Raw genomic sequence first — 57671 nt, forward strand, 5'->3', positions numbered from 1 at the left:
CCGGTCGCGCTCGGCGAGCTCGCGGATCTCCTCGTCGGTGCTGCCGGGGCGGTCCAGGGTGGTGAACGGGGCCTGGGCCTCGGCCTCCAGTACGGAGACCACGCGGCCGTCGGCGAGGGCCGTGAACCGGGCGGCGAGGTTGGGGAAGAGCGTGAGCAGGCGGGTGGCGGCCGCCGCCAGCCGGTCGGCGTCCACCTCCCCCTCCAGGGTCAGCAGTTGCTGCTCGACGTAGCTGCCGGTGGAGTCGTCGTCGAAGACCGAGTGGAAGTAGAGGCCCTCCTGGAGCGGGGTCAGCGGCAGGATGTCCCGCAGCGTGGGCCCGTCCAGCTCGTCGACGTCGGCCTGGGTGAGCGCGGGTACGGCGAAGTCGACGGGCGAGTGGCCGCCGAGGCCGAGGGCGGCCAGGTCGAGGGTGGCCAGTGCGGCGAGCCCTGCCAGGGCCTCTCGGAAGTACCGGCCGATCGTCTCGATGTCCTGGTCGGTGAAGAGCCCGTCGGGCCAGGAGAGGGTGGTGACCAGTGCGTACGCACCGCCGGCCGACGCGGGTTCGGCGATCGCGTTGAACTCCAGGGCGCGCGGCAGCCGCATCCCGGGGTCGCGCTTCTCACCCAACTGCCCTGTGGTGTGGGCGAGTTCCCAGTCGTTGGCGGATCCGGCATCGAACCGGCCCAGGTAGTTGAACAGCACCTGGGGCGCGGGCGTGTCGAAGGCGGCGCCGGCCAGGTAGCGCAGGGCGCCGTAGGACAGGCCGTTGCTCGGTACCCGGGCGAGGTCCTCCTTGACCGCCTTGAGCGCGGTGATCAGGTACGTGGGCGCGGTGAGGTCGGTGGCCGCGCCGGGGTCGACGGTCACCGGGAAGAGGGTGGTGAACCAGCCGACGGTCCGGGAGAGTTCCGGCTCGAAGCCGGCGGAGTCCGCCACATGGCGTCCTTCGCGGCCGTGGCCCTCCAGTTCGATGTGGGCGAACGTCTGGTCCTGGCCGAGGCCGCGGCGCCACCGGGCGAGGGTGACGGCGAGGGCGGTCAGCAGCACGTCGTTGACCCCGGCGTGGAACCTCGCGGGCACCTCGCCCAGCAGCGCGGCCGTGATCTCGGGGTCGACCGAAAGGGTCGTCATGCGTTCCCGGGCGACGGTGTCGGTGGGGGCCGGCGCGCGCCGGCCCAGCGGGGCGTCCTGCCCCGGCAGGGCGCGCCGGAAGTAGGCGAGGTCGCCGTCGAACCCCGCGCGTTCCAGCAACTGTGTCCAGCGCCGGAACGACGTGCCGACCGGGGGCAGGTCGATCGGCGCGCCCGAGACGTGCCACCGCCACGCGGTGGCGAGGTCCTCCATCAAGATCCGCCAGGACACGCCGTCGATCACCACGTGGTGGGCGACGAGGACCAGTTGGCGCGCGGCACGGCGCCAGACGGCGCGCAGCATCACGCCGTTCTCCGGGTCCAGCCCGTCGGTGGCGAGCGCGACGCACGCGTCGAGCGGTCGGTCGCTCTCCTGCCATCCCGCCGCCGCGCGGTCGGCCTCCGGGATCTCGAAGCTCCAGCGTTCGCCGCGGATCAGCTTGGCGCGCAGCATGTCGTGCCGGGCGACCACGGCGGTGAGGACGGCGTCGAGCGCTTCGGCGGTCAGGTTCGCCGGGGTGTTCAGCACCACCGACTGCACGAAGCCGTCGATGGCGTCCGTGGTCTCGCCGAGCCACTGCACGACGGGCGAGCCCACGACCGTACCGGTGGCGACGTCGCCGTGGTCCACGGCGGCGGCCTCGCGGTCCGCGACGGCCGCCAGCGCGCCCACGACGCTGTGGGTGAAGATCTGGCGGGCGGTGACGTGGAGGCCCGCTTCGCGCAGGGCGCCGAGCAGGGAGATCGCCAGGATGCTGTCGCCGCCGAGCTGGAAGAAGTCCTGGTCGACGCCGACCGCTTCGCGCCGCAGCACCGTCGCGACCGCCGCGCACACCAGGCGCTCGTTCTCGGTGACCGGCGGGGCGAGGGCGCCGGCGCCGGTGGCGGGCTCCGGCAGGGCGCCCCGGTCGAGCTTGCCGTTCGCGGTGAGCGGGAACTCCTTCATCACGACGATGTGGGCGGGCACCATGTACTCCACCATGTGGCCGGTGGCCCATTCCTTGACCTCGTCGGCGCGCAGGTCCTCGTTCCCGGTGGCGGGGATGACGTAGCCGACGAGGTAGGTGCCGCCGGCCGTGTTCTTCTTCGCGACGACGCAGGTGTGGCGTACCGCGGGGTGCTCGGCGAGGCCGACCTCGACGTCCTCGATCTCCAGCCGCATGCCGCGGATCTTGATCTGGTTGTCGGCGCGGCCGAGGAAGTCCAGGGATCCGTCGGGGGCGAAGCGGGCGAGGTCGCCGGTGCGGTACAGCCGGGATCCGTCGGTGGCGAAGGGGTTGGCGACGAACCGGGAGGCCGTCAGGCCGGGGGCGCCCACGTATCCGCGCCCCAGCAGGAAGCCGCCCACGTACAGCTCGCCGCCGACCCCGATCGGGACCGGGCGCAGCTCGTCGTCCAGCACGTACAGCTGGGTGTTGGGGTTGGGCTTGCCGATCGAGGTCGACAGGCGTTCCGCGGCGCCCCGGTAGATCACGTGCGAGACGCCGATCGTCGTCTCGGCCGGGCCGTAGCCGTGGTACATGGGTATGTCGAGCCGGGTGCGGAAGCGCTCGTACAGCTCCGGGGTCAGCACCTCGCCGCCGCACCACACGTGGCGCAGGCTGTCGAGCCGTCCGGAGTCGCCGGCGATCTCCAGCAGTACGTCCAGCATGGACGACACGAGGTAGGTGAAGGTGACGCGCTGCTCGGCGATCACGCTCAGCAGGTGGTGCGGGTCGCGCTCGCCGCCGGGCCGCAGGACCACCAGCCGGCCGCCGCACACCAGCGGCAGGAAGATCTCGTTGATGGAGATGTCGAAGGACAACGGCGCCTTGAACAGCGAGGCGTCGTCGCGGCCGAATCCCAGGATCTCGTCGACCTGCCACAGCAGGCGCTCGCTGATGGCCTCGTGGCGGATCATCGCGCCCTTGGGCCGGCCGGTCGAGCCGGATGTGAAGATCACATAGGCGAGGGCGTCGCCGGGGGCGGTGACCCCGGTCCCGGTGCCGGGGTAGGTGCCGAACCGCCAGTCGCCGAGGTCGACCGGGACGGCTTCCGGTTCGTCCGGGGCGTGTTCGCCCGAGTCGTTGAGCTGGAGGACGACGCCTGCGTCGGCGATGACGACGGAGCGGCGGGCGGCGGGCCACCGCGGGTCGAGCGGGACGAACGCGGCGCCCGCCTGGAGCACGCCGAGCAGGCCGATCACCATGGCGGCGGAGCGGTCCAGGGAGATGGCGACGACCTGTTCGGCCGTGATGCCGCGTTCGATCAGGTGGTGGGCCAGCTGGGCGGAGAGCTCGGCCGCCTGGCGGTAGGTCAGGGAGCGGTGTTCGTCGACGACGGCGACGGCGTCCGGTCGTAGGCGTGCCTGCTCGCGGAACATCTCGACGACGGTCGGGCGGATCCGGTCCGCCCCGGTGTCGTTCCACCGGGCCAGGGTCGCGAGTCGCTCCGCGACACCGGACGGGCCGATGGTGGACAGGGCCCGGTCCGGGAAGTCGGCCAGGTCGTCCAGGGCGAGCTGCGCGTCGGCCCGTACGACACCTTCCGGGAGGATGATGCTGCGGCCGTCCGGGCCGTGCGGGCCGACCTCCCAGCCGGTCGTTCCCGCGCCGCCGTTGTCCGCCCAGCCGAGGACGTCGGCGAACAGGGTGCTCGGGCTGAGTTCCAGGCCTTCGGGACTGCGGCCCGTCGCCCAGTAGGCCAGTCCGATGGCGCATGCCCGGGCGATGGTCGTGTCACCGTAGTCGCCGGCCCGCCGGCGCACATCGGCCAGGCGGGTGGGAGAAAGCAGCACGAGACGAGCGGTCGATTCCGTCATCGGAGGCTCAACGCCCTTTCCAGATCGATATGTTGACCCAACCGAAACAAGGGCTGCCTAGCTGCCTTCGCGCCAGGCCCGCCACAGTCGTGCGTAGCGGCCGCCCAGGGCCACCAGTTCCTCGTGCGTCCCCTGTTCGACGACGCGACCCGCGTCCAGTACGGCGATCCGGTCGGCCGCCATCGCCTGGGTGAGTCGGTGTGCCACGAACAGCGTGGTCCGGCCCGCGCACGCGGCGAGCACGGCCCGTTCGAGCTCGGCCGCGCCCTCGCTGCCCGCCTCCGCCGTGGATTCGTCGAGCACGACCACGGGGGTGCGGCCCAGCACCAGTCGGGCCAGGGCGACGTGGGCGACCTTGGTGACGTCGAGGCGTTCACCGCCTTCGCCGACGAGCGTGTCCAGCCCGTCGGGCAGCGCGTCGACCCAGTTGTCGGCGCCGACCGTGCGCAGGGCGTCCAGCAGTTGGGCTTCGGTCGCCTCCGGCGCGGCCAGGCGCAGGTCCTCGGCGAGCGGACCGGAGAAGACGTGCGTCTCCTGGGTCAGGATGCTGACCAGGGCGCGCGCCCCGGCCTCGTCGAGGCCGGCGAGGTCGGTGGACCCTATGCGCACCGATCCGCTCTGCGGGGTGCCGATGCCCGCGATCAGCGCGGCCAGGGTGGACTTGCCCGCCCCCGTCGCCCCGACCAGGGCGAGCGAGGTGCCGGCCGGGATGCTGAGGTCGACGTCGCGGACGACCGGTTCCTCGGAGTCGGGGTAGCGGTACGTCAGCCCCGACACCTCGACCGCCACGGGCCGCGGAGCGTCCGCCGTGCCCGCCACGGTGAGGGCGCCCACCAGCCGGTCCTCCGCCTCCTCCTCCAGCACGCCGACCAGGCGGGTCAGGCTCGCTCCCGACTTCTGCGCCTCGTCGAAGGTGAACATGATGGAGCCGAGGGGCGTGAAGAGGCGGTGGAAGAGCAGCGGGGCCGCCGATACCTCGCCGAGGGTGGCGGCGTCGGCCTCCAGCAGGGCGTACCCGACCACGATGATCAGGGTGAGCCCGATGAACTCGGCGCGGTTCTCCCGGCCGACGAACCGGCCGAAGAGCCGGAACACCTCGATGCCGAGGTCGCGTACCCGCCAGGACTCCTGGGTGACCTTCTCGCGGACGGCCCCTTCGAGGCGGTAGGCCCGGACCGTGTCGATCCCGTTCAGTCCGCTGATCAGGGCCTGGGCTCGGTCGGCCTGGGCCGCCCGCTGCTTCTGGTAGAGCGGGGCGGATCGGGGCAGGTACCAGCGCAGGGCCAGGCCGTACGCGGGCAGCGCGCAGGCCCCGGCCAGTCCGAGCCGCCAGTCCAGGCCGAACATGCCGAGCGTGGCGATGACGACCAGCACGCCCGCCGAGAAGACGGTGGGGACGGCCGTCCGGATGCCCTTGGAGAGCACGGCCACGTCGTCGCCGACCCGGGAGAGGACGTCTCCCCGGCCGACCTGCTCGATCCGGGCGCTCGGCATCCCGAGCACCGCTCGGACCGCGCCTTCGCGCAGCCGGGCGAGCAGGTCCGCGCCGAGCCGCCCGATGAGGTAGGTCGACAGGGCGGTGGCCGCCGCGCCGAGCAGCGCGGCGGCCACCATCACCACCCCGGTGGTGACCAGGATCGAGCGCGGTCCGCCCGCGACCACCCCGTCGACGACCCGGCCGAGCAGGAGGAGCGGGAGTACTTGGAGGGCTGCCCCCGCCACCGTGGTGAACACGGTGGCGAAGGTCAGCCACGGCACCTCGCGGCAGTGCGCCACGACCCAGCGGGTGGCCTCGCGTCCACTCGTCGTGCGCAGGGTCGACGGGGCGACGCGCGTGGCGGTGATGCTCACACCTGACCGACCGACTTGACGAGTTCGTCGATCGCGTACGGCAGGGAGAGCAGGGTGCCCTGGGACATGGCCGCGCCGACGGCCGGGCCCTCGCTGTCGAGGAGGTAGGAGACCTTGCCGTTCTTGACCGCGTTCAGGTTGGTGAACAGCTGGAACTTCTTGAGGGCTTCCTGGTCCGCCTTGTCGGCGATGACGAAGATGCGGTCGACGTCGACGAGGTCCATGCGCTCCGGGGAGAGCGTGGTGTAGAACTTTCCGTCGGCGATCTTGTCGATCTCGGTCTGACCCTTGTAGCCGATGCCCGTCACCAGTCGGCCGCGCACGTCGGTGGTGGTGAACGGGGCCACCGAATCCTTGTACCAGGACAGCGGGACGGCGGTCTGGTTCGCGAACTCGGGGTGCGCCTTCTTGGCCGTGTCGAGCTTGTCCTGGATGCCCTTCACCAGTTCGGTGCCCTTGGCCTCCTGGCCGAGGGCCTTGCCGATGTGGACGGCGTTGTCCTGCCAGGGGGCGCTGAACGGCTCCTTCTCCGCCTTGGTGCGGCCCACGGTGGGGGCGATCTTGGAGAGCTTCTCGTAGCCGGCCTGGTCGATCTCGGAGTACACCGCGATGATCAGGTCCGGCCGGAGGGCCGCGATCTTCTCGTAGTTCGGGCCTGCGTCACCGTTGTTCATGATGACCTCGGGACGGGTGTCGCCCCACTTCTCCTTCACCCACGGCCACTGGGTGTTGATGTCGGGGGAGGTGCCCGGCGGGTTCGGGTACTGGTCGACCATGCCGACCGGCTTGATGCCGAACGCCAGGATGGCCTGGTCGTCGGTGTAGCCGACCGAGACGACCCGCTTGGGTGCCTTCTTCACCTCGGTCGACCCGAAGGCGTGCTCCACGGTGACCGGGAAGGCGCCCCCGGCGGTCGGGGCACCGTCGCTCTTCTTGTCAGCCTGGTCCGCCGAATCGGAACCGCATCCGGCCAGGAGGCCGACACCGAGGGTCGCGACGGAGACTCCGGCCGCCAACCGCTGCCAGGGCTTCATACGTGTCGATCGATGGAAAAGCATCCGAAATCCCTTGCTTTCGTGCCGTCCATTGCAGTTCCGCCCGAGGGCAGCCAAACCCTACCGCGCCTAAGTGAGGCTAGCCTAGCCTTACTTGCGCCGTAACTTTGTTTGATCTAGGGGGTGTGCACGTGCGCGCGTCCGATGGGCACGATGAGCGGCCGATCCCCGACCGGATCGTCGATCACCTTGGCGCGCAGCCCGAACGCCTCGTACAACAGCTCGGCGGTGATCACGTCACGGGGGTGACCCTGCGCGAGGATCGAACCGGCCTTCATCACGATGAGGTTGTCGCTGTAGCGCGTGGCCAGATTGAGGTCGTGCAGCACCAGGACCACGGTGCATCCCGACTCGTGGAGGTCGTCCACGAGGTCGAGCACGTCGATCGCGTGCGCCAGGTCGAGATACGTGGTCGGCTCGTCCAGCAGGAGCAGGTCGGTGCCCTGAGCCAGCGTCATCGAGATCCAGACCCGCTGCCGTTGTCCGCCGGACAGCGCGTCGACCGGGCGGTCGGCCAGGTCGGAGACCCCCGTCATCGCCAGGGCCCGCGCCACGACCTCCGCGTCGTCGGAGGACCACTGCCGCAGCCAGCTCTGGTGCGGATGGCGTCCCCTGGCGACGAGGTCGGACACCGTGAGCCCCTCCGGCGCCACCGGAGCCTGCGGCAGCAGGCCGAGCTTCTTGGCCACGTCCCGGGTCCTGAGCCGGCCGATGTCCTCTCCGTCGAGCACGACCGATCCGCTGGTCGGTTTGAGCAGCCGGGAGAGGGTCCGCAACAGGGTGGACTTCCCACAGCCGTTGGATCCGATGATCGTGGTGATCACCCGGGGCGGGATCGACACGTGGAGATCGTCGATGACGACGCGGCCGCCGTAGCCGACCGTGACCCCTCGGGCCGCCAGCCGTACGGCCTCGGCCTCGGCCTCGTCGGACTCGATTCCGGCGATCTGCGATGCGGCCACAACTCCCCCTGGGGTAGGCATGTCTGAAGAGCCCGAAGAGGTATCGAGCCCTCGGCTAGCGCAGGTTGGCCCGCACCAGCAGATGGATGAGGAAGGGGCCGCCGATCACGGCGGTCACCACCCCCACCGGGAGGGTGATCGGCAGTGCCGTACGGGCCACCAGGTCCGCGCCGATCAGCAGCAGGGCCCCGACCATCCCCGAGGCAGCCATCGGCGGTGTCGGGCACTTCGCCAGCCGCATCGCCACCTGGGGCGCCACCAGCGCGACGAACGGCACCGGGCCGGCCGCACTCACGGCCACGCCGGCCAGCAGCACCGCGCACAGCAGCAGCACCGCACGGACCCTCGTGTACCGGACGCCGAGCCCCGCGGCCACGTCGTCGCCGAGGTGCAGCGGCTTGAACTGGAAGGCGACCACCGTCACGACGGCCATCAGGGCCAGGGTGCACCACAGCGCCACGCCCACGTCGTCCCACGACCGGTTGTCGAGCGAGCCGACCAGCCAGGCCTGGGCCCGGGCGACGTCCCGGATGTCGGCCGTGACCAACAGCCAGGTCGTGATCGCCTCCATCACGGCGCTCACCGAGATGCCGATGAGGATGAGCCGGAAGCCGTCGATCCCTCGACGCCAGGCCAGGAAGTAGACGAGGAGACCCGTGCCGAGCCCGCCGGCGAGCGCCGCCCCGGACAGACCCACGGAGTTGACGACCGCGGCGGCGGTCCCGCCCGACACCGTCACCAGGAAGACCGCGACCGCGCCCGCGCCCCCGGTGATCCCCAGGATGTCCGGACTGGCCAGCGGATTGCGCGCGATCGACTGGGTGATCGCCCCCGAGACCCCCAGCGCGACGCCCACCACGAGACCGGCGAGGGCCCGCGGCATCCGCAGGTCCATGATCACGAACCGGTCGACCTGCTCGCCCCCGCCCGCGATCGTGGCGATCACGCGGGACAGGTCGATGGGGAAGTCCCCGACGCCGATGGACACGCAGAACACGAGGAAGGTCGCCGCCGCCAGCAGCAGCGTGACGCACACGACCCAGGGCCGCCAGACGAACGAGACGGGGCCGAGCCGCACGCCCGGCGTCACCGATGCCTTCACCTCGGTCCCGGTCATGCGCTCTTGAACTTTCCGCGCCACACCAGGGCCGCGAAGAACGGAGCCCCGAGGAGGGCCACGACGACCCCCGCGTCCAGTTCCCCCGGCCGCACCAGCAACCGCCCCGCGATGTCGCAGACCAGCAGGACGATGGCGCCGAGCAGGCCCGCGTACGGCACCAGCCAGCGGTAGTCGGGCCCGGTCAGGTACCGGGCCAGGTGGGCCACCATCAGGCCGAGGAAGGCGATGGGGCCGCACGCCGCCGTGGCCGCTCCCGCGAGCAGGGTGATGGCGGCGATACCGATGGTCCGGCTCAGTACGACGTTCACCCCCAGCCCCCGCGCGACGTCGTCGCCGAGGTTGAGCAGGTTGAGCGCGGGCAGCGTGATCAGCGCGAGCACCAGCCCGACGGCGATGAACGCGATCACCGGCCCGATGATGTCGAACCCGACACCGGCCACGGAGCCCGCGTTCCAGAACCGCAGGGCGTTCAACGAGGCCTTGTCGGACAGGGCGACCGCGGTGGTCATCGCGGCGAGGAACACCGTGACCCCTTGTCCGGCCAGGGCGAGGGTCAGCGGGTTGCCGGCCCCCCGGCCGATGCTCGCCAGTCCGAAGACGACGACACCGGCGACCGCGGCGCCCAGGAAGGCGAACCAGACGTACTGGAACGGGTCGGCCCACCCGAACAGGGCGATCACCAGCACCACGGCGAACGAGGCGCCGGAGTTCACGCCCAGCAGGCCCGTGTCGGCGATCGGATTGCGCGTGTACCCCTGGATCAGCGCGCCACCGACCCCCAGGGCCACCCCCGCCACGAGCGCGAGCACGGTGCGCGGCACCCGTACGGTCCGCACGATGAGCCGTATCTCGGTGAGCCGCTGATCGGGGTCCGGCGCGGCCGATAACCCGCGCCACACCTCGGCGGGGGTCAGCGCCCGCGCGCCGACGGCCAACGACACCACCATGACGGCCAGGAGGACCAGCACCAGGGTGACCGACCCCACGACCCGCCGCCGACGGGCCTCCGTCACGCCCCGGGGCACGGGGCGTTCCACTGCGATCGTGCCCATGTCGCTCTACGTCATCCCTTCGATCCACCGGGGTGGCACGGCCGGTGGCGTCCGCCACCGCCCGCTCGGGTCGGCACGCCGACGCAGCCGCGACCGAAACTTAGGCAAAGCTAAGCTGATTCCATGGCGCGCTGTCGATAGACAAAACGGTCAGGCAGGGGTGACGGACAACCAACTCGCCCCTAAATATGCACTGTTGATCGATTAAGTAAGCCTAACCTTACTTCGTCTGATCGACGGCGTGCAAACGCGCCCCGGCCCATGGCCGGGGCGCGCTGCGGGGTCCGCGAGGAGCCCGGCCCGTCAGGTGTGCAGACGGCTGTTGGGGCCGTCCTGGTCGCCGGCGCTCTCGTCGTTGAACCAGTAGTCCCCGGCCGCCAGGTACCGGAAGGAATGGATGCTCTTGCTGGGCAGCTCGACCGTCACGGCGCGCTTGCCGTCCTTCCGGCGGGCCAGGGTGTGGACCCCGGGCTGCCAGTCGTTGAAGTCGCCCACCACACTGACCGGTCCCGGCGGGGTGTCGACGGGCAGGATGAAGGTGACCTCGGTGCGGTCCTTGCGCAGTTTGCGCTCCAGCATGGTGAGCTCCTGACAACGGCAGTGGGGGTGGTACGCCGCCCATAGTCGGCGGCGGACGCAGCGGACGCACCCCGGCGCCGCCACTCCCACCACGGACCCACCACATCGAGTGACTCGCGGGCACGCGATGTCACCCTGCGTGTCGACGCCCCCGGGAGCCCGCCCGTCCCGTCCTGTCAAGGTACGAATGGCCGGGACTACGGCCTCGTCCCGCCCCCGGGCACGGTGGATATCGACCTTCCTGCGCCAGAGCAGGATCGATTCGCCGCCCCTACCGGAGGCATCCATGTTCCGCCGCGCAGGGGCCTTCGTGACCCGTCACCCCCGTATCGTCCTCGTCGGCGCGCTCGCCTTCCTCGTCCTCTCCGTCCTGTTCGGCATGGATGCGGCCGGTCGGCTGAAGACGCAGGGATACGACGATCCGCGGTCCGAGTCCAGCCGCGCCGCACAGCTGGCGGGCGAGCACCTGGGCGCCTCCCCCAACCTGGTCCTCGTCGCGCGGAGCGGCAGCGGTTCCGTGGACGACCCGGCCGCCCGCGGCGCGGGCGAGGAGCTGACCGGAAGGCTCTCCGCGCAGCCGCACGTGAGCGCCGTGAGCTCGTACTGGCCCGACCGTGCCGCGGAGCTGCGCGGCCGCGACGGCGACGCGGCGATGCTGGTCGCGCACGTGGACGGCGAGGGCGAGGACCTCGCGGCGCGGGCCGAACGGCTGCGCGCGGAGCTGGCCGTCCCGGCCGACGCCGGAAAGGCCCTGACGGTGCACGTCGGGGGCAGCGCCCTCGTCGACGCCGAACTGCAGGACATCTCCGAGTCCGACCTGAAGCGGGCCGAGTCCGTCGTCCTGCCCGGCACCCTGATCCTGCTGGTCCTGGTGTTCGGCAGCGTGGTCGCCGCAGCCCTGCCCCTGCTGATCGGGGTCCTCGCCATCGCCGGGACCCTCCTCGTCCTGAGCGTCCTCGGCAGTGTCACCGACGTCTCCGTGTTCGCGCTGAACCTCACCACGGCCCTCGGCCTGGGTCTCGGCATCGACTACGGGCTACTGGTCGTCTCCCGGTTCCGCGAGGAGCTGGCCGCCGGGTTCCTCCCGCGGACCGCCGCCGTCCGGACCGTGCGCACCGCCGGTCACACCATCGCCTTCAGCGCCGCGACCGTCTCCGCCGCGCTCGCCACCCTGCTGGTCTTCCCACCGTACTTCCTGCGCTCCTTCGCCTACGCGGGCATCGCCGTGGTGGCGATCGCGGCGGTGAGCGCCGTGACCGTGCTGCCCGCCCTGCTCGCCCTGCTCGGGAAGCGGGTGAACGCCTGGGCCGTGCCGTGGCGCCGCAAGGTCCGCTCCGGCTCCCGGTCCGGGTTCTGGGAGGGGCTGGCGCGGATCGTCGTACGCCGCCCGCTGATCGCGGCGCTGCCGGTGATCGGACTGCTGACGCTGCTCGCCGCACCCTTCGCGCACGCCGACTTCGCCACCCCCGACGACCGGGCACTGCCGGTGGGCGCGGCCGCCCGGCAGACCGGTGACCTGGTGCGCGACCACTTCGACATGAAGGGCGCGAGCGCCCTGACGGTCGTCACCACGGGCAGCGTCCCCCCGGGGGAGCGGGCGGACTACGCCCGCCGCCTGTCCGCTTTCCCGCAGGTCGCCCAGGTCGTGGGGCCCGACGGCGGCTTCCGGTACGGCGAGCCCAGCACCGCGGCGACCGCCGGCTCGGCCGGAGCGGGCGTCCGGCCCGCCGTCGACGGCCCGGCACGACTCACCGTGGTGCCGCTGGTCGACCCCCAGTCGCACGCCGCCCAGCGGCTCGTCCACGACATCCGCGCGCTCCCGGCCCCGGCGGGGACCGAGGTCCTCGTCGGGGGACCGAGCGCGGTCCTGGTCGACGCCAAGGCCACCGTGGGCGACCGGATCCCGCTGGCGCTCGCGCTGATCTCCGTCACCACGTTCGTGTTGCTGCTGGGCTTCACGCGCAGCCTGCTGCTCCCGCTCAAGGCCATCGTGCTGAACGCGCTGAGCCTCGCGGCCGTCCTCGGCGCCATGGTGTGGGTGTTCCAGTCGGGTCATCTGCACCAGCTGCTCGGCTTCACGCCGGGACCCCTCAGTACGACCATGCCGGTCCTGCTGTTCTGCATCGTCTTCGGGCTGTCGGTGGACTACGAGGTGTTCGTCCTCGCCCGCATCAAGGAGGCGCACGACGCCGGGGAGGACAACGCCCGCTCGATCGTCACGGGCATGGCCCGCACGGGCGGCATCGTCACCACCGCCGGCGCCCTGCTCGCCTTCACCCTCCTGAGTTTCGGCACCTCGCAGGTGTCCCTCCTGCAGTTCTTCGGGATCGGCGCGGGCCTCGGCGTCCTCCTCGACGCCACCCTCGTCCGAGGTGTCCTCGTACCCGCGCTGATGCGCCTGGCGGGCGGCCTGAACTGGTGGGCGCCGCGTCTCCTCCGGCCCAAGGAGCCGCTGCCCGCGTCCCGGCCGCCCCCGGCTCCCGTCCGCAGGTGCCCCGCGGCCCGGCCCGCTCCGCGTACCCCGGCCCGCGCGCGCCACTGACCACCGCTCCGTACCCGTACCCCCGTACCCGTCCCGCGTCTGTCCCCGTACCCGTCCCCCGCACGACCCTCCACGTCCCGCACGACACTCACGGCAAGGAAGAACTCCCATGACCGACATCGCCATCACCGGACTCGGCTGCCGCTTCCCCGGCGCTGCCGACATCAGCGCCTACTGGAAGCTCCTGCTGAGCGGGGAGCGACAGTTCTCCGCCGTGCCGAAGGAGCGCTGGAACCACGAGACCTTCCACGAACCCGGCAATCCGTCGGCCCCCCATGCCGCGTACACCGACCAGGTCGCCTTCCTGGACGACGTGGACCACTTCGACGCCCTGCACTACGGAGTACCGCCCGCCCGTGCCCGGGCCATGGACCCGCAGCACCGGCTGCTGCTGGACGTCACCCGCGAGGCCCTCGACGACGCGGGGCTGGGCCGGGGCGACTTCGACCGGGAGAACACCGGGGTCTTCTGCGGAATGTCGGTGTCCGACTACAAGGACCTGATGTCGGCCCCCATCCGGGCCATCGCCCTGGCCGAGGACGCCCGACTGGACGCGGCGGACCACGGTGACCTCCTGGACGCCGTCAAGGAGCACGCGGGATCGCTCGGCACCGTACAGGCCTACAGCCTGCCGGGAAGCCTGCTCAACATGGCCCCCGGCACCGTCAGCCGACACTTCGACCTCGGCGGGCCCAGCTACGCCGTCGACTCCGCCTGCTCCGGCTCGCTCGTCGCCCTGGACCATGCGGTGGCCCAACTGCGCCAGGGCAGCTGCCGCATCGCCGTCGTCGGTGGCGTGTACCTCAACCTCACCCCCGACAGCCTGATCGGCTTCTCCACGCTCCGGGCGCTCTCCGCCACCGGGATGTGCCGCCCCTTCGACGAGGGGGCCGACGGTTTCGTGCTCGGCGAGGGCGCCGGCGCCGTCGTCGTACGGCCGCTCGCCGACGCGCTCGCCGCGGGTGACCGGGTCTACGCGGTGATCAAGGGCATCGGCTCGGCCAACGACGGCGCCTCCCCCGGTCCGCTGGCCCCCGCTCCCGAAGGCCAGCTGCGCGCCATGCGCCGGGCCTACGACGACGCCGGGGTCGCCCCGTCCTCGGTGGGCTTCCTGGAGGCCCACGGCACCGGCACCGCGACCGGCGATCGCGCCGAGGTCGAGGCGCTGCGCCGGCTGCGTACCGAGTACCCCGACGACGACCCCTCGCTGTGCTACGTCGGCGCCGGCAAGGCCCTCATCGGCCACTCCCTGTCGGCCGCGGGCATCGCCGGGCTGATCAAGACGGCCCTGGTGGTCCACCACCGGACGATCGTCCCGCAGCCGAGGACCGCCCCGCACCCGGGTCTGGGCATGGGCGCCGCGGGCCTGCGGCTCGCCGATTCGGTGCGGCCCTTTCCGGATGCCGGTACTCCGTGCCGGGCCGCCGTCAGCTCGTTCGGCTTCGGCGGGACGAACGTCCACGTGGTCCTGGAGGAGCGGCCCGCCACGGCCGCCGACCGGGGCGGGAACAGCGGGGACACCGGCCCTCGACTCGTCCTGCTCTCGGCCGGCGCTCCCGAGCTGCTGGACCGGTACATCGGCGAGGTTCTCGACGCACTCGACACGGCGGACCCCGCCCCGCTGGCAGCCGTGGCCCACACCCTCGGCTCCCGCCGGCCGCTGACGGCCCGGCTCGCGATCGTCGCCGACGACACGGCGGCGTTCGTCCGGCGGCTGCGCCACGCCCGCCGGCAACTCGTCGAGGGCGAGCGGGGCGACCTCGGGGACGGGGCCTTCGCCGCCGACGCCCCGCTGCCGGCCGAACAGCGCCGCCTCGCCTTCCTCTTCCCCGGTCAGGGCAGTCAGCGGCCGGGGATGATGCGAGACCTCTACGAGCGGTTCCCCGGTTTCCGGGCGACCGTCGACGACCTCGGCGCCGCGGCCCGCGAGGACGCCGGCTTCGACATCGGCGACCTGCTGTACGGCGCGACGGCGACCGCCGACGGCGAGGACGCCGGGGAGATCGGGCGCCGGACGGCCTCCACCGAGGTGTGCCAGCCGCTGCTCGGGACCGTCCAGATCGCCGCCACCCGACTCCTCGCCGGCTTCGGCATCGCACCCGACCTGGTCCTCGGCCACAGCGTCGGGGAGTTCGCCGCGGCCGCGGCGGCCGGCGCCCTGACCGGCGAGGACACCGTACGGCTGCTGGTGCACCGGGGCGCGACCCTCCGGGAGGCCGAGACCTGCCTGCGCGGCGGGATGCTCGCCGTGCAGACCGACAAGGACACCTGCCGCCGGCTGGTGAACGGCATCGACGACGTGTGGCTCGCCTGCTTCAATCAGCCGCGTCAGGTCGTGGTCAGCGGTACGCCGGACGGGCTCGACGCCATGCGGCAGGCCTGCGCGGAGGCGGGGGTCGTCACGGTGGCGCTCGACGTCTCGAACGCCTTCCACTCGCCGCGGCTCGCCCCCGCCGACGAGAAGATGCGCGCGGACCTCGCCGACCGCCCGATCGGCAGCCCCGTCCTGCCGTTCGTCTCGTCCGTGGACGCGGGCCTGTGCACCGATCCCGAGCGGCTGCGCGAGCTGTGGTCCCGGCACGCGTCCGCGCCGGTCCTGTTCGCCGACGCCGTGCGCACCGCCTACGACCGAGGGGCCCGCGTCTTCCTCCAGGTGACCGGCGGCAACTCACTGCTGACCTCGGTACGCCGCACCCTCGCCGACCACGGCGACGTCCACGTCGTCCCCGTCGCCGGGGTGGCCCCGGACGGCGGGCGGGGCCTCGTCCGGGCCCTCGCCCGGCTCGCGGTGCTGGGCGCCCCGGTCGACCCGCGCGCGCTGGTCCCCCAGGAGGAGCGCCGACTGCTCGACCTGCCGGTGGCCAAGCTCGCCACGCAGTCCTACTGGGTGCCGCGTCGGCGCCCGGAGCGGACGGGCGCCCCCGTGTCCGCTCCCCTGACCATGACCGTGAACGACTCGGCGGTCCACCCGATGGACGAACTGCGTCGGCTGGTTCGGCAGCAGACGGAGCTGCTCGCCCGCCTCGCCGAGACGCTTCCCCAGCCGAACGCGGCCACGGAGGCGGCGCTGCTCGCCGCCCTCACCCGGTCGCCCGAGCCCCTCGAGCTCCCCGAGGCGAACGGGGCTGCGGAGCCCGTCGTGCCCCCTGGCCCACCGGAGGCACCGGAGGCACCGGAGGCACCGGCCGACCCCGCCGGCGCGGAGCCGGCGCCGGCCGGGGACATCACCGCCGTCCGGGAGTCCGTGCTCGCGCACGTGTCCCGGGTCAGCGCCTTCCCCGTGGCCCATCTGCACGATGACCAGCAGCTGATCGACGACCTCGGCTTCGACTCGCTGATGCTGACCGACCTGTTCACCTCGCTCAAGCGGCAGTGGCCCCGGTGGACGCGCGACGAAACGGCCACGGACCGGCCGACCGTCGCCGGGATCGCCGCGATGATCGCGAGCTGCTGCGACGACGCCGCGCCGGCCCCGATCCCGTCCCCCGCCTCGGCCCCGTCCCCGGTCCCGTCCCCGGTCCCCGAGCAGCGCTCCGGAGCCGACGTGGCGCCGGCACCGCCGCCCGCCGACCTTCCGGAGGACTCGGCTCCGGCCGCCAACCCGCTGCCCGAGGAGCACACCCGGATCGAGTGCTTCCCGGAGGTCACCGCCCACACCGAGCGCCTCGCGACGCTCTCCGAGCTGGGACTGCCCAATCCGTACTTCCTCGTCCACGAGGGCGCGCTGACGGACACCACCGTGATCGACGGCCGGGAACTGCTCTCCTTCTCCAGCTACAACTACCTCGGCATGGCAACCCACCCGCAGGTGAACGAGGCGGCCCACGAGGCGATAGAGCGGTGCGGCACCTCGGTCTCCGCCAGCCGACTGCTCTCCGGCAGCCGACCGCTCCACCTGGAACTCGAGAGCGAGCTCGCCGACCTGCTCGGATGCGAGGCGGCGATCACCCTGGCCAACGGCCACGCCACCAACGTCACCGTGATCGGCCACCTCGTCGGGCCCGGCGACCTCATCGTCCACGACGCCCTCGCCCACGACAGCATCCTGCAGGGGTGCAGGCTCTCCGGCGCGACCCGGCGGCCCTTCCCCCACAACGACGCCACCGCCCTCGACACGCTGCTGACGCAGGTCCGCGACCAGTACCGGCGGGTGCTCGTCGTCGTCGAAGGGGTCTACAGCATGGACGGGGACATCGCCGACCTGCCCGCGCTCGTCGACGTCAAGAGACGGCACGGCGCGCTGTTGATGATCGACGAGGCGCACAGCATCGGGACGATCGGCCGGACCGGTCGTGGCATCGGCGAGTACTACGGCGTCGACCGCTCGGCCGTCGACCTGTGGTCCGGCACCCTGTCCAAGGCGCTGGCGAGCTGCGGGGGCTACGTAGCGGGGAGTCGCCCCGTCGTGGAGTACCTGCGCTACACCGTGCCGGGCTTCGTCTACAGCGCCGGTATGACCCCGGCCGACACCGCGGCCTCGCTGACCGCGCTGCGCATGCTGCGAGCAGAGCCGCAGCGGGTGGCCCGGCTCTCGGAGAACGCGGCGCTCTTCGTCCACCTCGCGCGGGAGGCGGGCATCGACACCGGGGACAGCCATGACACGCCGGTCGTCCCGTGCATCGTCGGGGACTCGCTGAAGACCCTGCGGCTCGCGGAGGCCCTGTTCCGGCAGGGCATCAGCGTCAACCCCATCCTCCATCCGGCCGTACCGGAGGAACTGGCCCGGCTGCGGTTCTTCATCACGTACGACCACACGCCCGCCCAGATCCGCCGGACCGTGGCCGCTCTGACGCGCGAGCTGCCGCTCCTCGACACGGCCCCGGTCGTCCCATGACCGCCGCCGTCGTGGCCGCCGGCTTCCGGGAGATCGCGCCGGGCCGCGTCCACCGGTGGGGCGGAGCCCGCCTGATCGTCGCCCGGGCCCGTGACCTCGGTCAGGTGCCCGCCCTCTCACCGGCCGAGCGGCGCGTGCTCCGGGCGCTGCCGGCCTGGCGGCGGGCCGAGTGGACGGCGGGCCGGCTCCTCGCCAAGCGGCTGGTGGGTGAGGTGGTCCCCGCGCCGGCGGGCGGTGTGGAGATCCTCCCGCGGGAGGACGGCAGCCCCCGCGTCCTCGTCGGCGGCAGCAGCCCGCTGCCCGCCCTGTATCTCTCCATCAGCCACACCGCCCGGCACGTCGCCGCGGCTCTCGCGCCGGAGCCGGTCGGGGTGGACCTGTGCGAGATCGACTCGGCCGACGCCGTGCGCCGGGTCGCGGACCATTTCCTGTCGCCCGCGGAGCTCGCCCTCATCGGTAGCGAACGGCCCGAGGCGATGACCGCGGCCTGGGCGCTGAAGGAGGCCGCGGTGAAGGCCGACCGGAGCGGGGTCTTCGGCGAGGCTCCGCGGGGCATCCCGATCCTCGGTCTCCGCCCGCCCGTCCTCGGCGGACGGCGCCGCGCGATGGTGTGGCGGGCGGGCGACGCGGCGCTCGCCCTCGTCCTCGCGCACCCGGGTGGTTGAGTGCCCCGCGTGACCGCACTGCGTTGGTGCTCCTTGCCCGGCGGGATCATTCTGGTCAGAGGAGCGCCTGGCCGTGCACGTCCCGTAGGACGGCGGCAACGGAACGAGCGAGGGCGAGATGAGTGGCGATGGAGCAAGTTCCCACCTCTCCTGGTGAGCGGCCCGAGGAGACGGGCGCCTCCCTCGAGTCGGCCTACACGGCCTCGGCGACGATCAACGAGCAGGGCATCGTCACCGAATGGAGCGAAGGGGCGACCCGGCTGCTCGGTTATGTGCCGTCCGAGGTCGTGGGACTGCCCGCCGCCCACCGGCTCGCCGATGTCCTCACCGAAGCGGCGCGGCGGGTGCCGTCCGAGCAGGAGCGGTTCAGCGGCACGGTGGCGCTGCGCCACCGGGACGGTCACCGCATCGAGGTGGCCCTGCTCGCGCACCGCTGGACGTCCAGCGGCGGGACCACCAAGTGGTTCGTGGTGTCCGCCGTCGGGGGCGCGGCCCACTCCCCCTGGGACGAACCGCTGAAGGAATGGGCGTTCACCCAGTCCCCCTGTTTCATGGCGATCTTCGACACGGATCTGCGACTGGTGCGGGCGAACGCCGGCATGGAGCGCACGCTCGCGCTCACGGAGGCCGAGATGCGGGGACTACGGCTGCCGGAGATCGCGCCGGATCCCGTGAGCGACGAGACGGAGCGCCGGATGCGCCTGGTGCTGGACTCCGGTGAGCCGCAGTACATGGAGGCCTTCGTCCACCCGACGGGCGTCGGCGGGGAGCACGGTTGGGCCACCTCGCTGGCGCCGTTGCGGGACCCGGACGGCCGGGTGCACGCCGTGTGTCTGGCCGCGCACGACCGGAGCGCGGTGGAGAGCGTCCAGCACCAGATGCTCCTGACGGACGAGGTCGACACCGCTCCCATCGGGACCACGTTGGACAGTGTCCGCACCGCGCACGAGCTGGCCGACGCCGCCGTCCCCCGGTTCGCCGATTTCGCGGTGGTCGACCTGCTGGAGCCGCTCCCGCGCGGGGACGAGCCGTCCGCGGTCCAGGCCGACGGGCCGGTCACCGTGTGCCGTGCCGCGGCGCGGTCGGTACTCGACGGCACCCCGGAGTCCAGGGTCGCCGTCGGGGACACGACCAGCTATCCCCCGCTGTCGCCGCCCGTCGAGGCACTGGTCGCGGGCCGGGGCGCCGTGTACGGAGCCATGGACCCGGCCCTCGCCCGGTGGGCTGCCCAGGACCCCGAGGCCGCCTGGATCGGGGAGTACGGGGCCCACTCGATCATGGTGGTGCCGATGCGGGCCGGCGGTGGCACGCTCGGGGTGGCCGTCTTCAGCCGGCACCGGCGCCGGGAACCCTTCCAGCAGGAGGACCTGCGGGTGGCCGGGGAACTCACGGCCCGGGCGGCGGCCGGGATCCGCAACGCGTACCGGTCCGGCAGGGAGCACACCACGACGATGACGCTGCAGCGCAGCCTGCTCCCGCACACGCTGCCCGACCAGGCGGCGCTGGAGATCGCCTCCCGGTACCTGCCGGCGGCCGGCGAGGCCGGTGTGGGCGGCGACTGGTTCGACGTGATCCCGCTGTCGGGCGCCCGGGTGGCGCTGGTCGTGGGGGATGTCGTCGGCCACGGCATCCGGGCCACCGCCACCATGGGACGGCTGCGGACGGCCGTACGTACCCTGGCCGACGTCGACCTGGGCCCCGACGAGTTGCTCACCCACCTCGACGACCTCGTCATCCATCTGTCCGCCGACGAGGGTGACCAGGATTCCGGCGGGGAGACGGCGGGGGGCATCGGCACCACCTGCCTCTACGTGGTCTACGACCCGGTCATCCGTCGCTGCACGGTCGCCCGGGCCGGCCACCCGCCACCGGCCGTGGTCTCCCCGGAGGGCTCCGTGTACCTCCTGGACGTCCCGGCCGGTCCCCCGCTGGGCCTGGGCGGCCTGCCCTTCGAGACGCTCGAGGTCGAGCTGCCCGAGGGCAGCATCCTCGCCCTGTACACCGATGGCCTGTTGCAGGCCCGCGACCACGACATCGACGAGGCGTTGGACGGCATGTTCGCGGCCCTGGTCCGGCCGGCGGACACGCTGGACGCGGTGTGCGACCGCGTACTGACGGCCATGCTGACGCACCGCCCGGACGACGACGTGGCCCTGCTCGTGGCCCGGACCCGGGGCCTGCACGCCGACCAGGTCGTCGTCTGGGACCTGCCCTCCGACCCCTCCGTGGTCGCCACGGCCCGGCGCCGGACCACCGACCAGCTGACGGCCTGGGGGCTGGAGGAGGCCGCCTTCGTCACGGAGTTGCTGGTCAGCGAGTTGGTCACCAATGCGATCAGGTACGGGCAGCCGCCCATCCAGCTGCGGCTGATCCACGAGAGGAACAGCACCCTGATCTGCGAGGTCTCCGACGCGAGCAGTACCGCCCCGCACATGCGGCGGGCCCGGACCTTCGACGAGGGCGGGCGGGGCCTGCTGCTGGTGGCGCAGCTCGCCCAGCGCTGGGGCACCCGGCACGCGGCCATCGGCAAGACCATCTGGGCCGAGCAGTCCCTCACCGGGTTCTGAGGGCGACGAGGACGCGTACAGAGCCGGGCGGTATGCACGGAAATGTTCCCTGTGACGCGCCTGTGACAGTCGACGGACACCTCCATGAAGTCCCGCCGACAAGCTCTTTATCAGGGACAAACACCGACATTCAGGTATACGTCCCCTGCTTCCGAGGACGTGAGCAGTGATGACCGGACCGATCCGTCGGAGGAAATCATGAGTCTCACCCTCGTCGCCCCGCAGACCGAAGCCACCGCCACCGCCACCGCCCCCACCCTCGCCCCGCGCGAGCAGGAGGCCCTGCGGCACATCGCCGCCGGCTGCACCTACCTGCAGACGGCCCGCCAGATGGGGCTCTCCAAGCACACGGTCGACGCCTATCTGCGCCGGATCCGCGCCAAGCTGAACATCAGCACCACGGCCGAGATGACCCGCCTGGCCATCTCGATGGGGCTGTGACCACCGCGGGAAGGATGTTGGGGGGAGACGGAGAACGCCCGTGACGGGCGAGGCGGTCTACGGGCCGCCGGGCAGGCCGTAGAAGACCGGCCGGGCCCAGACCGGGGGCTCCCGCGGGGGCGCGGAGGCCCTCGGGGCGACGGGGGGACGGGAATCCTCCCGCGACGGCGGATCGGCGTGACGGCCGATGCCGCCTCCTGTCGCGTCGCGCAGGGCGGCCACGAATTCGAGGCAGGACCCGTAGCGGTCCTCGGGGACCTTCGACAGGGCCTTGGTCAGCACGTCGGCGGCGGCGGGAGCGATTCCCGGCCGCCTTTCCGTCAGTGGGGGCGGGGGATCGTACTGGTGCGCCCACAGCAGCGCCGCGTCCTCCTCGCGCTGGAAGGGCGGCCCGCCGGCGAGGGTCTCGTAGACGACGCACGCCAGGCTGTACAAATCGCACCTACCGTCCACCGGCCTGCCGGAGATCTGTTCCGGCGCCATGTAGTCGAGCGTGCCGACGAACTCCCCGTCCGTGGTGAACCCGGTCAGCGCCAGCGCCTTCTTCGTCAGCCCGAAGTCCGTGAGGTAGATGTGCTCGGGGTGGTCGCTGTCGGTGCCCGCGGCGACCAGGATGTTGCCGGGCTTGACGTCCCGGTGCACGAGGTCGTGGTCATGGGCGGCGTCGAGCGCCGATGCCACCTGGGCGGCGATGCGCAGGGCGGTCGCGACGGGTAGCGGCCCCTCGCGGTCCAGCAGGGCGCGCAGGTCCAGGCCGGAGACGTAGCGCATGGCGATGTAGAGGACGCCGTCGGTCTCACCGGCTTCGAAGATGGGCACGATGTGCGGGTGGTCGATCGAGGCGGCCACCCGTGATTCGTGGGTGAAGCGGCGCCGGAAGGTCTCGTCACGGGCGCGCTCGGGGGCGATCAGTTTGAGCGCGACGGTACGGTCGAGGCGCAGGTCCTTGGCGCAGTAGACGACGGCCATGCCACCGCGGCCGATCATGCGCTCCACGCGGTAGCCGGCGATCTGCTTGCCGATGAGGCCCGAGGCGCGGCCCGCGTACACGCTGAGGTTCGACACCTCGCTCATCGGACGTCCCCCTCGCCCGGCCGTGTGACGCCGCCGGAGGCGGCGGGCCGCTCTCGCATACCTGGAAGTCTATCGATCGCCCCACCCGAGCGCGCCGTGAGGCGGGACGGTCGGGGCGGCCCCGTACATCCGCGCGCACCCGCCCCCACACGTGAACGCACACGGTGACCGGTCCCCGAAAGGGAACCGGTCACCGTGCGCGTGCGGGTCCGTGGTGGCCCGTCGTCGCCTGCCGTCGTCAGTCGTCGTCAGTCGTCGTCGTTGCCGCCGGCGCCGCCGTTGCCGCCGAGGCCACCGGTGCTCCCGCAGCCGAAGCCGAGGCAGAGGCCGCCGTCGCCGCCGTTGCCGCCCTTGCCGCCGTCGCCGCCGGGCAGCGCGACCCCACCGGTGCCGCCGTTGCCGCCGTTGGCGCTGCCCTTGCAGGTCCCGGCGCAGATACCGCCCTTGCCGCCGTTCGTACCGTTGCCGCCCGGCACGCCCGTGGTGCCGTTGCCGCCGTTGGCACTCCCGTTGCACAGCCCGGCGCAGATGCCGCCCTTGCCGCCGTCGGTTCCGTTCACCGATCCGTCGCAGTTGCCGGCACAGACCCGGTCACCGACGCGCACGCTGCCCTTGTCCACCTTGACGCCGCCGAGCGCCGCCTTGCCGTGGAACCGGCCGCCGCCGGGACGCGCGTCCCCGTTTCCGAACGCGGAGACGGTCTGGACGGAGGGCGCCGGGGCCGCGGTGGCGACCGGTGCGATCGCACCCGCGCCGATCAGGGTCGCGGAGATGATGAGGCCGAGCCGGAACTTCGTGGATCGCGTACGCATGAGACTTTCTCCCTTGCCTGGAAATTGCATTCCGTGACGCGGCTGCGATGTCCCGCTTTCCGCGTTCCTGTCGAGTGGGCCCGATCGATGTCCGGCCGTTCGTTCTTCCGAGGTTTTCTCCGACGCCCCGGCCCGCTGCGGACCGGGGCGTCGATGCCTCACGAGCGGTCGTCGTCGCCCATCAGGGCGAACCAGTCGCCGTCGACGTAGTACTTCTTCCAGGTGTCGATCTGCTTTTCCGAGATCTTGTACTTGTCGGCGATCTTCTTCGTGGTCTCTTCCTCGTCGTCGGCCGCCAGCACGATGATCGCGATGCGCACCTTGTCGACCACGGTCAGATCCGCCTTCGACTTGTCGGGCAGGTCCTCGAACGTGAAGCAACCGACCCCGCCGGGCTGACCGGGCTCACCCGGCTGACCGGGCTCGCCGCCCCGGCCGCCCTTGCCGCCCTTGCCGCCCTCTCCACCCTTGCCGCCGACGCCGAACCCGACGCAGTGTTCGGGCTGGTCGGCCGGGGCCGAGGCGCTGATGTTCGTGGGGGTGTGGGACTGCGACGCCTGCGCGGCGCACGCCGTACCGGTGACGAGGGCCAGAGAGGCCGTGGCCAGGATGATCGGACGCTGCCAGGACTTCGTGAACATGACGGGTTTCTCCGTTTCGGCACATACCGAGAGGGGGGTGGAGGTGGGGGGTGGGGGGGGGGGGGCGCGCCGCCCCCCCCCCCCCCGGGCGGGGGCGCGGGGGGGGGGGGTGAAAGGGGGCCGCCCCCCCCCCCCCCCGCCCCCCCCCCCCCCCCCCCCCCCCCCCCCCCCCCCCGCCCCCCCCGCCCCCCCCCCCCCCGGCGGGGGGGGGGGGGGGGGGGGGGGGGGGGGGCGGCCCGAAGGCCTCCACCCCGTTGAGCCGGGTCCTGCGGTGAGCGGTCAGAAGAGGCTGCCGCCACCGGCGCCGCCGTCACCGCCCTCGCCACCGATCAGGCCACCGAAGCCGCCGTCGCCGGCCTTGCCGCCGTTGCCTCCGTTGAAGAAGCTGAAGCCGCCGTTGCCGCCGTTGCCGCCCTTGCCGCCCTTGAGGAAGCCGTCGCCGCCACCGCCACCGCCACCGGCGTTGCCGCCCTGGAGGACGCCGAAGCCACCGTCGCCACCGTTACCACCGGCGCCACCGATCCGGCCTTCGCCGCCACCGCCGCCACCGCCACCGGCGCCGCCGAGCAGGAAGCCGTCTCCACCGGTACCACCGTTGCCACCCTTACCACCGGTGCCCGTGACGCTGCCGCCACCGGACCCACCGGCACCACCGGCGCCACCGACCAGACCGCCGGTACCGCCCTTGCCACCGTCACCTCCGGCGCCTCCACCGTTCGGGAGGGCCGTAGCCACGTGGGAGGCCACCGGAGCGGCCGAGGCCATGGACGCCGGAAGCACAACTCCTCCTGTGACCACAGCGGCCGCGGCGGCCAGAGTGGCGAGGCGGAAGCCGCGACGGGTGGTACGGGTGACATTGCTGGTGTGCATCTTGCGGTTCATGACGTTCTCCTACAGATCAAGAGGGCTGTTTTACGTACCCGGATTTCCGGGACGGTGCGGTGGTATCGGCGAGAGAAGGGATCCTCGGGGAGGTTTTCCTTTTCTTTCGTCTGCCTCGTTCCGTTTCCGGTGAGGCCCGCACCACAAGTAAGCCCCGAGGGCCACATCCGGGTCATGTTCCGGAAACTCGGGACTTGACACCCTCATGAACAGCGGCTAAAAGCTGTCAGCCGATACGGAAGCTGCCGGTGTAGACGTCCGTACGGTTCCCCGGTGCGTCGGAGTTGGTCTCGGTGAGCACCGCCCGCACCCCCTTGCCGTCCGCGACCAGGCCTTGATAGTCGCCGAGGAAGTAGCCCCCGGCGAACGGCGCCCGCAGCCAGTCGAACACCCGCGAGATCCGGCGTTCGGTCCGCTGCTCGAGGTTCCCGTGCGGCAGCGTGGCCAGCTGGTAGGCGGTGGGCAGGGTGGTGGTGTCGCCGGGCTCGAGGAAGCGCAGGTCGTAGTAGGTGAGCGCGACCGTGCCCCGGTCGTCGACCGCGATCGACGGGGAGAACGCCGGCACGTCCTGCGGGCTGATCAGCTCCGGGGCACCCCAGGTGCGACCGCCGTCGGTGGAGCGCACCAGCTGGACGGAGTCGAAACGGCCGCCGGAGAAGTCCGCGCCCTCGTAGGCCATGTACAGCGTGCCCGTCTTCGGGTCGACGGCAGGGCTGGGCAGGGTGGAACCGGCGCGCAGCAGCTTGGTGGGGTCGTTGGGGTCGACCTCGGGCACGGAGGTGTCCCGGGCCACGGTGACCGGGGCGCTCCAGGTCTCGCCGGCGTCGGTGGAGGTGACCACCTGGTAATGGGCTTCGACGACGGTGCTCAGGTCGTCGGAGTGGGTGATCCGGTCGTAGAAGTCGTACAGGGTGCCGGTGCGCCGGTCGACGACGATCACGTGCCCGATGGTCTGGGTGTTCGGCACGGCGCTGGTGTCGACGAACCGCCGGGCCTCGCTCCAGGTGCGGCCTCCGTCGCGGGTGACGGAGATGTAGCCGGGGCCGTCGAGGGAGCTGGGGCCGGGCGGGTCGTTGTCGAGACGGTCCCAGACCTGGTAGGCGGTGCCTCCACGGATCGGATCGGCGGTGAGGGAGGGCTTGTCGTTGAAGAACGGCTGCTCGTCGACATGGGTCGTGGTGAGGTTCTGCCAGGTGCGGCCACCGTCGTGGGACGTGGCGGTCAGGAGGGCGCTGCGCGTGCGCCTGGTGAAGTCGACGCCTTCCCCGCTCGCGTAGACGGTGCCATCGGGTCCGGTGCTCACCCAGGGGTCGGAGGCCCGTTCGTAGTCCGCTCCGCCGGGGGCGCACAGGCTGAACGGCAGGGTGCTCCGGTGGAAGGTGCGGCCGTCGGTGGTCCAGGAGGCGACCAGGCCGCGGGCGGCGCCGTCGTTCCAGCGGTCCTGCTGGTACACGGTGACCACGCGTTTCGGGTCGCGCGGGTCGACGGACAGGTACGGCTCGACCTCGGTGCCCGGGTAGGCGTAGCTCTCGGGCGAGATGGCGCCGATGGTGCAGTCCGCGTACGGGTCGCCGTCGGACACCTTGATCAGCGGCGCGCCGCCGCCGGGGTTCCGGTCGGCTGCGGCGGGGGTCGCTCCGGCGACCGTGACCAGCAGGAGCGCGGCGGTGGTGACAGCGGTCAGGGGTGGGAAGACGCGCATGCGGGATCTCCTCCGGGCCTGGCGGCCAAGGTGCGGGACCGCCGCCGTCGTCGGGGCGGCCGAGGGGCGTGGAGACGCACCGGAACGCGGGGGTGGGGCGACTCCGCCTGATCCTCTTCGGCGTCGCGGCCGATGCCCTTGATGGGCCGAACGACGGAGTCCGGGGCGGCGGTGCGGGCTCCGGCTCGGCAACTCGTCGGCTTCCCCGGCCCAGCGCGACGCTGTGCCGACGACGCTCCGCGTGCCCGGACCCGATCCGAAAGGCATGCCCGCGCCGCCGGCCCCGCCCCGGGGGACGGGGCGGGGCCGGGTCGGTCAGCGGGTCCGGACGAACGTGGCGCCTTGGTGGCCCTCGGCGGCGCAGGAGCGCTTCTCCGCGGCCGTCATCTTGCGGGTCTTGACCACCACGGCGTTGCTCTTGCCGTCCGTGCCGTTCTTGGCCGGGCTGGTGATCGTGTCCTGGAAGAACCAGTAGTAGTGGCCCCACTTGGGGCTGTCGTAGTGGGTCTGCCAGGTGCCGGAGACCTTCTGCATCACCTGGGCTCGCGAGATCCATCCGACTTCGCCGGGCTTCACCGTCATGTTGAGCGAGCTGCTCTCCGAGTGGCTGCTCGACCAACTATGGCTGTAACTCGCGGTTACGCTCAGGTCGACGATGCCCGCTATGTTACCGCCGGCCGTGACGGAGACGCCCAGCGAGTCGGTGGAGCCCACCGTGTCGTCCCAGGTCATCGACTGGGTCGAGTCGGACGTACTGCAGTTGAACAGGGAGTTCGACACCTGGCGGAACCCACCCAGGTACGCCTCCCCGAGCTCGGGCGAGTTGAAGGTGCACTTGCCCTCGCCCGAGGCGCAGTCGGCCATGAGCTGCGGCCTGGTCGGCTGGTCGGCGGCGGACGCCGGAAGGGTGGTCGCCGCAGCGACGGCGCAGGCCGCCATCGTCATGGTCAACGCGCGGACCGCGTAACGCCTGACGCGGTGTGTGGTCATCGTGGTGCCTCTCACGGTGCTGGGGGGATCGGTGAACCGCCGTACGGCGGTGGCGCGTTCACCCGCCACCGGCCCGCACGATCGGTCACCGCCTCTTGCTCCCGGAATTCTCCCGACCTACCGGAGGCGAACGGTCCGATCGAGTCAACCTGCCGCCGGGCGCAACACCGCTATCTCCGGGCCGAACGCGACCACGAGCCGGCCGCCCGGTGCGGCCGCGAGCGCGGCCGCCGGGAGCACCGGCGCGTACTCGTTCCCCACCTCGCGCCCCGTGACGAGGTCCCAGAAGCGCACGGCCTGGCCCTGGCCGATGGCCACCACCGAGCGGGCGCCCCCGGTGGTGACGACCATGGGCCCGGTCGGATCCGTAAGGCCGGTCAGGGGTTCGCCGATCTCCCGCAGCGTGGCCAGGTCCCATCGGCGCACCGTCCGGTCGCGGCTCCTGCTGATCGCGACGGGCCTGCCGTCGACCAGCGTGGTGGCCACCGATGTCACCCAGTCGTCGTGGCCGGTGAGGGGTTCGCCGATCTGCCGGCCCGTGCCGAGGTCCCACACCCGTACGGTCTTGTCCCAGCTGCCGGTGACGGCGACGGGTCGCCCCGCCGGCTCCGCCGTCGCCACGGCGGTCACCCTGCTCGTGTGGCCGGTGAGCGGCTCGCCGACCGGTCGGCGGGTCGCGAGGTCCCAGATCGCCGCGGTGCGGTCGGAGCCGGCCGTGACCACGACCTGGCGGCCCGCGAGGGTCGCGGCGGCCAGCGCCAACACCCGGCCGTGGTGGCTGGTGACGGGCCCGCCGAGGTGTTCCCCGCCCACCAGGTCGAGCAGGTGCAGGGTGTCGCCGGAGCCCGCGGTCACGATCACCGGCCGCCCGTCCACCTCCGATGCGACCATCGCGGTCACCTCGCCCTCGATACCCGTCACAGGCGCCGTGACCTGCCGGCCGGTGCTCAGGTCCCGTACGCGCACGGTGCGGTCGGCGCCTGCCGTGACGACCACCGGGGTTCCGTCGAGGACGGTGGTGGTGACCGCCGAGACGGTTCCGGTGTGGCCGGCACGGGCCGGGCCCTCCCCCGGGGCGCGGGCGTGGGAGAGGTCCCAGGTCCGGAGTGTGTGGTCGGCGCTCGCCGTGACCGCCACGGGCCGCCCGTCCACGACGGTGGTGGCCACGTCCCAGACCTTGCCGGTGTGTCCGGTCAGCGGCGGGCCGACGGGCTTTCCGGTGGCCCGGTCCCGTACCACCACCGTGTCGTCCTGCTCCACGGTGAGCAGGACCGGATCAGCGCTGCCGGAAGGGCCGTTGCCGCGGTCGCAGATCCGGTGCCACAGGTCCGCCTCCCGCTCGGGGCCGGGCGGGAGGACCGGCGCGGTGCCGCTCGCGCCGACGGCATCGATGACCCGCATGCCGTGCACGCGCGGCGCGTCGTCCGTCAGGTCCCAGATGCGCAGGGTGCCGTCCGCCTCGGCGGTGAGGGCGACGGTCCGTCCGTCCAGCACCGCGGTCTCGCGCGCCCGGGTGCGGACCAGGGCGCCGCTCTGGCGAGCGAGGGCCAGGGGACCGATGTAACGGGGCTCCTCGCCGTCGAGGCCGACGGAGACGGCGCGTCCGTGCACCACCGTCAGGGTCGTCACGCCGGGCAGGTCCGCGCCGTCGGCCAGGACCGCGGCGGCCTCGGTGGCGTCCACGGGCTCGCCGGTGGCCAGGTCCCACAGCCGCCCCGCCCCCGGGTCAGGCGCCGGGTCCGGCCACCGGTCCGGCTCCCGGTCCCGCTCCGGGGCGGTGACGGCGAGCACCCGTCCGTCGAGGTCCACGGTCCGCACCACCGCCAGGGTCCGCGCGAGTTGATCGCCCGTGGCCATGTCCCACACGCCAACCGTCCGGTCCACGTCGACGGCGTCCACGGTGAGGACGACCCGACGGCCCTCCAGCATCGCGACGCCGGCCGCCGACGGGAAGGCGGCGATCCGGTGGCCGGTGAGCAGGTCCCCCACGGACAGCGTCCCGTCGGCCCCGAGGGTGAGCAGGACCCGGCGCCCGTCCAGGACGGCGCTCTCCACGAGCCTGACGAACTCCCCGGCCGCGCGGCCGGTGGCCAGGTCCCAGACCAGGACCGACTCGTCGCCGTGCAGGCTGAAGGCCACGGGCCTGCCGTCGGCGACCGCGGTGGCCACGGACAGCACCTCGGCGGTCATCGAGGACACCGGGTCGGTGCGGCCACTGACCGGATCGTGCAGCTGCTCGCCCGTCGCCAGGTCCCAGACGCGCACGGTGTGGTCCCGGCTGCCCGACACCGCGATCGGTCTGCCGTCGACGAGGGCCGTGGCCACCGTCCGCACCGGGCCGCTGTGCCCCACGAGAGGACGCGGGCGCCGCCGGTCCGGTACGGGGCCGTCGGCCCACTGCACGGTCCATCGCGGCTCGGTCGGCGGGACATTCGCGTGGTCGGGCGCACCCGTGGAGGTCTCGGACATGACCCCGAGGCTAGACACCGCCTCTGACATCGAGCTTCTCTACCACACCGGGTGCCGCCGGCCGGAGGGTACGGACCACCACCATTTCGCCCGGTGCGGAGCGGCACTCCGGTGGGGGGTACGGCCGGTGATTATGCGCGGCCACCGCCCATGTGGCGGTGACGGGGATGGCGTTGAGTCGGACCTGCCGATCGGCCGGCAAGGAATCCACGTCAGCGCACCACCCACGCACCCGACCTTCGAGGAGGTGATCCGGATGAGCGTCCTGAAGCTTCAGAACATGGAGGCCCGCACCACGACGAGTGCTGCCGCCACCATCAGCCTGACGAGCAGCAGCAGCGACTGCTGCAAGGCTCCGCGCGAGCCGCAGAACCCGAACTGACCCGCCGGGTCCGTGCGTGGGCTCGGCGCGCCCCCGCACGGACCTGCCGTTCCCTACGGCCGCTGCCGCAGCCGCTGTGCCGGCGGCCCCTCGGACGACCACAGAGGCTGAACAGAGGCTGACATGCGCAACGAACGCTGGGTGTACCGCTTCCTCTTCGCGTGGAACGACACACTGTTCTTCGACCCGCTCGACGTCTCCTACGAACCGAACGCGGACCACTTCCTCGCCGCGTTCGACGAGCGGGTGCGGGCCCGGTTCGTCCGCAGCGGTATCTGGTGGAGCTTCCGGCACAACCGGACCCTGCCGGCGCAGGGCTGGAAGATCCACATCTCGTCGGACCACCGCCACGTGCGCGAGGTCGCCACCTCGGTGATCGGGCACCTGACGGAACGCGACATCGACTTCAAGATCGCTCTCGATCTCAACGTCTTCGAGATGCTCAACTCCAAGGCCATCTCCCGGGGCAGCGGCGGCAAGCTCGTCACCGTCTACCCCCGCGACGACGCGGAGTTCCGGACCTGCCTGGCCGACCTGGCCCGTCTCCTGAAGGGCGTCGAGGGTGCCTACGTCCTGTCGGACCTGCGGTACCGGGACAGCAAGGCCCTCTACTTCCGCTACGGCCAGTTCCTCGACACCCACACCGTCGACGTCCTCGGCCGCACCCTGCCGCAGATCCTCGGACCGGACGGCCCCGTCCCCGACGACCGGCGGCCGGGTCACGCGCAGCCCTCCTGGGTGCCTTGGCCCTTCGACGACTGGCAGCGGCCCGCGGACGAGGACGAGGCGGACGACGGCCTGCTCGGCGGCCGCTTCCGGGTGACCGGCGCGATCCAGTTCTCCAACAGCGGCGGCGTGTACACGGCCGAGGACACCGCGGACGACGACCGCCCGGTGCTGCTCAAGGAGGCCCGCCCGCACACCAACATCAACCCGAGGCAGGACCACGACGCCGTGGACATCCTCGGCCGCGAGTGGATGTTCCTGAACCGGCTGGCCGACGTGGACGCGTACCCGGATCCGATCGCGAAGTTCCGGCACTGGGAACACCACTACATCGCCGAGGAGTTCGTCGACAGCTCGGACATGCGCTCGGTGCTGCTGGAGCGCAACCCGCTGGCGCGTCCGGGATTCGACGTCGAGCGGTCACGGGAGTACCTGCGGATCTTCCTCGCCGTCTTCCGCGGGCTGGCCCGCGCGATCCGGGCCGCGCACGACCGTGGGGTGGTCCTCGCCGACTTCACCGCCGCGAACCTGCTCATCGACCCGGACACCTACGAGGTGACCATCGTCGACCTGGAGGCCTGCCGGCTGGCCGAGAGCGACGACGACGCCCTGGCGAAGCCGGTCGAGCTCTACACCCCGGGCTTCAGCCTGTCCCGCAACCGCTTCAAGGCGTACGGGCCGGAGGGCGACCGGTACGCCCTCGCCTCCACCATGGCGTACTTCGTCTTCCCGATCGCCGCCATGTCGTACCTGCGCGAGAACGTCCTCGACCTGTACCGGATCTTCATCACCGAGGGCCTGGGCTGGCCGGAGCGGGTGCACCGGCTGATCACCGACCTGGCCGGGGACCGGATCGACCTCACCGACCTCCTGAAGGCCCTGGAGGACGAGGGCGACGACCTGCTGGACCGGGTCGAGGCCGCCCCGGTGCTCCCGGTCGTCGAGGAGGAACTGGGCTTCGCGGACGCGGAGGCCGCGGTGGCCGCCTTCATCGAGGCGACCGCCGACACCGAGCGCCGCACGCTCTTCCCCGTGGACCCCTTCGCGCACGTCACCAACCCGCTGAGCCTGGGCTTCGGGGCGAGCGGGGTCCTGTGGGCGCTGCACGCCGGCGGCGTCCCGATCCGGCCGCGGTGGCGTGACTGGCTGAGCCGCGAACTGGCGGACATCGATCCGGCCCGCTATCCGGACGGCCTCATGAACGGCCTGTCCGGCATCGCCTGGGCCGCCGACTCCCTCGGACTCGGCGTACCGGCCAGGGAGCTGCTGACGCGGGCCAACGAGCGCGCGGTGGACAAGGGCGACCACACCTTCTACTACGGCCTCTCCGGGGTCGGCATGACCAACCTGCGCTTCTTCCTGCGCGGCCACGACCCCCGCGACCTCGCCGCCGCGCAGGAGTGCGCCCGGGCGCTGCACGAGACGGCGCGGCGGGACGGCGGCCACGCCCACTGGCTGAACGACTTCAGCGCCGAGGGACCGCTGACCGGCCTGGGCTTCGGGCAGGCCGGTGTCGCGATGTTCCTGCTGCGCATGCACCAGATCACGGGCGAGGAGCGCCACCTGCGGCTCGGGCGGGAGGCCCTCGCCTGGGAGATGGCCCACGCCTCACCCATCGACGACGACGGCGGCCCGGTCATGTTCGAGCACGAGGGGACGATGGAGCCGTACGTCGAGGTCGGTTCGGCGGGCGTGCTGAAGGTGCTGCTGCGCTACGGGGACACGGACGCGGCCCGGACCGTCCTGCGCGGGTTGGACGTCCGGTACTCGGTGATGCCGGGCTACGCCTTCGGCATGGCCGGGGTCGCCGACGCGCTGCTGGACGCGGCCGAGTTCACCGGCGACCGGTCGTACCGGGACACGGCCCTGCGCCAGCTCGACTTCGTCCGGAGGGTCTTCCTCTTCGAGCCCGCCGAGCGCTTCGGGCTGCCGCGCGAGGACGGCCGGCCGCCCCTGCTGGCTCTGCCCGGTGACGGACTGCTGCGCTGCTCCACCGACTATCTGACCGGCTCGGCGGGCGTGCTGCGGGTGCTCCACCGGGCGAACCGGGGAGGCCCGGCGGACTTCCTGCTGGACGAGGTCGGCCGGTGAGGCAGCTCTGGCGCACGCTGCGCGGTCACCGGACCCCGTTCGTGGTGGTCCTCGTCGCCGAGGTCACCATGAGCGGGCTGGAGGCCCTGCTGCACCCGCTGCTGCTCAAGGCCCTGTTCGACGAGGCGATCCTCACCGCCGACCTGCGGCGCTTCCTGTTCCTCGGCGCCACCTACCTCGCCCTGGGGCTGACCCTCAACCTCACCGGGTACTGGATCGCCTGCCGGCGCAAGCATTTCGAGAACGCGTTCACGCTGGTGCTGGAGACCGAGCTGCTGGGCCGCGCGCTCGGCCTGGACGGCCGGAGGATGGCACGGGCGGGCAACGCCTCGTACGTCAGCCGCATCCACAACGACGTGTCCCAGGGGGTGCTGCCGGCCGTCGACGTGTCCCTGCGCATCGCGCGGCAGGCGGTCACCTCGGTCGTCTTCCTCGGGGTGCTGCTGTACCTGTCCTGGCAGGCCAGCCTCGTCCTGCTGGTGATCGTGCCGCCGCTGGTGTTCGTGAGCAACCGGCTCGGCCGGCGGATCGAGGAGAACACCGGTCCCGAACGCGAGGCGGAGGCCCGGTACATCAACACGCTGACCCGGACGCTGGAGGCCTTCTCCGCCCTGCGCGGTCTGCCGTCGCTGCTCCCGGGCGCGCGCCGCGCGAACCAGGACGCGCTGCGCGGCTTCCTCGGCATCACCTTCGTCAACTTCCGGCTGGCGCAGCGCCAGCGGACCCTCAGCGACCTGGTGATGAACCTGTCGGACACCGCCTCGATGGTCGTCGGAGCCTTCTTCGTCTTCTCCGGCCGGATGTCCTTCGGCAGCTTCCTCGCCTTCGTCAACTCGCTGTGGCGGGCGGTGACCGGGATGTTCGACCTCATCAACATGATTCCGCAGGCCCGCCGGAGCACGGCCGTCCTCGAACGGATCGAGTCCCTGCGGGAGTCCCGGCAGAGCCCGTACCACGACGAGGGGCCGCTGGTACGGGTCCACGGGGTCCGGGTCGTGTACGGCGGCGCGGCCGGGGACGAGGCCGACGGGTCCGAGAAGAACGGGGTGGCCGGGGTGGCCGGGGTGTCGTTCGACTCCTTCGAGCTGAGCCCCGGCGAGCACGTCCTGCTGCGCGGCCCCAACGGCTGCGGGAAGACCACGCTGCTGCACATCATCTCCGGGACGCTCGCCCCCGACGCCGGGTCGGTCACCCTGCCGCCCCGGGTGGCGAGCCTGACCGCCCCGGTGAACCTGCCCCCGTTGCCGGTGCGCGACCTCGTCCCCGACGAGCGGCTGCGCGCCGCGCTGGACCTGGACGGGCCCGCCGAGCGGCTGCCGTCGGAGCTGTCCTCGGGTCAGCGCCAGCGTGTCGGGGTCGCCGCGCTGCTGTGCGAGGACGCCGACCTGTACCTCGCCGACGAGCCGTTCGCGAACCTCGACGACCGCGGCCGGGAGTTGGTCTTCCGGCTGCTTCGCGAGCGGACCGCCGGGCGGGCGCTGCTCGTCGTGCACCACGGGGACGAGGATCTCGACGGTCGCTTCGACCGTGTGGTGACCCTGGCGGCCGGACACCCGCTGGCCCGCCTCTCCTGAGGCGGGCCTGGCGGTCTGGCGGGTCGGGCGGGTCAGGTGGTCAGGTCGCGGGTGGCGGTGGCGAAGGCCGTCCGGTTCGGGTGGCCGGTCTTCTGCAGGAGGCTCGCCACGTGCTTCTCGACGGTGCGCAACGAGATGTGCAACCGGCCGGCGATGTCCTTGTTGCTGATGCGTTCGGCGACCAGCCGGGCCACCTCGAACTCGCGGACGGTGATCCCGCACCGGCGCAGGTCCGGCGGCACCCGCTCGGTGCCCGTGCGGCGTTGCCGGACCGAGGCGCCCATCCCGCGCAGCAGCGCCCGGGCGGCTCCGGCGACCGCCTGGAGGCCCGCGTCGTGGAAGTACTCCTCCGCCTCGCGCAGCCACTCGACCGGCGTGCCCCAGCCGTCCTCGTACGCCGACTGCGCGACGAGGCGCAGGCACAGCCTGCGGGCCATGGGGAAGGGTTCGGACGCCTCCAACGCCTTGCTCGCGGCGGCGCTCGCCTCGTCGCGACGGCCCTCGCGGCCGAGCAGCACGGCGTGCGCCAGGCCGGTGAACTGGTGGTTCCAGCGGGTGGCGGCGGCGCTCGCCCGCGTGATCTCGGCGTGGTGGGGCCGGCCCATACGGCCGTCCAGCACGCCGAGCAGCAGGATGACGCCGTGCTTGCCGAAGCCGCCCATCGCGGGGTTCTCCGCGTCGTAGGCGAGGGCCTGCGCGAACTCCTGCCCGGCGGCCTCGTGCCGTTCCTCCAGCAGCGAGCAGAAGGCTCGTGCCAGCCCGTACGACATCGCGCGTACCCCGGGCGCCGTGTCCAGCAGCGGGGCCAGCCGCTCCAGCGCCCCGCGCATCTCGGCCCGGCGGCCCTGGTGGGCGTACCGTACGGCCTCGGCGAGGCGCAGCATGGCCAGGGAGCGGCCGAGTCCGAGCCGTGAGGCGTCGGCGGCGGCCTCCCGGATCCGGTCCCGGGCCTCCTCGTACCGGCCGCGCCGGATCCGGTCCAGCGCGAGGACGAAGCCGGTTTCGTGGGCCAGGGGGAGAAGCCCCATGCCCAGGGCCTCCTGCCGGGCCTGTTCGATCCGGGTGGGCAGGCCGTCGTGGCTCGCGGCGACGATGGCCATGTGCACGTCGGCGGCCACGCGCGGGACCGGGAGCCGGCGGGCGAGGGCGATGGCGCGGGCCCGCCGGAAGTGGGCCGCGGCCGTCGGCTCGTCCTGTTCCCGGGCCAGCTGCCCGAGCATCAGCAGGGCCCTGCAGGCCACGTCGGGCAGGTCCACGCGTTGGGCGGCGTGCAGGGCCCGGAGGGCGTACCGGGTGGCGGTGCGCAGCCGGTCGGGGGCGAGCCGGCTCAGTTCCACCTGCACGGCGGAGAGGTCCACGAGGGCGGCGTGCTCGTCGGCCGGGTGGCTGCCGAGCAGTGCGCGGGCGATGTCGAGGTGCCACAGGGCTTCCGCGGGGCGGCCCGTCAGGGTGGCGAGGTCGCTCAGTCGGGCGTGGAGGCCGGCGCGGCGCTCGGCGGGTATGTCGTGCTCGCCGCCGTCGCCGCCGAGGGTGTTCAGGAGGGCGGCGGGTGTGGGCAGGCCGTCGAACCGCGCCGAGCGGGCGACGGCGTCCAGCAGGCGTTCCAGGACCGTGGCGCGCAGTTCGGGCGCGGTGTCCGGTTCGACGAGCCGATGGGCCCGGACGAGCAGGTCCACGGCCCGGTCCACCGCGCCCTCGCCCGACGCCCGGCCGGCCGCCTCGCCGTACAGGCGGATGGCCTCGGGGGTGTCGCCGGCGTGCTCGTGCAGTTGGGCGGCGTGCTCGCACCAGGTTCCGGGCAGCCCGGGGTGGAGGTCGGTGAGGGCGCGCGCCGCCCGCCGTAGGTGGCGGGTGCGTTCCCCGGGGCCGAGGTCGTCCAGCAGGGCCTCGGCCGCCAGCGGGTAGCGGAAGGTGTACCACTGGGTGCCCGGACCGTCCGGCGTGATCAGGTACGAGGCGACCGCGGCGCGCAGGACCGCGGACAGCTCGGCGTGGTCGCGGCCGATGGCGCGCTCCAGTACGGGCAGTGCGAAGCGGCGGCCGAACAGGGCGGCCATGCCGAGGAGTTCCACGCCGAGCGGGCCGAGCCGCTCGGCCTGGCGTCTGACGTTGTCCGCGACGGTCGCCGGGACGGCGGGTGTCCCCGGGTCGTGGCGGGCCGGGCGGCCGGTGAGGTCGTGGACGAGTTCCTTGACGACGAAGGGGATGCCGGCGGTGCTGTCGACGGCGCGGTGCACGAGGTCGGGGCAGACCTCGGTCGGCGGGACGCGCAGTTCGGCCGCGATGAGCAGGTGGACGTCGGGGCGGCTGAGGGGGCCGAGGTCGAGCACTGTGGCGGCGTCGCGTCGGCGGGCCCGCGAGGCGAGTTCGGTCGCGGCGCGGGGTGCGCATCCGGTGACGAGGAGGAGGACCGCCGGCTGGTGCCCGATGTTGTCGATGAGGTAGTCGACGACCGCCAGTGTGCCGACGTCGGCGTCGTGCAGGTCGTCGAGGACGAGCAGGCAGCCCGGTCGTTCTCCGACGACGGTGAGCAGGCGCAGCATGGTTTCGGCGACCACGAGGTGCGAGGCGGCGTCGGCGTCGGTGTCCCGGGCGCCGGTCAGCAGCCGGGCCATGACCGGGCCGTAGCGGCCGAGTTCGTCCGGGTCGGGCAGCAGGCCGGCCCGGGACAGCAGGAGCAGCGCCTCGACCAACGGCCGGTACGGGACGGGTGAGCCGACCGCACCGGCCCGCCCCCGTACGGTGACCATGTCGGTCTCGGCGGCCATGGCGAGGGCCTCGGCGGCCAGTCGGGTCTTGCCGACACCGGGCTCCCCGGTGACGAAGAGTGCCGTGCCGCGCCCGGACCGGGCGTCCGCCAGCGCGCGCATGATCTGCCCCATCTCGGGCCCGCGGCCGATGAGTTCCCCTCGCCTCGGGTGCGGGCCACCGTCCTGGCCCGCGACGGTACAGTCCTCCGGCAGCGCCGGCCAGAAGATGGACACCGGCTCGTCCCCTTTCCGGCGGGCCCTCCGAGGCGCCGCCGGGGATGACGATATGGACGGTGCGTGTGCCCCCTGTAGCCGTCCGTTTGGGGGGCTTGTGGGGGTGGTCAGCCCCCGTCGAGACTGTCTTCCCGTACCCGCTGTGCCAGGTCGAGCTTGGTGTAGGTGGGTCGGCCCGCCTGCTGGTACTTGGCCTTGACCCGGTCCAGGTAGTCCTTGGCGGTGTGGACGGTGATGCCGGCCCGCCGGGCGGCGGATTTCAAGGTCAGTCCGGAGGCGTAGTCGAGGAGGATCTGTCGTTCCCTGGGCGAGAGGCGGGGGCGGGCGGGGCTGTCGTCGTAGGCACAGGCGAAGGCGAGTTCCGCGGAGAGGGCGCCCCGGCCGGAGGCCAGGTCCTTGATGGCGGCGACCAGGGTGGGCAGGTCGTGGTCCTTGGTCAGGTAGCCGTCGGCGCCCGCCCGGATGGCCTCGATGATCCGGGAGCGGTCGGGCACCGTGCTGATCATCAGGACCCGGCTGCCGGTCCGCAGCAGCCGCCGGATGTTGTCGGCGGGGGCGGATCCGTCGCGCAGGACGAGGTCGAGGAGGACGATGTCGGGCGGGGAGTGGCCCGTCGCACCGAAGCCGTAGGGAAGTTGCGCGTCCGGTGCGCCGAGGAGCTCGCCGACGGTGGCGGCGGTCGCCACGAGCCGCAGCTCCGGCACGCCGCCGAGCCAGGCACGCAGGCCGTCGAGGAGCATCCGGTCGTCGTCGACCACCGAAACGGTGATCACCCGGGCCATCTCAGCTCCACCCGCACGCCCTCGCCGGGGGCGGTGTCCACGGTCGCCCGGCCCCCCACCTCCGCCATCCGGCCGTGGACCGAGCCGCGCAGGCCGAGGCCGGGCCGGCACCGTTCGGGGTCGAATCCGGGACCCCGGTCGACGACGGTGACGAGGGCTCCCCCGCGTCCGTCCGGGTCCTTGGTGGCGGTGAGGTAGGCGTGTCCGGTGCCCGCGTGGCGCCGTACGTTGTTCAGGGCCTCGCGGACGGCGTCGCCCAGCGCGGCGGCGACCTCGGGGGGCACCTGCGGCAGGTCGTGGTACTGGGCGGTGACCCGCAGTTGGAGGCTTTCGACGGAGACGACCGCGTCCTCCAGGGCGGTGCCGATCTCCCGGTGGTGGACCTCGTTCGCGGTCTGCTGGATCAGCCGGCGCAGGTACGCGGCCTCGCGCGCGCAGCGGCGGCGCACCTCGGGGGCGTTGGCGTCGACCGAGCCCGAGGCCAGGGTGGTCAGGGTGGCGAGGACGGTGTCGTGCAGGGCCCGGTGGTGTTCCAGCCGCTCGGCGAAGCGCGCCTTGTGGGCCTCGGCGGTCACCGCGCGGGCGTTGGCCTCGTCGAGGAGGCGGCCCTGGCGGAGCAGGTACCAGCGGAAGAGCCAGGTCATCACGGCCGAGGAGACGAGCGAGTTGGTGTGGCCGAGAATCACGGCGGGGCTCGCGCCCACCGCCTGGTAGCCGACGAAGTGGACGACCACGAGGAGGGCGATGACGGCGAGGGCGTGCAGTCGTTCGAGGGAGATGGCCACGACGGCGCTGGCCGATCCGCCGAGCAGCATGGCCCACGCGATCGCGGGCGGCTCGCGCAGTCCGCCCCAGGCGCACAAGGCCAGGGGCAGCACGCAGCCGGTGATCAGGACGTCCGCCCAGATGTGCCGGCGGTCGAACCAGCCGCGCCGCAGGGCGGTGCCGTAGGTCAGCGCGCTCAGCCCCAGGGCGGCGGCGAATCCCACGTATTGCAGGGGCAGTTCCGACCGGCGCTGGGTGACGGCGAGGGCGCCCACCGTCAGATGGCTCGCCCGGTAGAGGAGGGTGGCCACGATCATGAAGGACTGGGCGCGTTGCAGGCCCGATCCCACTCCGCTGGTCCCGCGTAGTGCCCGTATGCGCCGTACCGGTAAGGACAGCAACGCCAAGACACACCCTCCCGTACCGATTTGCCCGTGACATCTGCCATTTTGCCCTAGCAGGTGCACGTCAAATAGGCGCGTACCGGCCTGCTCGGGGCTTGGCCGAGGGGGCACCGCAGGGAGGCCGGAAAGGTGTTCCCGGCGCCTGTCCGGCCATGGCGACGAGGGGATGCCGGCCACCGGACCCGTCCGGAACGGTCGGGCTCCGCGGGTCGGTGGCGCGGACGGGACCCCTGGCGCCAGGTGTCGCGGGTCTCCTCGGTGGCGGGATCGGTCCGGTGGCGAGCCCGGCCGCCGGGGCTCAGTCCCGGGTGACCAGGCCGGCGACGAGCGCGGCGGTACGCCGGTGCCAGGCGCCCGCGCCGCGGAGCATCGCGTGGCCGCCCGTGGACATCGGGACGGCCGTGGCGTCGGCGCCCGCGAGCCGGGACCGGCGGACGAACTCCCAGGACCCCGCGGCCGAGGTCACCCGGTCCGCCTCGTCGTGCAGCAGGTAGATCCGGCGACCCGCGAGGTGGTCCACCGGTTCACCCGGCGGACACCAGGGGGCGAGGGCCACCACGCCGTGGACCAGGGGTGCGCCGGCCACCCGTAGCGCCGCCCGGCCGCCCATCGAGTGGCCGACCAGGACGACCGGTACGTCCCCGGCCAGCCCCCGCAGCCGCGCGAGGGCGGCCTCCGCGTCGCGGGCGGCGTCGCAGCGGGAGCCGTTCCAGCCGCGGTGCCGGTAGCGGACCTCCGCCACCAGGACGTCACGCCCGCGCGTCGCACGGGCGACCGCGGCCGCGAAGGGCCGCATCCGCAGGGCGGGCAGGTTGACCAGGGGCGGCGGCTCCGGCCCCTCCTCGCGTCCGCCGTGCAGCAGCAGGACCGCGGCCGCCGGTGTCGCGGGGGACGTGCGGAGCACGAGGGCGCGGCCCTGGCCGGTGGACTCCGTGTCCCGCTCGGTCCCGGCCGTCATCGTGCCTCCGGGCGTATGCGGCGCGGCGGACGCGGGAAGAACCCGCTGGTGCGGGCCGCGTAGTCGGCGTACCCGGGCCGGTCCGCCATGTGCTCCTCCAACAGTCTCTTGCCGCTGCCCCAGATCAGCAGCGCGCTCATCACCAGGGGTGAGACCAGTGTGAGTGCCGCAGTCTGCCAGGTCGCGCAGGCGAGCAGATAGAGACCCCACCAGACGAGGAAGTCACCGAAGTAGTTGGGGTGCCGGGTCCAGCTCCACAGACCCTTGTCCATGATCGTGCCCCGGTGTTCGGGGCGCTGCCTGAAGCGGGCCAGCTGGAGGTCCCCGACCGCCTCGAAGAGCAGTCCGGTCGCCCACAGCAGCAGGCCGACGGCGGCGAGCGGCCCGAGCGGGACGGGTACGTACGACGCCACCTGCACGGGCAGCGAGACGAGCCAGACCAGCGCGCCCTGGAGCAGGTAGACCTTGCGCAGGGCGTAGAGCCGGGTGCTGCCCGGGGCCCGGGCGAGCATGCGGGCGTAGCGCGGGTCCTCGCCGTGGCCCCGGCCGCGCCCGGCGATGTGCAGGGCCAGGCGCAGTCCCCATACGACGGTCGCCGCCGCGACCGCGAGGCGCCGGCCGTCGTCGCCGTGTCCCGCCGACAGCAGCCAGCTGGTGAGCGCCACCGCGGCGAAGGCGACACCCCAGGCGATGTCGACGATCCGGTGCAGGCCCTTGACCACGGCCACGGCGAAGGTGGCCAGCATGACGGCGAGCGCGGCGCCGGCCGCCGCGGCCAGGTTGAGGGACAGCGCGCCCCAGTCCGGGGTCATCAGGGCTCCAGCGGCCCGTGGTCGTCGGCGGTGAACAGCAGTTGGCGTACGTCGAGGTAGCGCGAGCGGAATCCCGCCTCGGAGTAGGCGAGGTACAGCTCCCACATGCGGTGGAAGGTGCGGTCGAAGCCGAGGGCGGCGACGGGGTCGGCCTGCCGGTCGAACTCCTCGCGCCACAGCCGCAGCGTCTCCGCGTAGTGGTCGCCGAAGCCGTCGTCCGCCACGGTGCTCAGTCCGGCCGCGGCGCTCGTGCGGGCGATCGCCTCGCGGGAGGGGATGAGCCCGCCGGGGAAGATGTACTTGCTGATCCAGGTGTGCGTGCGGGCGGTCAGGAGCATGCGCTCGTGCGGCATGGTGATGGCCTGGAGGGCGACGCGGCCGCCGGGGGCGAGGAGCCGGCGCAGGGCGGCGAAGTAGGTGGCCCAGTACTCGGCGCCGACCGCTTCGATCATCTCCACGCTGACGACGGCGTCGAAGGACCCCTCGACGTGGCGGTAGTCGCGCAGTTCGACGGTGACCCGGTCGCCGAGGCCGGCCGCGGCGATGCGCTCGCGGGCCAGGTCACGCTGCTCGGCGGAGAGCGTCACGGTCAGTACCTCGGCGCCCCGGGACGCGGCCCGGATCGCCAGCTCGCCCCAGCCGGTACCGATCTCCAGCACCCGGGTGCCCGGTCCGACGTCCGCGAGGTCGAGGAGCCGGTCGATCTTGCGGTGCTGGGCGGCGGTGAAGGTGGCGGGCTGGGCGGGGAAGGCGGCGAAGACCGCGGAGGAGTAGCTCATGCTCCGGTCGAGGAACAGCGTGAACAGTTCGTTCGACAGGTCGTAGTGGCGGTGGATGTTCTCCCGTGCCCCCTCGGGGGTGTTGCGCTGCTGCTCCGGGCGGCGGCGGACCCAGGCCTCGCGCAGCCGGCGCAGCGGCGCCGGCACCAGGTCGTCGACGTGGGTGGCGAGCACGGTCAGGGCGCCGACCAGGTCGTCGCTGTCCCATTCCCCGGCCATGTACGACTCGCCGAAGCCGATCAGGCCGTCCGCGCCGATCCGGCGGTGGAAGGCCTCGGGGTCGTGGAGGGTGAGGGTGGGCAGCGCTCCGGCCTGCCGGGGAACGTCGTACGCGGCCGGTTCCCGGGCTCCGTGGCGGACCCGCAGCGGGAGCCGGGCGAGGGCCCGGCCGAGGATCCGCTCGGCGACGGCGGTGCGCAGGGCCGAGGTGTGGGGCGGCCGGGCCACGTCGGGCCAGCGCGCCGGGTCGACGGGTGCGAGCGCGCTCTCGTGGGCCGGGATGTACGAGACGGTCACAGGGTGCCTTCCTGCGGGGGGCGGACGGTACGGACAGGACTGACGGGACCGACGGGACGGGGAGGACGGACGGGACGGACGGGACGGGGGCTGATCGGTAGGCCGCGGAGGAAGAGGCGGATGCCGTGGAAGCGGATGCCGAGGGAGACGCGGGCGGTGGACCACGGGTGGCGCAGGGCGGCTCCCAAGAGGGTGCGGACGCCGGCCGGACGGTGGCTGCCCCGGACGGTCGCGGTGAAGGGGCAGGTCCCGTCGCCGTGGCGCAGTTGCACGGTCAGGTCGAGGTGCTCGTCGGGGACGGGCAGCCGCATCCGGTAGTAGCCCTCGACCGCGAAGAACGGCGAGACGTAGAAGTCCTTGGGGACCTCGGCCAGGCCGTCGGCGCCGGGGCGCAGCACGTAGCAGTGGCGTTCGCCGTAGGTGTTGTGGACCTCGGCGACGACGCAGACCGGGGTGCCGGCACGGTCGTGGCACCAGTAGAGGGTGAGCGGGTTGAAGACGTGGCCGAGGACCCGGGCGTGGGCGAGCATGAGGACGCGGCCGTCGACGTCCGCCACGCCGTGGGCGGCGAGTTCGGCCCGGAGGCCCTCCCGCAGGGTCGGGGCCTCGCCACCGAAGTGGTCGCGGACGTCGAACCGGGCCAGCGGGCGCAGCACCCGGGGTATGCGGGGTGGGTCGTCGATGTCGATGAGCCATAGGTAGGTGCGCTGCCGGAGGGCGTGCCGGACGGGGGTGGCGCGGGTGTGGGCCACCGTGCACGAGTAGAGGGCCGGTACGCGGGGCGGGGCGGCCGGCCCGGCAGAGACGCCGTTCACCACCGCACCCCCAGGGCCTCGGCCGCGGCGACGCCGGAACGGCAGCCGTCCTCGTGGAAGCCCCAGCCGTGGTAGGCGCCGGCGAAGGCGGTCACGGAGGTGTTCAGCCGGGGCAGTTCCTCCTGCGCCGCGACGGACCGGGGGGTGTAGACGGGGTGTTCGTACACCATGCGGGCGATCACGTCGAAGGGATCGACGCGGCCGCGGGCGTTGAGGGTGACGATGTGCGGCTCGGCGGTGGGCAGTTGTTGGAGCCGGTTCATGTCGTAGCTGACCTGGACGCTCTCGGGTCGCGCGGAGCAGGAGGGCAGCCAGTAGTTCCACGAGGCGCGCGCGTGCGCGGAGCGGGGCAGCAGCGAGGTGTCGCGGTGCAGCACCGTGGGGTTGCGGGAGTAGGTGAACGCGCCGAGGATCCGGACCTCGTCCTCGGTCGGATCGGCCAGCAGGCGCAGCGCCTGGTCGGGGTGGACGGCGACGACCACGGCGGCGTACGGGGTCGAGTCGCCGTCCGGTGTGACCACGCGCGCGTGGTCGGCGGCGCGCACGACGGCCCGGACCGGGGTCGAGGTACGGACGGAGGTGAGGTGCTTGGCGGCCTTGGCCACGTAGTCGGCCGAACCGCCCGTGACGGTACGCCACTGGGGGGATCCCTTGACGGACAGCAGTCCGTGGTGGGCCAGGAAGCGGAAGAGGTACCGGGCGGGGTACTGGAGAGCGGTGTCCGGCGCGCACGACCAGACGGCCGCGACGAGCGGGATGGCGAAGTGGCCGACGAAGTAGCGGGAGAAGCCGTGCTCGTCGAGGAACTCGCCCAGGGTCCGCCCGCTGTCCGGAGCGGCGAGCAGCCGCCGGGCGGCCCGGTGGAAGCGCGGTACCTCGGCGAGCATGCGCAGGTGGCGGCCGCGCAGCAGGTTGCCCCCGCCGAGCAGTCCGGCCGCGCCCCGGGCGCCCGCGTACTCCAGGCCGCAGCCGTCGCACCGTACGGACATGCTCATCTCGGATTCCTGCGTGGTGACGCCGAGTTCCCGGAACAGCCGCAGCAGGTGCGGGTAGGTGCGCTCGTTGTGCACGATGAATCCGCTGTCCACGTGGACCGTTCCCGCGTCCTCGGTGGTCAGTTCATGGGTGTGGGCGTGGCCGCCGAGGCGGTCGTCCGCCTCGTACAGCACCACGTCGTAGGTGCGTTGCAGGATGTGGGCGGCCGTCAGCCCTGCCACTCCCCCGCCCACCACAGCGACTCTCCGCCGGTCCACGTCGATCAACCCCTCGCGCTCGCCTGCCCGGCACGGCCGGTGCCGGGCGTTTCTCGGGTACTTCGGCGCCGGGCGGCCCGCGGATGGGAATCTTGTTCCGACGGGCGCCGGGGGCCGGTCGGAACCGCCGACCCACCACCGCTGCCACCGCTGCCACCACTGCCGGCGCTGCTGCCGTTGGGGACGCCGGGGACGCTGCCGCCGTGCGCCTCGGCGCCGAGGCAGTGGCGCATCCGGTGCAGCCCCCGCCGGGCGTGGCTCTTGACGGTGCCCAGCGGCAGTCCGGTGCGTTCGGCGATCTGGGCCTGGGTGAGGTCCGCGTAGAAGGCCATGGCCAGTACCTCCCGCTGCGCGCGGGGCAGTTTCGCCAGTTCGTCGGTGAGGAGAAGCCGGTCCAGGACGGTTTCCGGGCCCGCCGGCGGCTCGCCCGTGGGCGGCGGCAGGGCGGCGCCGGCCGCGGCGACCAGGTCGAGCCGCCGGGTGCGGGCGGTCAGCGCGTCGGCGATCTTCCGCCGGGTGATCCCGACCAGCCAGCCGGGGAACGGCCCGCGCTCCGGCCGGTAGTTGGCACGACCCTGCCAGGCGGCGAGGAAGACCTGCTGGCTGACGTCCTCGGCCTCTCTGGAGTCGCCGAGGGTGCGGGCCGCCAGGGCGAGGACCAGGCCGCCCCATCGGCGGTACGCGGCGCTCAGGCACCGCTCGTCGCCGCGCACGAAACCGTCGGCGACCTCGTGGTCGAGGAGCCGCTCCCGGGCGGCGGACACGGGGGACGGCCGGGCGGTGACGCTCTGTGCGGTCATGGCGACTGCTCCTCGGGGCCGGGGCCGGTTCCCGTCCAGATTCCGACCCGTCGGCGCATCGATTCCACTCGCATCGTTTGTGCGTCGCATGATGGAGGTATGAACGAATCCGCACAGCCCGGCGAGCCCGGAGGGGCCGCGCACGGCGTCACCACCGGGGCCGTGGCGCGCCGACTGGGCGTCGCCCCGACGACGCTCCGCTCCTGGGACCGGCGCTACGGCATCGGACCGGCCGCCCGTGAGGACGGCAGGCACCGGCGGTGGACCCCCGGGGACATCGCCGTGCTGCAGGAGATGTGCCGCCTGACCGCGTCGGGAGTGCCGCCCGCGGAGGCCGCGCGCGCCGCCCGGGCCGGATCGGTGCCCGCCGTGCCCACGGTCGCCTCCCCGGCCCCGACCCGTCAGCCGGGATCGGGCAACGGCCTGCCGCTCGGCGATGTGCGCCAGGAGTGCCGGGGGCTGGGCCGGGCCGCCGTCCGGCTCGATTCGCCGACCATGGACGAGATGCTCGGTTCGCTGATCGGCGAGTACGGCCTGGTCACCACCTGGGAGGAGGTGATGGTGCCGACCCTGCACGCCGTGGGGCGCAAGTGGGAGACCTCGGGCGACCAGTACGTCGAGGTCGAGCACCTGCTCTCCTGGCACGTCTCGACGGCGCTACGCCGCGTGAGCATCGGGGCGCTGTCCGGGCCCCGGGCGAGCGCTCCTCCGATCCTGCTGGCGTGCGTACCGGGCGAGCAACACACCCTCCCGCTGGAGGCGCTCGCCGCCGCTCTCGCGGAACTGGGTCTGCCCGCCCGGATGTTCGGCGCCGCGGTGCCGCCGGAGGCGCTGGTCCAGGCCGTGCGCCGGACGGGACCCGGCGCGGTGGTGCTGTGGGCCCAGGCCCGCTCCACCGCCCACCACGCCCTCGCCCGGCATGTCGCCGACACGGCCTGGGGCGTCAAGGGCGCACGCGCCCGGACCACGGTTCTCCTGGCGGGCCCCGGCTGGGCGGGGCCCGCGCCCGCCCCGGGCATGCTGCGCCCCGGTGGGCTGCGGGAGGCCCTGGGCCTGCTGCGCGGACTGTGCGAGGCGGCGACGCCCGCGACGCGGGGAGGGAGCGGCGGAGCGGCCCCTCAGGGCTCCTGACCGGGGCTGAGGGGACGGCGAGGGTGACGACGGCGGCGGACACGGGACGTGCCCGGACCGGGCAGCCGGCATCGGGCGGTGCCCGCCGACGGCCGGTGGGGTCAGGCGCCGTCCTTGCCGCGGGCCCGGCGGAAGCGGGCCAGGCCCTCGGGGAGCCCGACCAGGGGGTCGGGGTAGTCGTACCGGGCCCGTTCCAGGCCGGCCAGCTGCCAGGGCTCGTGCACCGAGGGGCCCGGCAGCTCGGCGAGTTCCGGGACCCAGCGTCGTACGTACGCGCCGTCGGGGTCGTAGCGCTTGCCCTGGATCACCGGGTTGAGCACCCGGTTGGGGCGGCTGTCGGTACCGGTACCGGCCACCCACTGCCAGTTGAGCTGGTTGTTGGCCACGTCGCCGTCGACCAGCAGGTCGAGGAAGTGCCGGGCTCCGGCGCGCCAGTCGATGTAGAGCGTCTTGGTCAGGAAGGACGCGGCCAGCAGCCGGCCCCGGCCCGGCATCCAGCCCTCGTGGGCGAGTTGCCGCATGGCGGCGTCGACCACGGGGTAGCCGGTGCGACCCTCCTTCCAGGCCTGTAGGTCGGCGTCGGCCGCCTTGCCGCGTCGCCAGCGGTCGGCCCGGGGGCGGTAGTCGCGGGCGGCCACGGCGGGGCGGGCGGCGAGGAGCTGGTACTGGAAGTCGCGCCAGCAGAGCTGCCGTACGAAGGCCTCGGCGCCCGCTCCGCCCCGGGACCGCGCCCGGTGCACGGCCTCGGCCGCCGAGACGGCGCCGAAGTGGATGTAGGGGGAGAGCCGGGAGGTGGCGTCGCCGGGCAGGTCGTCGTGGCCTTCCTCGTACCCGTCGGCGTACTTCCCCAGCCAGTCCGTGAGGCGCTGCCGGCCCTCCCGCTCGCCCCCGGTGGCCAGACCCGCCGAGACGGAGGTGACCTCGGCGCGGGACGGGAGCGGTTCGGAGCGGATCGCGTCGGGCACCCGGACCCGCTGCGGCGCGGCGAGCGGCTCGCGCAGGCGCTCGCCGGACCAGCGTCTGAAGTACGGGGTGAAGACGGCGAAGTGGTCGGATCCGCTCGGGGTCACGGCGCCGGCGGGCAGGGCGGTGACGACGGCGTCATGGACGTAGAGCCGCCGCCCGTCGGCCTCCAGGGCGCTGCGCAGCCGCTGCTCGCGGTGCAGGGCGAAGGCGCTGCACCCGGCCGCCATGTGCACCTCGTCGGCGTCGGCCTGCCGTACGACGGCGCACACCTCGGCGACGGGGTCCCCCGAGCGCACCACGAGCCGGCCGCCGCGTTCGCGCAGCTCGGCGTCGAGTCCGGCCAGGCAGTCCGCGAGGAAGGCGAGCCGGTTGGGCGCCGCGAAGCCGGCCCGGTCCACCGCCGGGTCCCGGACGAAGAGCGGGACGGTCTCGTTCCCCGACCCCAGCGCCGCGCGCAGCGGCGGATGGTCGTGGACGCGGAGGTCCGAGGTGAACAGGACGACCGAGACGTTCATGGTGCTGCTCCTGGGCATCGGGCCACCGGGCGGACCCTGCGGGTGCCGCGCGGTGGTCGCTGGGCTGGCCTTGCCCGTCATTCGGTGCGGGAGGCCGCGGCGGATGCACCGGACGCATCGGCCGCGGCGGGTGCCGGGGACGCGGCCGGGCCGCGGTCGTCACCCGCTTCCGCCGTGCGCGCGATGTTGCGGGCCATGCCCCCGAAGACCACGGCGTGGAACGGCGAGACGCTCCACCAGTACAGGTGGCCGGCCAGGCCGCGCGGGTGGAAGAGCGCCCGCTGCCGGTACCGGGTGCGCCCGTCCCCGTCCTGCTCGGCGTACATCTCCAGCCAGGCCAGGCCCGGCAGTCGCATCTCGGCGCGGAGCCGGAGGAGGCGGCCGCGTTCGATCTCCTCGACCCGCCAGAAGTCCAGGGAGTCGCCGACCCTCAGGTGGGTGGCGTCGCGGCGACCCCGGCGCAGTCCGACGCCCCCGACGAGCCGGTCGAACCAGCCGCGCACGGCCCAGGCGAGCGGGAAGGAGTACCAGCCGTTCTCCCCGCCGATCCCCTCCACGACCCGCCACAGGGCCTGCGGCGAGGCTTCGACGGTGCGCTCACGGACGTCGGAGTAGAGGCTGCCGCCGGCCCAGTCCGGGTCGGTGGGCAGCGGGTCGCTCGGGGCGCCGGGCACGGAGGCGGAGGACCAGCGGGTGAGGACCTGGGCGTCGCGGACCTTCTTGAGGGCGTAGGTGAGGGCCGTGTCGAAGTCGAGGGGCGTGCCGGGCGGGTCGGGCACCCAGGTGGCGATGTCGTGCTCGTCGCAGACGACCTCGTACTTGAGGGATTCGGCGAGGGGGCGGGCGATGGCGCGGGGCACCGGGGTGACCAGGCCGACCCAGTGGCTGGACAGCCGGGGGGTGAGGACCGGTACGGGCAGGATGAGCCGCTGCGGCAGCCCGTCGACGGCGGCGTAGCGCTGCATCATGTCGAGGTAGGTGAGGACGTCGGGGCCGCCGATGTCGAAGGCGCGGCTGACCTCGGCGGGCATGCGGGCGCTGCCGACCAGGTAGCGCAGCACGTCTCGGACGGCGATGGGCTGGATACGGGTGCGCACCCAGCTGGGGGTGACCATCACGGGCAGCCGCTCGGTCAGGTAGCGGAGCATCTCGAAGGAGGCGGAGCCGGAGCCGATGATGACGGCGGCGCGGAGCACCGTGGTGGGGACCCCGGAGTCCAGGAGGATGCGTCCGACCTCGGCGCGGGAGCGCAGGTGGGGCGAGAGTTCCCGGTCGGGGACCCCGTTCGGGGTGAGTCCACCCAGGTAGACGATGCGGCGGACGCCGGCGGCGCGGGCCTGCTCGGCGAAGTTCCGCGCGGCCAGGCGGTCGGTGTGCTCGAAGTCGCGTCCGGCGCCGAGGGCGTGCACGAGGTAGTAGGCGACGTCGACGTCCCGCAGGGCGGGGGCGAGGGACGCGGCGTCGGTGACGTCGCCGCGGACGATCTCCGCCTGTCCGGCCCACGGGTGGTCGCGCAGTTTTTCCGGGGTGCGGGCGAGGCAGCGCACCCGGTGGCCGGCGGTGATGAGCTCGGGGACGAGCCGGCCGCCGATGTAGCCGGTGGCTCCGGTGACCAGGCACAGCGTGCCCGGGGCCGAGGGTCCTGGTGCGTCCGTCATCGAGTTGCTCCGATCGGGTGTCGCGGCTGCTCCCCCGGGCTTCTTCCGGGGGTACGGTCCGGCCGGATGCACGGACCGCCGCCCACGAGCTGATCGTGCGGAGCGCGAGCGCGCCTACTTCGGCATGAGGACCGTGTCGACGATGTGGACGGTGGCGTTGGCGGTGGGGACGTCGCCGCAGACCACCTTGGCGGAGTTGTTGACCGTGTAGGAGGTGCCCGAGCCCTTGGTGGTGATCATTCCCTTCTGGAGGGTCTGGAAGGAGCCGCCGGCCAGCTGCGTCGGCGTGAGCTTCTCGCCCACCACGTGATACGTGAGGAGCGCGGTCAGGGCCTCCTTGTCGGCCAGGACCTTGTCCAGGTCCGCCTTCGGGATCTTCGCGAACGCGTCGTTCGTCGGCGCGAACACCGTGATGTCCTGGGCGTTGTTCAACGTGTCGACCAGTCCGGCCTTCTTCACGGCCGCGACCAGGGTCGACAGCGCCGGGTTGTTGGAGGCGGCGGTGGCGACCGGGTCCTGCGCCATGCCGTCGAAGGAACCCGCGCCGCTCTTGGGCACCGAGGCGCACGCGGGGCCGAACGGGGCGTCCGCGCCCGCTCCGGTGTCGCCGACCGGCTCGGGTGAAGAGACCGCGTCGGGCGCGGCGGCCCCCTCATTGCTCGTACTCTCCTCCGAACAGGCGGACAGTGCCAGCGGAAGCAGCACGGCCGCGGTCATGGCGAGGGCGGTACGACGGAAGGTGTGCATGGTCATGGTCTCTCCTGCGTCCACGGGACCCACCCCTCGGTGCGTCACGCCGTCTGTTCGGCACCGGTCCTCGCCCGGATGGCCCCTTCGCCCGAACGAGTGGTAGCTCGTACAAGCTGCCGATCGACGGTTCGGGGGCTGCCGAAGGCGCCGCCCGCCATGACCAATCCGCCTGCCCCTCGGCTCCGAACGAGCTGTGCAACCGAGTACTCCTGGAGGACCTCCCCGGTGAGAGAGAACGTGCGCATAGGCCTGCACCCGTCGGCCGCTCCCGACCTGCCGGAACTGATGGGCCGGGTGGCCCGCGGTGATCAGCAGGCGTTCACGGTCGTCTTCGAGGCGGTGTCGGGCCCCGTACTGGGCCTCGTACGGACCGTGCTGCGGGACCCGGCCCAGTCCGAGGAGGTCGCCCAGGAGGTACTGGTCGAGCTCTGGCGGACCGCCGCCCGCTACCAGCCCGCGCGGGGCTCGGTGATGAACTGGGTGCTGACCCTGGCCCACCGCCGGGCCGTCGACCGGGTGCGTTCCGCACAGGCGTCGACCAACCGCGAGAAGCGGGCGGCGCTGTTGGACCACACCACGGCCTACGACGAGGTGGTGGAGCAGGTGGAGAGCCGGCTGGAGCGCGAGCAGGTACGGCGCTGTCTGCACGGACTCAGCGAACTGCAGCGCCAGTCGGTCACCCTGGCGTACTACCGCGGCCTGACCCACCGGGAGGTCGCGGACCTGTTGGCCCTACCGTTGGGTACCGTGAAGACACGGCTGCGCGACGGGCTCATTCGGCTCCGTGACTGTCTGGGGGTGGGTGCGTGAGCACCGCGGATCCGCACACGTTGACGGGCGCGTACGCGCTCGACGCCCTGGAACCGGACGAGCGGGCCGCCGTCGAGCGGCACCTCGCCGACTGCGTGTCCTGCTCTCAGGAGGTCCGGGAGTTCTCCGAGACGGTCACGCGCCTCGGGCTCGCGGTGGCGGCGCCGCCGAGTGCCGCGCTGCGGGACGAGGTGATGCGCCGGATCGCGACGGTACGCCAGGACCCGCCCTCGACGGCGCGGACCGGACGCGGCGGCCACGTACGGCCCCGCTGGCGGCCGGTGTCGAACTGGGCGCTGGCGGCCTGTCTCGCGGGGGCCGTGGCGCTCGGCGGTGTCGCGGTGGCGCAGTACGAGCAGGCCGAGGACGCCCGGCAGCAGGCGCAGCGGGCCCGGATCGCGAACGATGCCGTGGGCGCGGTCCTCGCGGCCGCCGACGCCCGGGTGGCCACGGCGCCGCTGCGGGGCGGAGCGGTGGGCACGGTGGTGGTCTCGAACTCCCGTAACCAGGCGGTCTTCGCGGCCTCCGGGCTGCCGGCGCCGCCCGGCGGGAAGGTGTACCAGCTCTGGTACAACGACGGCGGCGGGAAGATGCGTCCGGCGGGGCTGATGCCCGGCGGTGCCCCGGCCACGGCCGCCCTGCTCGACGGTCCGGTCGACACGGCGTCGGGGATGGGTGTCACCGTCGAACCGGCCGGCGGCTCGCCGCAGCCGACGTCCGCTCCGGTGGCCCTGCTGTCCTTCCCGGCGGCCTGAACCGGGCGGCGGTCAGACGGCCGGGGTCGCCCGGAACCGGTTGCGGTACTCCGTCGGCGTCGTGTCGAGCTTGCGGCGGAAGGCACGGACGAGGGTGTCGGTCGTGTTGAAGCCGCAGACGGTCGCGACGCGTTCGAGGGTGTCGTCGGTGGACTCCAGCCGGTTGCGGGCCACTTCGACACGGGCGGATTCGACGTAGGCCGCCGGGGTCATGCCCAGTTCCGTCTTGAAGATCCGGGTGAGCTGCCGTTCGCCGACGTGCGCCTGTGCGGCGAGGTCGGCGACGGTCAGCGGCTCGGCGATGTTCCGTGTGATGTGGTGGCGGAGGTCCTCGATGCGCCGCGTGGTCGACACGGGTTCCAGCGGGACGCTGAACTGGCTCTGTCCGCCGGGCCGTTTCAGGTACATCACCAGTTGCCGGGCGACGCGCAGGGCCACGGCCTCGCCGAAGTCCTCGGCGACGAGGGCGAGCGAGAGGTCGAGGCAGGCGCTGATGCCGGCTCCGGTCCACACGTCCCGGTCCCGGATGAAGATCGGATCGGCGTCGACCTCGATCGAGGGGTGTTCGTCGGCGAGTTGGCGGGCGGTGGACCAGTGGGTGGTGGCCCGCCTGCCGTCCAGCAGCCCGGCGTCCGCGAGGATGTGCGCGCCCACGCACACGGAGGCGACCCGCCGGGCCGTGGCGGCGAGGGTCCGCACCCGGTCGACCACGGCCGGGTCGGCGAGGGCTCGGACCCGGCCCTCTCCGTCCACCTCGACGGACCCGGGCACCAGCAGGGTGTCGATGCCGCGCCCCGCCACCTCCTGGAAGGTGGTGTCCGGAAGGATCCGGACGCCGGCGGAGGTGGTGACGGGGTCCATGGTCTCGGCGGCCAGCGCCACCCGGTAGCCCGCCGGTTCGCCCAGCTCCCGCCCGCAGCAGGGCGAACACCTCCGGCGGGCCGGTGACGTCCAGCAGGTCGACGCCGTCGAAGAGGACGAGGACCACGAACCGTCCGACGGTGCTCACAGGTGGTCTCCGTTCGGTGGGACGACGGTCGTGCCGACACCCACCGTATGTCGGTTTCTGCGGGTTGGACGACATTGCCGACATCCAGGGGTGGTCCTAGCGTGGAGAACACGGCCGCCGCTCCGCGGCCGGAACCTCTCGAAGTGACACCCCCAGGAGGGTATTTCCATGTCCAAGACGACCCTGCGCGAGCTGAGCGGCCTCGACCGGAGCCCGGCGTCACCTGCCGAAGCGACGCTGATCCTGATCGACTACCAGAACACCTACACCCGGGGCGTGATGGAACTGACCGGGTGGGAGGCCGCCCTCGACGCCGGCGCCGCCCTGCTGGCCCGGGCCCGGGCGGCCGGGGCGCCGGTGATCCATGTGATCAACGACGGCGGCGAGGGAAGCCCGTACGACGTCCGGGCCGAGATCGGCCGGATCCACCCCCGGGTGGCTCCGGTCGAAGGTGAGGCGGTGGTCGTCAAGACGGCCCCCAACGGGTTCGTCGAAACCGACCTGGGCGACCACGTCGACGCCGCCGGCCACAAGGACGTCATCCTCGCCGGGTTCATGACCCACATGTGCGTGACGTTCACCGCGGAAGGCGCGTTCCTGCGGGGCGACCGGCCCACGGTGGTGGCGGACGCGTGCGCGACCCGGCCGCTGCGGACGGCGGTGGCGGAGGTGTCCGCCGAACAGCTCCACCACGCCGCGCTCGCGACGATCGCCGATCTCTACGGGGTCGTCGTCCCGTCCGCCTCCTCCCTCGGCTGAGGCCGCGGCCACCTCCGATCCGTCACCCCGCCGTCGACACGAGGCGTCGCAGCGCGGCCTGGGCGGGTGGGCCCCAGGTGGGCTTGCCGCCCGGGCGGCCGCGCACCCCGGCCTCGCCGATGAGGATGCCGCCGAGGGCCCGCTGTGCCGCCCAGCCCCGGGCGCGGCGTCGGGTCGCGGCGTCCGCGGCCGGCCGGTAGGCGGCGTGGAAACGGTCGACGGCACCGTCCGGCAGCAGGTTCCAGGGGGCGGCGAGGTCGCAGGCCGGATCGCCCGCGCAGAGGTCCCCGAAGTCGATCACGCCGCAGAAGGTGCCGCCCGCGGTGAGGACGTTGGCCGGGTGGAGGTCGCCGTGCAGCCACATCGCCGGGCCCGCCCAGACGGGTGCGGCGACGGCGTCCTCCCAAACGGCGCGGACGGCGTCCGGGTCGGGGATCAACCCCATGTCGGTGGCGGTGGCGAGCCCGTCGACGAACGCGTCGGCGAGGTCGGCCAGTGGCCCCCCGCGGCCGTGGTTGCCCGCGGGCGCCCCTGCGGGAGCCGGCCGGTGAAGCGCCGTCAGGAAGGCGGCCAGGGCGTCGGCCGCGTCCGTGGCGTGCGTGGCGGGGGCGCGGTCGGCGGGCTCACCGGGCACCCAGGTGGTGACGGTCCAGGGGCGCGGGAACCGCTCGGAGGGCTCGCCGATGCGCTGCGGAACGGGAACCGGCAGCGGCAGGCCCGGGGCGAGGCCGGGCAGCCAGGCGTGCTCCTTGCGCAGCAGCGCGTCCGCGGACGGCGTCGCCCAGGGCAGCCGGACGGCGAGGTCCTCCCCGAGCCGCCACAGCTGGTTGTCCCAGCCACGGGCACCGAACCGCACGGGGCGATCCGCCAGATCGGGGTGCTGATCGCGTAACAGGTCCCGGACCAGCTCCGCGGTGACCTCGGTTCGTGTGTGTGTCATGCGCACGAACCGTAGCCGGGGCCGGCTCCGCGCGGCCGGCGGGACTCACAGTTCCTCGCCGAGCGGCAGCCGGTGGATGCCCGGCAGGTACGCGTCGAGCTCGCCCGGGGTGAACCGGGACATGCCCACGACGTGCCAGAACTCACCGGCCACGTCGCCCTCGTACTTGTACCCGCCGGCCGGTGTCAGCGCCGCCCAGCCGCCCGCCATGCCCATCAACGTCGCGCGCGGGGACGGCGCCTCCCCATCCGCCGGGACGTTCCAGAGCCGCACCGTGCCGTCCTCGGCGCCGCTCGCCAGCGTGGTGCCGTCCGGGGAGAAGGCGAGCGAGAGCACCCGCCCGGTGTGCCCGACGAGGTCGGTCAGGTGCTCGCCCGTCGTGGCGTCCCACAGGGCGACGGCCCGGTCGTCGCCGCCGGTGGCCAGCAACGGGCGGCTCGGATGGGCGGCCACCGTCCACAGCCTGCCGCCGCGTCCGCGCAGCCGCGGACCGGCCTGCCCGTCCCGCCAGAGGATGGCCGTACCGTCCCAGCTCGCGCTGGCGAGCCAGGCTCCCCCCGGGCCGTAGGCGACGCCGTACACCCGGTCGGCATGCCCTCCGAGCTGATGGAGCAGGGCGCCGTTCCTGGCGTCCCACACCCGTACGAAACTGTCGTCGCAGCCGGTGGCCAGCACATCGGCGTCCGAGCGGAAGGCGATCGAGCGGACCCGGCCCCGGTGCGCGGTCAGCGTCGAGACGGGGGAACCGGTGGGGCGGAACCAGACGCGAACGGAATCGTCGTCGTTGGCGGTGGCGAGCAAGGTCCCGTCGGCGTTGAAGGCCTCCGCCCAGACGTGCTCGGTCTCCGCGTCGAGCTCCCTCAGGTACTCGCCGCCCTCCGGGTTCCAGAGGTACATGTCGCCGTCGTTGCTGGCCGTGGCCAGGATCGCTTCGACCGGGCTGAAGGTCGCGGAGACCAGCCGGTCACCGCGCCCGGTGAGCTCGTCCGTACGGCGGCCCGTGCGCGTCTCCCACAGCCGTACGACCCCGTCGTTGCCGGCCGCCGCCAGTTGCGTGCCGTCCGCGCTGAAGGCGACCCCGCCGATCCGACGGCCGTGGCCCCGCAGGATGCGCTTGCCCTGGCCGGTGGCCGCGTCCCAGATCTGGGCGCCGCCGTCGTTGCCGACGGTGAGCAACTGGCTTTCGCCGGGCCGGAAGGCGCACGCCCAGGCGGTGCCGCGGTGCTCGGTCGGCTGCTGGGGGTGGAGGGCGACCGTGTACCCGTGGGGGCGCCCGGTGACCGTCCACAGCCGGACCGCGCCGTTGCTGTCGCAGGCGGCGAGGAGCTTCCCGCCGTCGCCGAAGAGCACCTGGTAGACGGCGCCGGTGCCCCGTTCGAGAACGCCGGCGGGGGTGCCGACCACCGGGTCCCAGAGCCGGACCTGGCCGTCCGTGTCGCCGCTGGCCAGGAGGTTGCCGTCGGGGTGGAAGTCGAGGACGTACACCCGGCCGGTGTGGCCGGTGAACTCGTGCAGCAGCCGCGCGTCGGCCGTACGCCAGATCCGCACCGTGCCGCCCTGCCCGGGCCCGCCCCGGTCGGCGGTGGCGAAGAGGGTCCCGTCGGGGCTGAACCGGGCACGGTAGACGGCCCCTTGATGGCCCTCGATCTCCCGGACGCAGTGCCCGGTGGCCAGGTCCCACAGGCGTACCTTCGCGCCGGCGTCGCCGGTGAGCAGCAGGCCGTCCGGTCCGTAGACCGCGGTGTAGACGGGGGCGGTGTGACCCGGCATCCGGTGCAGGGGTTCGCCGGTGGCCACGTCCCAGACCGTGACCAGGCCCTCGCGGTCGCCCGTGGCGAGGAGGGTGCCGGCCGCGTCGAAGGAGACCGGCCACACCCCGTCGGGGTGGACCCGCAGGTGGTGGCGGCAGGCTCCGGTCACCGGGTCCCAGAGCCGCACCGCGCCGTCGGAGCCGCCGGTGGCGATGACGTCCGGCCGGAACTTCACGGCGTACACGCGTCCCTCGTGCCCCTGGAGGGTGCGTACGGCCCGGCCGTCGTCGGCGCCGCAGACCAGGACGGAGCCGTCCTCGCTGCCGACGGCGAGGAGTTCCCCGTCGCTGCTGTACGCGATCGGTTCGGGAAGGCGGCTCGTGCGCATGCCGAATCCGTACGGGACCCCGACGGCGGAGGGCCGGAACCCGGCGTCCACGGGCATCCCGGGGGCGATCGCGGCGGTCCCCAGCTCGGGGGCGGCCCGCACCTCGTCGTCCATCGTCACGTCGATGAGCGCGGCCCGGTGCCAACGGCTGCCGGTCAGCAGGGCGCCCCGCAGGTCGGTCCGGGTCAGCCGGGCCCGACTGAGGTTCGCGCCGGACAGGTCGGCGCGGCTCAGGTCGGCCAGGTCGAGGCGGGCGCCCGTCAGCCGGGTGCCCCGGAGCAGGGCTCCGGAGAGATTGGCGCCGATCAGCCGGGCGTCCGTGAGGTCCGCGTCGCTGAGGTCGACCCCGGAGAAGTCGCGGTGCGAGAGGTCCTCACCGGCCAGCCGGGCGCCGCGCAGGTCGGCGTTGGCCGGTACCCGGAGCCGGTCGGAGATCCGTACGGCG

39 protein-coding genes and 2 pseudogenes (2 of these 41 cut by a window edge) are annotated in these 57671 nt (G+C 73.2%); 12 read left to right on the forward strand and 29 right to left on the reverse strand.

The annotated features are described in order from the left end of the window. The 7 genes from ACGFYY_RS07735 to ACGFYY_RS07765 form a co-directional block, all read right to left on the reverse strand. Window positions 1–3915, reverse strand: partial view of an amino acid adenylation domain-containing protein gene (locus ACGFYY_RS07735; protein WP_393707585.1) — the 5' end (the start) only. It extends 7077 nt beyond the left edge of the window; only the first 3915 of its 10992 coding nucleotides appear in the window; its start codon is at window positions 3913–3915; its stop codon lies beyond the left edge, outside the window. A 57-nt stretch (window positions 3916–3972) separates the two neighbouring features. Beyond that, window positions 3973–5766, reverse strand: coding sequence for an ABC transporter ATP-binding protein (locus ACGFYY_RS07740; RefSeq protein ID WP_393707586.1), 1794 nt, complete (start codon window positions 5764–5766; stop codon window positions 3973–3975). After that, entirely contained in the window at window positions 5763–6824 is a 1062-nt protein-coding gene (locus tag ACGFYY_RS07745; RefSeq protein WP_393707587.1) for an iron-siderophore ABC transporter substrate-binding protein, read from the reverse strand. Before ACGFYY_RS07745 ends, ACGFYY_RS07740 begins: the two co-directional genes overlap by 4 nt. A gap of 113 nt (window positions 6825–6937) precedes the next feature. Continuing rightward, complete coding sequence (locus ACGFYY_RS07750; protein WP_393707588.1) at window positions 6938–7804, reverse strand: ABC transporter ATP-binding protein; 867 nt, start codon at window positions 7802–7804, stop codon at window positions 6938–6940. Window positions 7805–7838: 34 nt separating this feature from the next. Continuing rightward, window positions 7839–8900, reverse strand: coding sequence for a FecCD family ABC transporter permease (locus ACGFYY_RS07755; RefSeq protein ID WP_393707589.1), 1062 nt, complete (start codon window positions 8898–8900; stop codon window positions 7839–7841). Then, window positions 8897–9955, reverse strand: a complete 1059-nt coding sequence (locus ACGFYY_RS07760; RefSeq protein WP_393707590.1) for a FecCD family ABC transporter permease — start codon at window positions 9953–9955, stop codon at window positions 8897–8899. Before ACGFYY_RS07760 ends, ACGFYY_RS07755 begins: the two co-directional genes overlap by 4 nt. Window positions 9956–10258: 303 nt before the next feature. After that, a complete protein-coding gene (locus ACGFYY_RS07765) occupies window positions 10259–10534 on the reverse strand; it encodes an isoamylase early set domain-containing protein (RefSeq protein ID WP_365270131.1) in 276 nt (91 codons plus the stop codon). A 310-nt stretch (window positions 10535–10844) separates the two neighbouring features. Here ACGFYY_RS07765 and ACGFYY_RS07770 point away from each other — a divergent pair, with 310 nt between their 5' ends. The 5 genes from ACGFYY_RS07770 to ACGFYY_RS07790 all read left to right on the forward strand — a co-directional run bounded on the left by ACGFYY_RS07770 (window position 10845) and on the right by ACGFYY_RS07790 (window position 21583). After that, the gene (locus ACGFYY_RS07770) at window positions 10845–13076 is read left to right on the forward strand and encodes an MMPL family transporter (protein ID WP_393707591.1); all 2232 of its coding nucleotides are present in this window, start codon (window positions 10845–10847) and stop codon (window positions 13074–13076) included. Window positions 13077–13185: 109 nt separating this feature from the next. After that, on the forward strand, window positions 13186–17910 hold the full coding sequence (locus ACGFYY_RS07775; RefSeq protein WP_393707592.1) for a type I polyketide synthase: 4725 nt from the start codon (window positions 13186–13188) through the stop codon (window positions 17908–17910). After that, window positions 17907–18575: a 4'-phosphopantetheinyl transferase family protein gene (locus ACGFYY_RS07780; protein ID WP_393707593.1), complete on the forward strand. Its 669-nt coding sequence runs from the start codon at window positions 17907–17909 to the stop codon at window positions 18573–18575. Before ACGFYY_RS07775 ends, ACGFYY_RS07780 begins: the two co-directional genes overlap by 4 nt. A gap of 128 nt (window positions 18576–18703) precedes the next feature. Continuing rightward, window positions 18704–21142, forward strand: a complete 2439-nt coding sequence (locus tag ACGFYY_RS07785) for a SpoIIE family protein phosphatase (protein ID WP_393707594.1) — start codon at window positions 18704–18706, stop codon at window positions 21140–21142. 198 nt (window positions 21143–21340) lie between these two features. After that, complete coding sequence (locus ACGFYY_RS07790) at window positions 21341–21583, forward strand: response regulator transcription factor (RefSeq protein WP_109780529.1); 243 nt, start codon at window positions 21341–21343, stop codon at window positions 21581–21583. Window positions 21584–21640: 57 nt separating this feature from the next. On the opposite strand, the gene ACGFYY_RS07795 is transcribed toward ACGFYY_RS07790, so the two are convergent. The 7 genes from ACGFYY_RS07795 to ACGFYY_RS07825 form a co-directional block, all read right to left on the reverse strand. Beyond that, window positions 21641–22657 (reverse strand): serine/threonine-protein kinase, encoded by a 1017-nt coding sequence (locus ACGFYY_RS07795; RefSeq protein WP_365280436.1) that lies wholly within the window; start codon window positions 22655–22657, stop codon window positions 21641–21643. Between the two features lie 248 nt (window positions 22658–22905). Next, window positions 22906–23469, reverse strand: coding sequence for a hypothetical protein (locus ACGFYY_RS07800; RefSeq protein ID WP_393707595.1), 564 nt, complete (start codon window positions 23467–23469; stop codon window positions 22906–22908). A gap of 158 nt (window positions 23470–23627) precedes the next feature. Next, window positions 23628–24110, reverse strand: coding sequence for a helix-turn-helix domain-containing protein (locus ACGFYY_RS07805; protein ID WP_393707596.1), 483 nt, complete (start codon window positions 24108–24110; stop codon window positions 23628–23630). Between the two features lie 279 nt (window positions 24111–24389). Further along, window positions 24390–24992, reverse strand: coding sequence for a hypothetical protein (locus tag ACGFYY_RS07810; RefSeq protein WP_393707597.1), 603 nt, complete (start codon window positions 24990–24992; stop codon window positions 24390–24392). Window positions 24993–25218: 226 nt separating this feature from the next. Continuing rightward, window positions 25219–26694, reverse strand: a complete 1476-nt coding sequence (locus tag ACGFYY_RS07815; RefSeq protein ID WP_393707598.1) for a neuraminidase (sialidase) — start codon at window positions 26692–26694, stop codon at window positions 25219–25221. Window positions 26695–27009: 315 nt separating this feature from the next. Next, on the reverse strand, window positions 27010–27684 hold the full coding sequence (locus tag ACGFYY_RS07820; protein WP_393707599.1) for a hypothetical protein: 675 nt from the start codon (window positions 27682–27684) through the stop codon (window positions 27010–27012). Between the two features lie 144 nt (window positions 27685–27828). After that, entirely contained in the window at window positions 27829–30153 is a 2325-nt protein-coding gene (locus tag ACGFYY_RS07825; protein WP_393707600.1) for a WD40 repeat domain-containing protein, read from the reverse strand. Window positions 30154–30409: 256 nt separating this feature from the next. Between ACGFYY_RS07825 and ACGFYY_RS07830 the strand changes: the two genes are divergently transcribed. The 3 genes from ACGFYY_RS07830 (at window position 30410) to ACGFYY_RS07840 (ending at window position 34926) form a co-directional block, all read left to right on the forward strand. After that, a complete protein-coding gene (locus ACGFYY_RS07830; RefSeq protein WP_365280456.1) occupies window positions 30410–30535 on the forward strand; it encodes a class III lanthipeptide in 126 nt (41 codons plus the stop codon). A 123-nt stretch (window positions 30536–30658) separates the two neighbouring features. Further along, complete coding sequence (gene lanKC, locus ACGFYY_RS07835) at window positions 30659–33352, forward strand: class III lanthionine synthetase LanKC (protein WP_393707601.1); 2694 nt, start codon at window positions 30659–30661, stop codon at window positions 33350–33352. Further along, window positions 33349–34926 carry an ATP-binding cassette domain-containing protein gene (locus tag ACGFYY_RS07840; protein WP_393707602.1) on the forward strand — a complete coding sequence of 526 codons (1578 nt, stop codon included), beginning with the start codon at window positions 33349–33351 and terminating at the stop codon, window positions 34924–34926. The genes lanKC and ACGFYY_RS07840 overlap by 4 nt, the downstream gene beginning before the upstream one ends. Before the next feature lie 32 nt (window positions 34927–34958). Here ACGFYY_RS07840 and ACGFYY_RS07845 read toward each other — a convergent pair whose 3' ends face one another. The 9 genes and pseudogenes from ACGFYY_RS07845 to ACGFYY_RS07885 form a co-directional block, all read right to left on the reverse strand. Next, the gene (locus tag ACGFYY_RS07845) at window positions 34959–37910 is read right to left on the reverse strand and encodes an AAA family ATPase (RefSeq protein ID WP_393707603.1); all 2952 of its coding nucleotides are present in this window, start codon (window positions 37908–37910) and stop codon (window positions 34959–34961) included. 107 nt (window positions 37911–38017) lie between these two features. After that, entirely contained in the window at window positions 38018–38692 is a 675-nt protein-coding gene (locus tag ACGFYY_RS07850; RefSeq protein WP_365270970.1) for a response regulator transcription factor, read from the reverse strand. After that, window positions 38680–39807, reverse strand: coding sequence for a sensor histidine kinase (locus ACGFYY_RS07855; protein WP_393707604.1), 1128 nt, complete (start codon window positions 39805–39807; stop codon window positions 38680–38682). The genes ACGFYY_RS07850 and ACGFYY_RS07855 overlap by 13 nt, the downstream gene beginning before the upstream one ends. Before the next feature lie 352 nt (window positions 39808–40159). Further along, window positions 40160–40819 (reverse strand): alpha/beta fold hydrolase, encoded by a 660-nt coding sequence (locus ACGFYY_RS07860; RefSeq protein WP_365270964.1) that lies wholly within the window; start codon window positions 40817–40819, stop codon window positions 40160–40162. Next, window positions 40816–41631, reverse strand: a complete 816-nt coding sequence (locus tag ACGFYY_RS07865; RefSeq protein ID WP_365270961.1) for a DUF1295 domain-containing protein — start codon at window positions 41629–41631, stop codon at window positions 40816–40818. The genes ACGFYY_RS07860 and ACGFYY_RS07865 overlap by 4 nt, the downstream gene beginning before the upstream one ends. Then, the gene (locus ACGFYY_RS07870; protein WP_365270958.1) at window positions 41631–42926 is read right to left on the reverse strand and encodes a cyclopropane-fatty-acyl-phospholipid synthase family protein; all 1296 of its coding nucleotides are present in this window, start codon (window positions 42924–42926) and stop codon (window positions 41631–41633) included. Before ACGFYY_RS07870 ends, ACGFYY_RS07865 begins: the two co-directional genes overlap by 1 nt. Beyond that, window positions 42923–43741, reverse strand: a complete 819-nt coding sequence (locus ACGFYY_RS07875; RefSeq protein ID WP_393707605.1) for a DUF1365 domain-containing protein — start codon at window positions 43739–43741, stop codon at window positions 42923–42925. The genes ACGFYY_RS07870 and ACGFYY_RS07875 overlap by 4 nt, the downstream gene beginning before the upstream one ends. Further along, the gene (locus ACGFYY_RS07880) at window positions 43738–45000 is read right to left on the reverse strand and encodes an FAD-dependent oxidoreductase (RefSeq protein ID WP_365270985.1); all 1263 of its coding nucleotides are present in this window, start codon (window positions 44998–45000) and stop codon (window positions 43738–43740) included. The genes ACGFYY_RS07875 and ACGFYY_RS07880 overlap by 4 nt, the downstream gene beginning before the upstream one ends. 203 nt (window positions 45001–45203) lie before the next feature. Further along, window positions 45204–45794 (reverse strand): annotated as a pseudogene (locus ACGFYY_RS07885) (sigma-70 family RNA polymerase sigma factor); the annotation flags it as partial. Window positions 45795–45893: 99 nt separating this feature from the next. Here ACGFYY_RS07885 and ACGFYY_RS07890 point away from each other — a divergent pair. After that, window positions 45894–46925: a MerR family transcriptional regulator gene (locus ACGFYY_RS07890; protein WP_393707606.1), complete on the forward strand. Its 1032-nt coding sequence runs from the start codon at window positions 45894–45896 to the stop codon at window positions 46923–46925. Between the two features lie 101 nt (window positions 46926–47026). Here the strand turns inward: ACGFYY_RS07890 and ACGFYY_RS07895 are convergent, their stop codons facing one another. The 3 genes from ACGFYY_RS07895 to ACGFYY_RS07905 all read right to left on the reverse strand — a co-directional run bounded on the left by ACGFYY_RS07895 (window position 47027) and on the right by ACGFYY_RS07905 (window position 50817). Next, complete coding sequence (locus ACGFYY_RS07895; RefSeq protein WP_393707607.1) at window positions 47027–48406, reverse strand: cryptochrome/photolyase family protein; 1380 nt, start codon at window positions 48404–48406, stop codon at window positions 47027–47029. A 77-nt stretch (window positions 48407–48483) separates the two neighbouring features. Next, complete coding sequence (locus tag ACGFYY_RS07900; protein WP_393707608.1) at window positions 48484–50064, reverse strand: SDR family oxidoreductase; 1581 nt, start codon at window positions 50062–50064, stop codon at window positions 48484–48486. A 114-nt stretch (window positions 50065–50178) separates the two neighbouring features. Next, the gene (locus tag ACGFYY_RS07905; RefSeq protein WP_393707609.1) at window positions 50179–50817 is read right to left on the reverse strand and encodes a fasciclin domain-containing protein; all 639 of its coding nucleotides are present in this window, start codon (window positions 50815–50817) and stop codon (window positions 50179–50181) included. Between the two features lie 222 nt (window positions 50818–51039). Here ACGFYY_RS07905 and ACGFYY_RS07910 point away from each other — a divergent pair, with 222 nt between their 5' ends. Further along, entirely contained in the window at window positions 51040–51624 is a 585-nt protein-coding gene (locus tag ACGFYY_RS07910; RefSeq protein ID WP_365270940.1) for a sigma-70 family RNA polymerase sigma factor, read from the forward strand. Further along, a complete protein-coding gene (locus ACGFYY_RS07915; protein WP_393707610.1) occupies window positions 51621–52379 on the forward strand; it encodes an anti-sigma factor domain-containing protein in 759 nt (252 codons plus the stop codon). Before ACGFYY_RS07910 ends, ACGFYY_RS07915 begins: the two co-directional genes overlap by 4 nt. 12 nt (window positions 52380–52391) lie before the next feature. On the opposite strand, the pseudogene ACGFYY_RS07920 reads toward ACGFYY_RS07915, so the two are convergent. Beyond that, window positions 52392–53388 (reverse strand): annotated as a pseudogene (locus ACGFYY_RS07920) (GlxA family transcriptional regulator). 168 nt (window positions 53389–53556) lie between these two features. Here ACGFYY_RS07920 and ACGFYY_RS07925 point away from each other — a divergent pair. Beyond that, window positions 53557–54147, forward strand: coding sequence for an isochorismatase family protein (locus tag ACGFYY_RS07925; protein ID WP_393707611.1), 591 nt, complete (start codon window positions 53557–53559; stop codon window positions 54145–54147). A gap of 22 nt (window positions 54148–54169) precedes the next feature. Here the strand turns inward: ACGFYY_RS07925 and ACGFYY_RS07930 are convergent, their stop codons facing one another. After that, window positions 54170–55087, reverse strand: coding sequence for an aminoglycoside phosphotransferase family protein (locus ACGFYY_RS07930; protein WP_393707612.1), 918 nt, complete (start codon window positions 55085–55087; stop codon window positions 54170–54172). A gap of 45 nt (window positions 55088–55132) precedes the next feature. Further along, window positions 55133–57671 carry the 3' end of a TIR domain-containing protein gene (locus tag ACGFYY_RS07935; RefSeq protein ID WP_393707642.1) on the reverse strand. It continues 3299 nt past the right edge of the window, so only the last 2539 of its 5838 coding nucleotides appear in the window; the start codon falls outside the window, past its right edge — the gene reads right to left on this strand; it ends in the stop codon at window positions 55133–55135.

Origin of the sequence: Streptomyces sp. NPDC048331 (assembly GCF_043201215.1) — a bacterium.
In the GTDB taxonomy this organism is placed as follows: domain Bacteria; phylum Actinomycetota; class Actinomycetes; order Streptomycetales; family Streptomycetaceae; genus Streptomyces.

Bases quoted from the DNA above. Each gene is read 5' to 3' on its own strand.
- ACGFYY_RS07745 (WP_393707587.1), bottom strand. From the start codon at position 6,824: ATGCTTTTCCATCGATCGACACGTATGAAGCCCTGGCAGCGGTTGGCG.
- ACGFYY_RS07750 (WP_393707588.1), bottom strand. From the start codon at position 7,804: ATGCCTACCCCAGGGGGAGTTGTGGCCGCATCGCAGATCGCCGGAATC.
- ACGFYY_RS07755 (WP_393707589.1), bottom strand. From the start codon at position 8,900: ATGACCGGGACCGAGGTGAAGGCATCGGTGACGCCGGGCGTGCGGCTC.
- ACGFYY_RS07760 (WP_393707590.1), bottom strand. From the start codon at position 9,955: ATGGGCACGATCGCAGTGGAACGCCCCGTGCCCCGGGGCGTGACGGAG.
- ACGFYY_RS07765 (WP_365270131.1), bottom strand. From the start codon at position 10,534: ATGCTGGAGCGCAAACTGCGCAAGGACCGCACCGAGGTCACCTTCATC.
- ACGFYY_RS07775 (WP_393707592.1), top strand. From the start codon at position 13,186: ATGACCGACATCGCCATCACCGGACTCGGCTGCCGCTTCCCCGGCGCT.
- ACGFYY_RS07780 (WP_393707593.1), top strand. From the start codon at position 17,907: ATGACCGCCGCCGTCGTGGCCGCCGGCTTCCGGGAGATCGCGCCGGGC.
- ACGFYY_RS07785 (WP_393707594.1), top strand. From the start codon at position 18,704: ATGGAGCAAGTTCCCACCTCTCCTGGTGAGCGGCCCGAGGAGACGGGC.
- ACGFYY_RS07790 (WP_109780529.1), top strand. From the start codon at position 21,341: ATGAGTCTCACCCTCGTCGCCCCGCAGACCGAAGCCACCGCCACCGCC.
- ACGFYY_RS07795 (WP_365280436.1), bottom strand. From the start codon at position 22,657: ATGAGCGAGGTGTCGAACCTCAGCGTGTACGCGGGCCGCGCCTCGGGC.
- ACGFYY_RS07800 (WP_393707595.1), bottom strand. From the start codon at position 23,469: ATGCGTACGCGATCCACGAAGTTCCGGCTCGGCCTCATCATCTCCGCG.
- ACGFYY_RS07805 (WP_393707596.1), bottom strand. From the start codon at position 24,110: ATGTTCACGAAGTCCTGGCAGCGTCCGATCATCCTGGCCACGGCCTCT.
- ACGFYY_RS07810 (WP_393707597.1), bottom strand. From the start codon at position 24,992: ATGAACCGCAAGATGCACACCAGCAATGTCACCCGTACCACCCGTCGC.
- ACGFYY_RS07815 (WP_393707598.1), bottom strand. From the start codon at position 26,694: ATGCGCGTCTTCCCACCCCTGACCGCTGTCACCACCGCCGCGCTCCTG.
- ACGFYY_RS07820 (WP_393707599.1), bottom strand. From the start codon at position 27,684: ATGACCACACACCGCGTCAGGCGTTACGCGGTCCGCGCGTTGACCATG.
- ACGFYY_RS07825 (WP_393707600.1), bottom strand. From the start codon at position 30,153: ATGTCCGAGACCTCCACGGGTGCGCCCGACCACGCGAATGTCCCGCCG.
- ACGFYY_RS07830 (WP_365280456.1), top strand. From the start codon at position 30,410: ATGAGCGTCCTGAAGCTTCAGAACATGGAGGCCCGCACCACGACGAGT.
- lanKC (WP_393707601.1), top strand. From the start codon at position 30,659: ATGCGCAACGAACGCTGGGTGTACCGCTTCCTCTTCGCGTGGAACGAC.
- ACGFYY_RS07850 (WP_365270970.1), bottom strand. From the start codon at position 38,692: ATGGCCCGGGTGATCACCGTTTCGGTGGTCGACGACGACCGGATGCTC.
- ACGFYY_RS07860 (WP_365270964.1), bottom strand. From the start codon at position 40,819: ATGACGGCCGGGACCGAGCGGGACACGGAGTCCACCGGCCAGGGCCGC.
- ACGFYY_RS07865 (WP_365270961.1), bottom strand. From the start codon at position 41,631: ATGACCCCGGACTGGGGCGCGCTGTCCCTCAACCTGGCCGCGGCGGCC.
- ACGFYY_RS07890 (WP_393707606.1), top strand. From the start codon at position 45,894: ATGAACGAATCCGCACAGCCCGGCGAGCCCGGAGGGGCCGCGCACGGC.
- ACGFYY_RS07895 (WP_393707607.1), bottom strand. From the start codon at position 48,406: ATGAACGTCTCGGTCGTCCTGTTCACCTCGGACCTCCGCGTCCACGAC.
- ACGFYY_RS07900 (WP_393707608.1), bottom strand. From the start codon at position 50,064: ATGACGGACGCACCAGGACCCTCGGCCCCGGGCACGCTGTGCCTGGTC.
- ACGFYY_RS07905 (WP_393707609.1), bottom strand. From the start codon at position 50,817: ATGACCATGCACACCTTCCGTCGTACCGCCCTCGCCATGACCGCGGCC.
- ACGFYY_RS07925 (WP_393707611.1), top strand. From the start codon at position 53,557: ATGTCCAAGACGACCCTGCGCGAGCTGAGCGGCCTCGACCGGAGCCCG.
- ACGFYY_RS07930 (WP_393707612.1), bottom strand. From the start codon at position 55,087: ATGACACACACACGAACCGAGGTCACCGCGGAGCTGGTCCGGGACCTG.